Origin of the sequence: Lysobacter sp. Root690, from assembly GCF_001427785.1 — a bacterium.
Lineage (GTDB): Bacteria > Pseudomonadota > Gammaproteobacteria > Xanthomonadales > Xanthomonadaceae > Lysobacter.
The window spans coordinates 87,208-135,818 of sequence record NZ_LMHM01000012.1 but is presented as its reverse complement, the minus strand read 5'-3'; the positions used below and the strand labels follow the sequence as shown (position 1 = coordinate 135,818).

The following is a 48,611-nucleotide window of genomic DNA, read 5'->3' as shown; positions in this document are numbered from 1 at the left end:
ATTCCCGCCTTCGCGGGAATGACGTCCTGAAAGAATGCGTCGTCTGTTGGATTCCAAAGCAAGGGTCGGTTATTGAGCCATCGCCCCATACCAAGCCACCCAGCACCCATCCCAAAAGAAAAGGCCCGCACCAGGCGGGCCTTTTCCACATCAGGCATACCTATCCCGCCACGCCCGCCGCCTCACCGGCAAGCGCCCGGCGGCGAACTCAGATCCGCACCATCGACCGCTGCCGCTGGCGCAGCAAGCTGATCGTCAGCACCGCGGCCAGCAGCGCGGTGGTGACCACGAAGATGCCCACGCCGAGGTAACCGCCGCTGACGCCACCGGCGACCAACGAGGCGCGCGCTTCGTTCGGCACGAAACTCGCCGCGAGCATGCCGGTGTAATGCATGCCGCACACCGCCACGCCCATGACCAGCGCGCTGCCGAGCATCTGGCCCCAGCCGCGCAGGTTGAACGCGAGCCACAGCGCCACGATCGAAGCGACGATCGCGATCCCGGCCGAGGCCATCACCAGGGTGCTGTTGTAGACCGTGTCGGCCGGCATCAGCATCGCCGACATGCCGGCGTAGTGCATGCCGGTCACGCCCAGGCCCATCAGCACGCCGGCGATGATCAGCTTGCCCCAGTTGAACAAGCCGGTGCCGGCGATGGCCAGGCCGGCCATGCACGACACCACCGCGACCACCGCCGAGCCCAGCGTGATCGGCAGGTCGTACGTCACTTCCACGTTCATCTGGCAGGCGAGCATGGCGATGAAATGCATCGCCCAGATCGCGCCGCCGCCCATGGCGATGCCGGCCGCGGCGACCGCGCGCCAGCGATGCGCCGCGCTGGTCGCGTTCGGAATCGCGATCGCCAGCTGCAGGGCGGTGAACGAGCCCAGCACCGAGACGACGTAGGACAGGATGACCAGCAACGGGTCATGGATGCATTGAATGGCTGGATCGTGCGGCATGGCGAACCCCCTGGGTGGATGGGTTGAAGTGGCAATGGGCCGCAACGGCGTCGTCCCGCGCCGCGTCGACATCGCACGTCGGCGCATCCCGGCGTGCCTTGCGCCACGGCGATCCTTGCCGTGGACGACCGGGATCGGACCGGTCAGGCTTCGAATTCGAACCGGCAGCTTTCCGCGCCGGTGTTGCGGCACTGGCTTTCGACCACGCGCACGCCGTCGGCGCCGTGCTGGCCTTCGAGCAGGCCGCCGAGCATGCCGCGCAGGAAATGGCAGCACTCGCCGGTTTCGCCGCGATGGCAAAAGGGGCTGTTGCGGACCTTGAGCACGTCCTCGTGCAGTTCGGCCTGGACCAGCTGGCGCATCGCCGGCAGCGCGATGCGCCGTACCGAGTCGGCCAGCGGCAGCTGTCCGCCCAAGGCGAAATCGCGCTTGTAGACCCAGGCGCCGACGCGCTGACCGATGTAGCGCAAGGTCGCCTCGCGCTGGGTCGGCGGCAGCTCGCGTTCCAGCGCGACCAGCTGCAGCAGGATGTTGGGGTAGTTGCGCGCCAGTTGCGGCAGCAGGGTTTCCACGCGCTGGGTGTCGATCGGCGCGGCGGTGGCGGCGGGCGGAGCATACGATGCCGGCGGCGCGGGATTCGCGCTCGGCGCGGCGGCCGGGGCATGAGTGGGCGCGCCGTTGCGCGCGGCCGGCGCCGGTGCAGGCGCGGCGGCGGGCGCCGGTTCGTACGGCGAGGCTTCGAAACTCTGCACCAGATGATGCGTGCCCAGACGCTCTTCGAGCATCAACAAGGCTTCGGCCGGGCCGCGCACGACCATCACCAGCACCACGCCTTCCTCGCTGTTGAGCATGCGTTGACGCAACAGGGTGAAACCGTTGGCGATGACCACTTGCCCGAGCGCGAGCAGCAAGCCATCGCGACGATCGGACACCACGCGAAATTCGACATCCACCATGTTGCAACTCCCTGGCCTGTGCGCTGGTCCGGTCCCGACTCTTATAACGAGCCGCGCGCATGGCTAGGGACTGGCGCGCGATGGCGCAGCGTGCCAGCTGTGTTCACAAAAAACACAAACGAAGATCACAGAAAATGCCGGGTTTTACGCGGCTTATGCGACTAAAAGCGCAGCTTCGAAAACGAGTCGCATAACAAACGCAAAGCAGTTCGCCGACCGGTCACGGCGTGCGCGCGAACCATTGCGCGAGCAAATTCAGATCGACGTTGCCGCCGGACACGATCAGACCGACGCGTCGGTTTGCGAATCGTTCGCGATTGGCGAGCACGACCGCGAGCGGCACCGCGCCCGACGGTTCGACCACCAGCTTCATGCGCTCCCAGATCAAGCGCATCGCCGCGATGACCTGCGGATCGTCGACCAACAGAATGTCGCGCAGATGTGAGCGAAGGATAGGAAAGGTGAGCGTGCCCAGTTCGGCGCGCAGTCCGTCGCAGATGGTGTCGGGCTTGCGGCCGGTGATGCGGCGGCCTTCGTGCAGCGAGTCGCGGGCATCGCGCGCGCCTTCGGGTTCGGCGCCGTAGACCTCGATCGCCGGGTTATGGCCGTGGGCGGCGATCGCCGTGCCGGACAGCAGTCCACCGCCGCTGACCGGCGCGATCACCGCGTCCAGGTTCGGCACGCTGGCGAGCAGTTCCAGGGTCGCGGTGCCTTGCCCAGCGATGACCCGCGGATCGTTGAACGGATGCACCAGCACGCCGCCGGTCTGCGCCAGCACCTGCGCGGTGGTCGCATCGCGCGAGGCCTGGTCGGGTTCGCAATGCACGATCCGCGCGCCGTAGGCACGGATCGCGGCGAGCTTGACCTGCGGCGTGTTGTGCGGCGCGACCACGGTCGCGGTTGTACCGCGCAGGCGCGCGGCCAGGGCGATCGCGCCGCCGTGGTTGCCCGAGCTTTGGGTGACGATGCCGCGCGCGACTTCCTCGTCGCTGAGCGAGAACACCGCGTTACTGGCGCCGCGGAACTTGAACGCGCCGCCGCGTTGCAGGTTCTCGCATTTGAAGTGCAGCTCGCAGCCGGCGAGTTCGTCGATCGCGCGCGAGCGCAGCACCGGCGTGGCATGCGCGAGCGGGGCGATGCGCGCGGCCGCGGCAAGGATGTCGGAATAGGTCGGCGCGGCCGGGTCGGGCGAGGTGGTGTGCGAGGCGGCGGACTCGATGCCTTGAGGAGCGGAGAGATTGTTCATGGCTCAAGCGTAGCGCAGCGGCGGGTGGGTGGGGGTGCGGGGCTTGGCTGGTTGGGTTGGGGCTGGGAGATAGGAACGAGTATGGAACAGTGAGAAACGAGTAAAGGCTGCAGTCATTCGTTTCTCATTGTTCCGCGCTTTCATTCGGGAGCGTGCGAAGCGCCGGCTTTTGCTTCAAACGAAGCGAATAAAACCGGTGCCCACTTTGTAAAAGGGGGCAAGCGCCCGGCGTAGCGACAGAACGGGGAAGGCTAAAGCGCGGGGGATTCGCTTCTGCCCTTCGTTTCGGGAGCAAAGAAGTCCCTGCCGCTTATTTCAAAAGGAAACTCATTCGAATAGTGCGAAGAATCCGCTTCCTTCAAACGAAGCGAGCAAACCGGTGCCCACTTTGTAAAAGGGGGCAAGCGCCCGGCGTACCGACAGGACGGGAAAAGCTATAGCGCGGGGGATTCGCTTTTGCTTTTGCTTGGCGTCAAGAGCAAAAGCGAATCCCCCCCTGGCCCCCCTTTTGCAAAGGGGGGAACTAATCTGGTAAGGAGCGAATGGTCTGCAACGGTGGCCGCTTCGGGGAGATCGGACGACTTAGTCCCGCCACAACGAACTCACTCGTGTCGTCACCGATGCCGTCGCGCCGCTATCGATTCCATCGCGCCACAACCAACTCAGTCATGCCGCAATGCCGCGATCGGATCCAACCTGGCGGCCTGCCGCGCCGGATACACCCCGAAGGCCAAACCGACCGCGGCGCAGAACAGCGCCGACAACAACACCGGAATCGGCGCCCAGGCGACCTGCCAGCCGGCGAAAGTCGCGATCAGGTAGGCCAGCACGATGCCGAACACCAGGCCGAGCGCCGCGCCGGACACGCAGATCACCGTCGCCTCGCGCAGGAACTGCGCGATCACATCGCGACGCCGCGCGCCGAGCGCGCGCAGCAGGCCGATCTCGCGGCGCCGTTCGAGCACGTTGGCCAGCATGATGTTCATGATGCCGATGCCGCCGACCAGCAGGCTCACGCCCGCGATCGCGCCCATCACCACGCGGAAGATGCGCTGGGTCTTCTGATGCTGCTGGAACAACTGCTGCGGCACCACCAGGCGGAAGTCGGCCATGCCGGCATGGCGCTGGTTGAGCACGGTCGACAGCACCCGCGCGCCGGTCGCCAGTTGCGAGGGGTCGCGCAGCCGCAGCAGGAAGCGATCGATCTCGTCTTCCTGCGGCTGGAACTTGAAGCGCGCCCGCGCGCTCGCCAGCGGCAGATACACGCGATTACTTTCCAGCCCGAGCTGCACGCCTTCAAACTGATCCTTGCTCAGGTCGCGATCGGCGAGCACGCCGATCACCTCCAGCCACACATGATTGACCTTCAGATACCGGCCGACCGGATCGACGCCCGGAAACAGATCGGCGGCGGCCTGATGCCCGAGCACCGCGACCGAGGCGAGGGCGCGATCGTCGGCATCGGTCAGGCCGCGGCCCTTGGCGATGCGCAGCGACGACAGCGCGAAATAGTCCGGGCTCACACCGCTGGCCTGGGCGTCGCTGCGGCCGTTGTCGCTGAACACCGAATGGGTGCGGATCGGTTTCTCGGCGGCGTAGCGCTCCGCGCCGGGCACCACCGCCAGCGCGGCGTCGGCGTCGGCCAGGCTCAGGCCGAGGCTGCGCGCGCGGGTTTCGCGCAAGGTGTTTTCGTCCTGCGGCTTGGCCTCGGCTATCAGGTTGTTCAAGCCCAGGCTCTCGACCAGATGCAACGCCTCGCGCCGGCTGCCTTCGCCGACCGCCTGCATCGCGACGATCGCGCCGACGCCGAAGATCAGGCCGAGCAGAGTCAACAAGGTACGCAGGCGCCGGCGCCACAGTTCTTCGATCGCTTCGCGCCAGATCGTCGGCAACCACTGCAGCGCGCGATTCATCGGCGCACCGCCGGGCCGGCTGCGGCGGGCGCGGCCTTGGCGTCGTCGGGTGTCGCCGCTTTGCCCGCGCTCGCGTCTTCGCCCGGTTCGCTCGGCGCGGTGATCGCGGCGACCACGCCGGGCTCGGCCAACAGCACTTCATCGCCCGCGCTCACGCCCGACAGCACCTGCGATCGCGCCGGCCCGCGCACGCCCAACTTGATCGGGCGACGCAGGAAATCGCCGTCGTTGCGGACCCGCACGTAGTCCTTGCCGTCGTCGCTGTCGATCGCCACGTTGGCCACGCTCAATGCCGGCGCGTCGAACAGGATCACTCGCGCCTGCAGGCGCTGGCCCGGGACCAGCCTGTAGCGCGCGATCGCCTCGGCCGGTATGCGCGCTTTCATCGTCAGATACTTCACCGGGCTTTCCTGGCTGCGCACCTTGGCCGCGCTGGCCACCCACGACAGCTTGCTGGCGATCTTCTGCTCGGGCCGGCCGACCGGGAACATCTCCACCGCGTTGCCGACCTTGATGCCTTGCGCTTCGATCTGCGGCAGGCTCAGTTCCAGCTCCATCGCCGACGCGTCGGGCAGGCTGCCGTAGTCGAAGCCGGCGCGCAGGGTCGCGCCGACGTTGGGTTTATCACCGGACCAGTTGCTCGATAGCATCAGCACGCCGTCGTTGGGCGCGCGCAGTTCCAGCGCGTCCAGATCGGACTGGCGCGCCTTGGCGGTGATGTCGAAGGTCGCGCGCTGCGCGTCGAGCACGCCGAGTTCGGCACTGCCGCGCACGCCAGCCTGGCCGCGCTGCCATTGCAGGGTGTCGCGTTTCTCGCTGAGGAAGCGCTTGTCCTCGACCGCGTCGAGCACTTCGTTGCGCGCCATCGTGCTCAGGTCGGCGGTGGCGTAGCGCTCGGCGATGCCGAGCTGCACCGCGACCTGGGCCAGGTCGACCGCGACCTTGCTCTGCGCGGTTTCCAGTTCGCCCTGCTTGGCCGCGCGCGCCAGCTCGTTGCGCTGCAGATCGATCAGGGTCTGGGCCAGTTCCTGCTTGCCTTGTTCGGCGGAGAAGCGCGCGATCAGGTCGCCCTTCTTGACCGCGCTGCCCTCGGGCAGCATCCATTCGACCTGGCGCGCGGCCCAGTTGCGGCCGGGCACGTTGAGCGGGGTCGACTTGGCCGACTTGAGTTCGCCTTCGCCGCGCACGCTGAGGTTGAGCGGCGCGCTGGCGACGGTCTCGGTCGCCGCCGGCGCGACTTCGCCGCCGCAGGCGATCAGCATCGCTGGCAGGCACAGCGCTACGCCGTAACGCAGAGTGTTTCGACAAGCCACTGCGAACCGCGTCGGTCTCATCGTGTCGCCTTCCGTGCGGCCGCGCCGCTCGTGCTCGGCGGCTGGATTTCGACCCGCACCGCCTGCCCCGGCCGCAGCGGCGCGCGCGGGTCGTCGAGTTGTACGTCCAGATCCAGCACCGGCACCGGCTGCACCTGCGATTTACTGCGGATCGCGCGGCCGATCGAAGCAATCTTGCCGCTCAACACGCTGCCGGCGCCGCCTTCGACCACGATCCGTACCGGCACACCGACCGCGACCCGCTGCAGATCGCGCTCGGCCAATTCGGCGCGCACCGCGAGCGTGCTCATGTCGGGAATCTCCGCGACCGTCTGACCGACCCACACCTGCGAGCCGACATCGTATTTTTCGCCTTCGAAATTGCTTCGATGCATCATCAGCCCGTCGCGCGGCGCGATCACGTTCAAGGCCGCGAGCGAACGCTGCAGGCGATCGACATCGGCCTGCAACTGGCCGAGTTCGGAACTGAGCAGGCGCCGTTCCTGCCGCCGCTGTTCGGCCGACAACACTTCGCGTTTGCGCGCCAGCGCCATCTTGCGTTCCATCTGGGTGCGCTTGACCAGCAGCTTGCGGTACTCGATGCCGGCGATCAGCTCAGCCGGCTGCTGAGTCTTGCGCTGAGCTTTTTCCAACTCGGCCTGGGCCTCGGCGGTGGCCAGATGCTCGCTGCGTTCGCGTTCGGCCAGTTCCAGGTCGAGCTTGCCGAGCTCGCTCTGCTTTTCCTTGAGCTGGCTGCGTTTTTCGGTGAGCTGCTTGATCACATCGTTGCTGTCGAAGCGGATCACCGGCTGGCCTTTCTTGACCGGGGTGCCGTCGGTGGCCAGTTCGGTGATGTTGAACTGCCACATGCGCTCGACGCTTGGCGGCATCAATGGCGAACTGCGTCGCGCATACACCTCGCCGTCGACCCGCAACGGCGCGGCTGCGAGCGCCGGCGCGACCGTGAGCAGTGCGAGCAAGCACCACGCGCGGCTTGCATAGGCACGACTCATCGCTGCGCTCCGTTGCGTGCGGTCGCGACCGGCGCGGCGGCAGCCGCCGCGGGCGGCGTGGCCGCCGTTACCCGCACGCTCATGCCCGGCAGCAGGCGCAGCCCGTGCGCGGCCGGCAGATCGATGTCGACGGTGAAGTAACGGCCTTCGCCCCATTCGGATTTGCGGTCGGGCGCGCCGGCGATGTTGCGGATGCGGCCCTGCACGCGCTGCTGCGGCAAGGCATCGAAACTCAGCTGCACGTTCTGGCCCACGCGCAGGCCGCGGCGGTCCGGTTCCAGCGCCCAGGCGCGCACTTCCATGCGGCCGCCCTCGACCACCACCGCGCCGGCCTGGCTGCCGGGCATGGTCGAACTGCCTTCGTCGATGCGGCCGCCGATCCAGTTGTTGTTGAAGCCGTGCACGACGATGCCGTCTTGTTGCGCGCGCACCTCGGACTGGCGCAACAGCGCGCGGTAGTAATCGCGCTGCACTTCCAGCTTGCCGACCTCCAGCTCGCCGTCGCGCTTGCGCCGGGCGACCGCGGCTTGCGCGGCGTCGAGCTGTTCGCGCTTGAGCTTGCTTTCGCGAGTGGTCTTGTCGAGTTCGCCCTGGTGGCGGTCGTAGTCGAGCGCCGAGATCAGCGAACGCGGAATCGCCGCTTCGATCTTGGCCGTGGCCAGGGCCGCATCAGCCTCGGCGAGCGCGACCTCGGCGTCGACCGCCTTGACCTCCAGTTCGGCCAGTTCCTTGGCGGCCTTGGCGTGGGCTTGCTCGATCTTGGCTTCGAGGTCGGGTATCTGAGTGCCGGCCTGGCCCGGATCGATCCGCAGCACCACCTCGCCGGCCTTGACCGGCTGGCCTTCGGGCACGAAATAGCGGATCGCGACCGGCGCGCTGTTGGATTGCGGGGTATAGATGGTCTGGCCGCCGACCGAGCGCACTTCGCCGGTCAGCACCACGGCCGCGGCCGGCAGCGCGGTCAGCGCCAGAGCCAATACGGCGAGTCGAATCCGAATCACCTCAGGCCGCCGAATCATGATCGACCTTGCCGTCGTGCAGGCGCACCTCGCGCGGCGCGCGCGCGGCGAGGTCGCGGTCGTGGGTCACCAGCACCACGGTCTGGCCGCCGGCATGCACTTCCTGGATCAGGTCGAGCACGTCGCCGGCGCTTTTCGAATCCAGGTTGCCGGTGGGTTCATCGGCCAGCAGCAGGGCCGGCTGCAACAACAGGGCGCGCGCGATCGCCGCGCGCTGCTGCTGGCCGCCCGATAGCTCGCTGGGCCGGTGGCTGCTGCGTTCGCCCAGGCCGACCCGTTGCAGCAGCGCCAGCGCGCGATCGTGCGTGCCCGGCGGCGGTTCGCGGTGGAAGCGCAGCGGCAGCAGCACGTTTTCCAGCAGGCTCAGCCGCGGCAGCAGATGAAAGCTCTGGAACACGAAGCCGATGCGGCGGTTGCGGATGTCGCTGGCGGCCTCGTCGTCCATCGCCGCGACGTCGCGGCCTTCGATCAGATAACGGCCGCGGGTGGGCCGGTCCAGGCAGCCGAGGATGTTGAGCAGACTGGATTTGCCCGAGCCCGAGGCACCGGTGATGGCGACGAATTCGCCGCTGGCGATCTTCAGGTCCACCCCGGCCAAGGCATTCACCGCCTGTCCATTCATCTCATAGCGACGATGGACCGCATCCAGTTCGATCATCGACAACAGCCACAGGTGATAGGGGATATCCGGCGGAGCGGCGCGTGCGGGCCGCTGCGTTCCTCATGCAATCGACCCGGCGCTGACGCCAAGGTTCCCGGCGTGGCCCCGCCGCGGGCCGGTGAGGCGAGCCGGTGCATGGGTCGTGCCGAGCGCGGACCGTTCCATGGCCGGGTACCGCCGTTCGTGGGCTAGCTTACCCCGGGGCCGGCGCGGCCAGCGCCCCGTCGTCCCTGCGATGGATGTCATGCACAAGGCGTTTTGTGAGCCCGTACCGCTATTGCGATTTGCGCGACCGCTAGCTTATGCACAGGGTCATGGAAGATTTCAGCGCCAAATACCTACTTATGGTGCATGTAGCCATACGGATGGCTGCCTGTCGGGTTTCGCGCATAGGATGTTCCACGGTCGAACCGTCGCTCGATGGCCGGACCCGACACGCTCGCGGCCGCCGTATTCGCGGCCGCACACCACCAGGCGCGGCCATATCGACGCCACCACAGGGGAACACTTCATGCTCCGCAAACTCTCGGTATGTGTGCTGATCGTCCTGCTCACCGGTTGCCTGCCGCCGCGCATGGCCCCGGAAGAGCTGAGCCAGGCGCCGCGCGCGCAGGCGGCGAACAGCGCCAAGTCCTGAACCGTATAGGCTCCGGCTGGTTGAGTTAAGCCCGAGTTCAACGCATCGGGCAGAAGCTGAATCCCTACTCGGGGGGTCTGCCCATGATCCGCAAATTGATGATTCCACTGGTCGCGGCCAGCCTGTTGGCGGGTTGCGTATCCGACTATTCGCTGCGTGGCGGCGGTGGCGGCGGCTCGTACTACTACGGCCGCCCCAGCGTCGACTACAACTATTACGGCGGTTACGGCGGCTATTACGGCCCCGGCTACGGCTATCCGTACGGCGAGGCCTATCGCTACCGCGGCTACGGCTATCCGGGCTATTACGGCGGCGGCTATTACGGTGGTTACCCGTATGGCTACTACCCGCGCCCGCATTATCCGAACCGCCCGGGCCGTCCGCACAACCCGTCGCGGCCGCCGAACCCGCGTCAGGACGGCGGGGTGCCGTGGCGCGATACGCGTCCGGTCGGCGGCGGCGCCTGGGCGCCGAACAATCCGGTTCAACAGCAGCCGCAGCCGCGCGCCTACTCGGCGCCGCAGCCGCGCAGCTTCTCGCAGCCGCAGATGCAGCCGCGCATGCCGACCGCTCCCTCGGTCCGTCGCGATGGTGGCCGGGCGTGGAAGGACGTCGAGCGCTGAACCGTTGCCGGGCGCCCGGTCGGACGCCGCTCCCGGTCGGGCGGCGCCGGCCTGAACCGCTTCTTGCCTGAACCGTTTCTTGCCGGTCATCCGCCCGGTCGTCGGCTGTGCCGAAAGTGGAACGGTGCGCACTTGCGTTCACGCCGAAGTGACAGCAATCTACCGCTACTGACCGCTTGCGTCGCATTTGGACGTTTTCGGTAAGCACAGGCTTCTATGTCGGCGCCTGGCGAGGAATCACGGATCCCCCCTGTTCCGTCCTTGTCAGGCGTCGGCGCCCATTCCCTCGGCGACGAGGCACGGCGAAAAAACGCGCGCATTGACGCGCGTTTTTTCGTTTCCGGTCAATGACTTGGTGATTTGCCCGAGCGGCCGCGCCAGCTCGGATGCCCACGGCGTGCGGGGCCTGATGGCCTCACGGCCCGCCCAAACGCCAGGCAATAAAAAGGGGCCGAATGTCCCCCGACATTCGGCCCCCCGGCTTCCCCCGCGAGCGCTTGGCCAGCCCCTGTTCCAATTCCAGCCGGCGTCTAGCGCCTGCCCCGCAAGGTGCATGAGTAGCTACGCATGATCCGTGCCAACCAGGGCCGGGATTCGGGAGTGGGGATTCGGGATTCGGTAAGCGCGTGAGACAATCCGCCCCCCAGCAACATCCTGGCAACAACGGCTCGGCGCCGCTTTCGCCTTTGCGAATCCCGAATCCCCACTCCCGAATCCCGGCCTCATGAACGACTCCTTCTATCGCTACGACGTCATCGTGATCGGCGGCGGCCACGCCGGCACCGAGGCCGCGCTGGCGTCGGCGCGGGCGGGCGCGCGGACCTTGCTGCTGACCCATTCGGTCGAAACCGTCGGCGCCATGAGCTGCAACCCGGCCATCGGCGGCATCGGCAAGGGCCATCTGGTCAAGGAGATCGATGCGCTCGGCGGGATCATGGCGCGCGCGGCCGATGCCGCCGGCATCCAGTGGCGCCGGCTCAACGCCAGCAAGGGCCCGGCGGTGCGGGCGACCCGCTGCCAGGCCGATCGCGGTTTGTACCGAAGCTTCATCCGCCGCGCGGTCGAAGCGCAGCCGGGCCTGACCTTGTTCCAGGCCGCGGTTGACGACATCGTGTTCGACGCCGGCCGGGTCAGCGGTGTACTGACCCAGACCGGCCTGCGTTTCCACGCGCCGGCCGTGGTGCTGACCGCCGGTACCTTCCTGGCCGGCAAGGTCCACGTCGGCCAGACCACCTACGCCGCCGGCCGCGCCGGCGATCCGCCCGCGACCGCGCTGGCCGCGCGCCTGCGCGAAGGCCCGTTCGTGGTCGACCGGCTCAAGACCGGCACCCCGCCGCGCATCGACGGGCGCAGCCTGGATTATTCGGTGATGGAGGAGCAGCCCGGCGATGATCCGCGTCCGGTCATGTCCTTCCTGGGCACCCAGGCCGACCATCCGCGTCAGGTCTCGTGCTGGATCACCCATACCAGCGAGCGCACCCACGAGATCATCCGCGGCGCGCTGGACCGCTCGCCGCTGTACACCGGCCAGATCGAAGGCATCGGCCCGCGCTACTGCCCCTCGATCGAGGACAAAGTGGTGCGCTTCGCCGAGAAGGCCAGCCACCAGATCTTCGTCGAGCCCGAGGGCCTGGACGTGGCCGAGATCTACCCGAACGGGATCTCGACCTCGCTGCCGTTCGACGTGCAGCTCGATCTGGTGCGCAGCATCCGCGGCTTCGAAAACGCGCACATCACCCGTGCCGGCTACGCGATCGAGTACGACTTCTTCGACCCGCGCGGGCTCAAGAGCACGCTGGAGACCAAGGCCGTTACCGGCCTGTTCTTCGCCGGCCAGATCAACGGCACCACCGGTTATGAGGAAGCCGCCGCGCAGGGCCTGCTGGCCGGCGTCAACGCGGCGCGTTTCGTGCGCGGCAGTGAGGGCTGGAGCCCGCGTCGCGACGAGGCCTATCTGGGTGTGCTGGTCGACGACCTGATCACCCACGGCACGCTCGAGCCGTATCGCATGTTCACCTCGCGCGCCGAGTACCGGCTGCAGCTGCGCGAAGACAACGCCGATCTGCGCCTGACGCCGACCGGGCACGAACTGGGTCTGGTCGACGAGGCGCGTTGGTCCGTGTTCGCGCGCAAGCGCGAGGCGATCGAGCGCGAAAGCGCGCGTCTGGCCGGGGTATGGGCCGCGCCGAACAATGCGCTGGGCCGCGAGATCGCGCAAACCCTGGGCATCGAGGTCAGCCGCGAATGCAGCGCGCGCGATCTGCTCAAGCGTCCCGAGCTGGATTACGCCAAGTTGATGCAGGTGCCGAGCCTGGGCCCGGCGGTGGACGCGGCCGAGGTGGCCGAGCAGGTCGAGATCGGGGTCAAGTACGCCGGGTATCTCGACCGCCAGCGCGAAGAGATCGAGCGCCAGCAGCGCAACGAGAGCACCGCGATCGCCGAGGATTTCGATTACGCCGCCGTGCGCGGCCTGTCGCTGGAAGTGCAGCAGAAGCTCGAGCGCGTGCGCCCGCAGACCGTGGGTCAGGCGCAGCGCATTCCGGGCATGACCCCGGCGGCGATTTCGCTGCTACTGGTGCATCTCACGCGCGCGCGGCGTTCGCGGGTGGCTTGAGCGGGAGCGGGCAGCGCGACGAGTCGGTGTCGCGATTGCGACTGTAGGAGCGGCGCGAGCCGCGACCGCGTCATCACCGCTACGACGAAACTTACGACGCAGTTGCGTTGGCGCGGTCGCGGCTTGCGCAGCTCCTACAGGCAGCCGCCGTGAGGTCGTCCCAGGTATGACCTCGGCTGCGATCTAGTGGTTGCTTATGCATCGCGCGCGCGGAGCGTTCGTTAATGGCGTGAGCTGGGAGCGCAAGGACGAGTTGGTGTCGCGATTGCGACTGTAGGAGCGGCGCGAGCCGCGACCGCGGCAATACGATCACGACGAACTTACGACGTAGTTGCATTGGCGCGGTCGCGGCTTGCGCCGCTCCTACAGGGGGCGCCCGTGAAATCGGCCTGTGCTTTAAGGAACTCAATACACCTTGCGCTCGCCCTTCGCCGGCGGCGACCACTGATACAGCCAGGTTTCGCTCAGCGCGCCGCTGGCGTCCTTGAGGAACAACCGCAGATCGATCTGTTCGGTCGAATCGCCCGGCGGCACCGCGTCGAACATCACCCGATAGCCACCGATCTCGTGCAGCGGTCGGCACGACACGGTTTCCAGTTTGCCGCCGCCGCCTATCTGCAGCACCGGTTCGACTTTGGCGTCGCGTTTGGCCAACGCGGCCAGCGGGCCGCCGGCGAAATCCACCGCGAAGCGCCAGGAGAAATAATCGCGCTTGAAGCCGATGCGCCCGCCCAGGCCGGTGCGGGTGGAGACGCAATGCGCAAGCTTCGGCACCGCCGGCGGCTGCGCGCCCCAGTACAGACGATAGCCGTACAGCAGCTCCTGCCCAGCCTGCGGTTTTTCGCGCGGGTTCCAGAACGCGACGATGTTGTCGAAGGTTTCGTCCAGGGTCGGGATCTCGACCAACTGCACCGAGCCCGCGCCCCAACCTTGCTTGGGTTCCACCCACAGGCATGGGCGCTTGTCGTAGAACACGCCGTCGTCCTGGTAATGATCGAAATTGCGGTCGCGCTGCAACAGGCCGAAGCCACGCGGGTTGTCGTCGCTGAACATGTTGAAGCGCAGGTGCTCGGGATTGCACAGCGGGCGCCAGATCCATTCGCCGCTGCCGCTCCACATCGCCAGGCCATCGGTGTCGTGGATCTCCGGGCGCCAGTCCCAGTCCATGCGGCGGTCGTTCTCGCCGGTCTGGTACATGCTGGTGCATGGGCCCAGGCCGAGGCGTTCGATGGTCTTGCGCGGGTACAAGGCGCAGTCGATGTCCATCAACAGCACTTCGCCCGGGGTGATCGCGAAGCGGTAGGCACCGGCGATGCTGGGCGAGTCGAGCAGGCCGTACACGACCACGGTGTTGGATTGCGGCGACGGGCGTTCCAGCCAGTAGGCGACGAAGTCGGGGAATTCCTCGGCGTGGCCGGTGCCGGTGTCGATCGCCAGGCCGCGCGCGGACTGGCCGTACTGGCCCTCGACCCCGACCGCGCGGAAATAGCTGGCGCCCAGGAACGCGGCGAAATCGCGTTCGGGGTCCTGGCGGGTGTTGAGGCGGAAACCGGCGAAGCCCAGGTCGGCCGGCAGCGGCTTGCCATCCAGGCCGCTGCGCTTGCGGTCGAACATGCTTGGGTCGTAGGCGATTTCGCGCGCCTGGCCGGCGTCGACTTCGTACATGCGCACCGGCGACTTGAAGAACAGGCCCAGGTGGAAGAACTGGGCCAGGAACTTGCCGTCGCCGCCGCCCCACAGGGCGTGGTCGCGGTTAAAGCGGATCGACTGGTACTGGTCCCAGTCCATCGCCGCGACCGGCGCCGGCAAGGTGGTGCTGCGCGGCGCATAGGCGCGCTGGGCGAGCGCGCGGGCCTGGCCCTTGAGCGCGGCGAAATCGAACGGCTGGGCCGGTCCGAGCTTGGTCGCGGCGGGGCCGGTCAGGGCCAGCGCGGGCAGGGGCAGGCCGAACGAGGCCAGCGCGGCGGCCGCGGATTTGAGGAACTCGCGTCGGATCATGGGGCAGGCGACGGGGTAGCGATGGGGGTGGAGCATGCTAGCCAATCGCGGCGCGGGGTTGGTTAGGGGTTTGTCTAGGTGGGGCGTGGGTCGCGGTTGTGGGCGTGCGGCCCTCATCCGCCCTGCGGGCACCTTCTCCCGCTTCGCGGGAGAAGGGAGCGAGGCATTGCTTCGAGTTGAGATGGATGGGCGGCGCCGCTTGTCTCCCTCCCCCGCTTGCGGGAGAGGGCCGGGGTGAGGGCACGCGCAAGCGCGGTGATGGCGACGACGACCGCCAAAAAACCACCCACCCACGAAGCCTCTTAGAATATCGCCATGCTTCGAATCACCGACCTCCGCCTGCCGCTGGATCATCCCGAGCGCGCACTCACCGATGCCGTGCTCGCGCGCCTGCGCATCGACGCCGCCGACCTGAGCGGTTTCACCGTCGCCAAGCGCAGCTACGACGCGCGCAAGCGCGGCGGCATCGTGCTGATCTATTCGCTGGACGTGGACACGCCGCGCGAGGCCGAGATCCTCGCGCGCGAACAGGCCGGCGTGGAACTCACTCCGGCGAAGAAACGCGACAAAGGCCCGGCCGACACTAGCAAGGTGCTGCCGACGCCCGACACCGAGTACAAGTTCGTCGCCCGCGCACCGGCCACGCTGCCGCTGCGACCGATCGTGATCGGGATGGGGCCGTGCGGCCTGTTCGTCGGCCTGGTGCTGGCGCAGATGGGTTTTCGCCCGATCATCCTCGAACGCGGCAAGGCGGTGCGCGAACGCACCGTCGACACCTTCGGCCTGTGGCGCAAGCGCGTGCTCAATCCCGAATCGAACGTGCAGTTCGGCGAAGGCGGCGCGGGCACGTTCTCCGACGGCAAGCTCTACAGCCAGATCAGCGACAAGCACCATCACGGCCGCAAGGTGCTCAGCGAATTCGTGCTGGCCGGCGCGCCGGAAGAAATCCTGTATGTGAGCAAGCCGCACATCGGCACGTTCCGGCTGGTGTCGATGGTCGAGAACATGCGCGCGACGATCGAATCGCTCGGCGGCGAAATCCGCTTCTCGCAGCGGGTCGAGGACGTGCTGATCGAAGACGGCAAGGTGCGCGGGGTGAGTCTGGCCGACGGCCAGCAGTTGCGCGCCGATCATGTCGTGTTCGCGATCGGCCACAGCGCGCGCGACACCTTCGCGATGCTGCATCAGCGCGGTGTGTTCATGGAGGCGAAACCGTTCTCGATCGGCTTCCGCATCGAACACCCGCAATCGCTGATCGACGCCGCGCGCTTCGGGCCGCAGGCCGGGCATCCTATCCTCGGCGCGGCCGATTACAAGCTGGTGCACCACTGCCGCAACGGCCGTTCGGTGTACAGCTTCTGCATGTGCCCGGGCGGCACCGTGGTCGCCGCGGCGAGCGAACCCGGCCGCGTGGTCACCAACGGCATGAGCCAGTACTCGCGCAACGAGCGCAACGCCAACGCGGCGATCGTGGTCGGGATCACGCCGGAGGATTACAAGGCCTACGACGACAGCGGCTCGCCGCTGGCCGGCGTGGCCTTGCAGCGGCATTGGGAAGCGCAGGCGTTCGCGCTCGGCGGCGGCGAATACGAGGCGCCGGGCCAGACCGTCGGCGATTTCCTCGCCGGCCGCGCTTCGACCGCGCTCGGCGCGGTGCAACCGTCGTACACGCCGGGCGTGCGGCTCAGCGATCTGAGCGCATCGCTGCCGGACTACGCGATCGCCGCGATCCGCGAAGCATTGCCCGCGTTCGACAAACAGCTCAAGGGCTTCGCCCTGCCCGACGCGATGTTGACCGGGGTGGAGACGCGCACGTCCTCGCCGGTGCGCATCACCCGCGGCCCCGACGGCCACAGCCTCAACACCCGCGGCCTGTTCCCGGCCGGCGAGGGCGCCGGTTACGCCGGCGGCATTCTGTCTGCGGCGGTGGACGGGATCCGCACCGCCGAGGCGGTGGCGTTGAGCATCCTCGGCGACGCGGGCCGCGCGGCCTGAGTATCCGCGTGGCCTGATCGTCGGCGGTGTTTGCCGCCGATGCACATCGCGACGATGCGGCCGGCGACCTGACTTATGGCCATGTCGCGGGCGCGCGCGGCTGGCTAAGGTCGAGGTCGGTTCCCTGCACAGGATGTGGTTCATGCGCGTTTGGATGTCGCTGGCGTTGAGCGCCGGTCTTTGTGTTGCGCCATCGTTGTGCGCGTCCGCGGCCGAAAAACCTGCGGCTACGATGGTGCAGCCGGCGTCCGCGGCCGAGGTCGCGGCGTACGCGCGGCAACTGCTCGCCGACAACGCCGCCGCCGACGGCCCGGGCATCGCGATCCTGGTCGCGCGCGGCGATCAGGTGCTGTTCCGTGGCGCGCGCGGCCTGGCCGACGTTGAACTCGGCGTACCGCTGACTCCGGACCAGGTGTTCCGCATCGGATCGGTGACCAAGCAGTTCGCCGCGGCGGGCGTGCTGAAACTGGTCGAGGCCGGCAAGGTCGGGCTCGACGATCCCGTGTCCAAGTACCTCAAGGACTATCCGAATGGCGGCGCGATCAGCGTGCGCCAGTTGCTCAATCACACCTCCGGGGTGAAGAGCTACACCGGCATCGACGGCTACATGACCGAGTCGATCAAGCGCGACTTGAGCACGAAGGCCTTGATCGACGTGTTCAAGGATCTGCCGGTGGATTTCGCGCCGGGCCAGGGTTATGCGTACAACAATTCGGGCTACGTGCTGGTCGGCGCGGTGATCGAAGCGGCCAGCGGAAAACCCTGGCATGCCTACCTCGATGAAACTCTGTTCAAGCCGCTCGGCCTGACGCAGACCCGCTACGGCGACGTGCATGCGCTGATTCCCGGTTACGTCAACGGCTACACCCGCATCGACGATCGGGTAGCGCCGATGGGCCATCTGGACATGAGCCAGCCGCACGCGGCCGGCGCGCTGGTGTCCACGCTCGACGATCTGCTGCGCTGGAACCTGGCCTTGCACCAGGGCAAGGCGCTGCAGCCGGCGAACTACCGCGCGATGACTTCGCCGGAAGGCAAGGCGGCCAAGAGCGACTACGGTTACGGGATCAGCCGCGTCACGGTGCGCGGACGCACCGGGTATGCGCATGGAGGCGGGATCTTCGGGTTCGCGTCGTACCTGCTGTACCTGCCCGAGTCGAGGACGACGGTGGCGGTGCTGACCAATACCGATACCGGTCTTCCGGACCGGCCGGGCCTGGACAAGCTCAGTCGTACCCTGGCCGCGGTGGCGGTGGGCGATGCGTATCCCGTTCCCGTCGCGGTGCCGGTCGCGGCGTCCGCGCTGCAGCAGGCCGAAGGCGTGTACCGGCAGTCGCCGCAACGCGCCTGGGTGCTGCGGGTGGTCGATGGCGCGCTGACCGTGCAGCGTATCGGCGGCAAGCCGATCGCGTTGACGGTGGTGGCGCGCGATACCTTCGTTTACCCCGATCGCATCGCGCGCATGACCCTGGAGCGCGATGCGAAGGGCGCGGTGACCGGGATGCGGTTCTTCCCCGATGGCAGCGGCGAGAGCGAGTTCACCGCGCGCAGTGGCGAAGCGATGCCTTGACTCGGGATTGGGGATTCGGGATTGGGGATTGGGTGGGCGTTAGGTAACGCGCCGAAGCGGCTTGCCGGGTGTCCCGATCTTGCGCGGCCGCTTTGCCTAATCCATCGCGCCGGACCGGCGGCGCGGGTCCATGCCCAATGGCAGGGGGCAAGCCCGGCGGCATGGTTAGGATGCTCAATCCAGTCCCAGGCATCGCCGGAGCTCTCATGCGTCGACCCACCCTCGCCCTGTTGCCCGTGCTGCTCGCCGCGGCGCTGCCCTTGTCGGCCGCGCACGCGCAGACCGCGGCGCCGCGCGACACGCCGTATCCGGGCACCTTGCAGCTGGAGGTCGACGCCACCGACATCGCCCGCCGGGTGCTGCACGCGCGTCAACGCATCCCGGTCCAGGTCGGGCCGCTGACCCTGCTGTTTCCGCAGTGGATCCAGGGCAACCACTCGCCCAGCGGCCCGATCGACAAGCTCGCCGGCCTGCGCATCCGCGGCAACGGCCAGCCGATCGCATGGACCCGCGACCCGCTCGACGTCTACGCCTTCCAGCTCACCGTGCCCGCGGGCGTTAGCGAGATCGAGCTCGACTTCGACATGCTCACCCCCACCGCCGGCAACCAGGGCCGGGTGGTGATGACGCCGGACATGCTCAACGTGCAGTGGAACCAGGTCGCGTTGTACCCGGCTGGCTACTACGCGCGCGGCATCCAGATCGCGCCGAGCCTGAAACTGCCGCCCGGCTGGCAGGCCGGCACCGCGCTGGACCTGGACTCGCGCCAGGGCGACACCCTGCGCTATCGCGCGGTGCCGTTCGATACCTTGCTTGATTCGCCGGTGTACGCCGGCCGTCACTACAAGCAGATCGATCTCGATCCGGGCGCGAAGGTCCCGGTGCGGATCAACATCGTCGCCGACGCGCCCAAGTTTCTCGAAGCCAAGCCCGAGCAGATCAAGCTGCACCGCGAACTGGTCAGCCAGGCGTACAAGCTGTTCGGCTCGCATCATTACGACCACTACGATTTCCTGTTCTCGCTGTCGAGCCAGATGAGCGGCAACGGCCTGGAGCATCACCGCTCCAGCGAAAACGGCGTCGACCCGGACTATTTCACCGGCTGGGACGGCAGCAGCATCGTCGGCCGCGATCTGCTCGCGCACGAGTTCGTGCATTCGTGGAACGGCAAGTACCGCCGCCCGGCCGGCATCACTTCGAGCAACTTCAACCAGCCGCTCAGCGACGGCCTGCTGTGGGTGTACGAAGGCCAGACCCAGTACTGGGGCTATGTGCTGACCGCGCGCGCGGGATTGTGGAAGCCCGAGTTCGCGCGCGATGCGCTGGCGATGGTCGCGGCGCGTTATGCCGACGACCGCCCCGGCATGAGCTGGCGTTCGATCCAGGACACCACGCTCGACCCGGTGATCGCGATGCGCCGGCCGAAGTCGTACGGCAGCTATCAGCTCAGCGAGGACTACTACAGCGGCGGCCAGCTGGTGTGGCTCGCGGTCGACGCCAAGTTGCGCGCGCTCAGCGGCGAGAAGCGCTCGCTCGACGATTTCGCGCGCGGCTTCTTCGGCGGCGAAAACGGCGATTACCAGGTCAAGCCTTACCAGTTCGAAGACGTGGTCGCCGCCTTGAACCAGGTCGCGGCCTTCGACTGGGCGAGCTTCCTGCGCGAACGCATCGACGCCAAGGCGCCGCCGCTGGACGGCCTGGCCGCGAGCGGCTGGAAACTGAGCTACACCGATACGCCCAGCGACTTCCTCAAGTTCGCCGAAGCCGATCGCAAATACACCGACCTGACCTATTCGCTGGGCCTGAACCTGTCGGGCGACGGCGCCATCAGCACCGTGCGCTGGGACGGCCCCGCGTTCAACGCCGGCATCGCCCCGGGCAGCACCTTGCTCGCGGTCAACGGCTACACCGCCAGCGGCGAGCGGCTCAAGGACGCGGTCACCGCGGCCAAGGACGGAAAGCATCCGATCGAACTGATCGTCAAGAACGCCGACGTGATCAAGACCGTGCGCATCGATTACCGCGACGGCCTGCGCTATCCCAAGCTCGAACGCATCGAGGGCGCGCCCGATCGCTTGAGCAAGATCTTCGCGCCGAAGTAAGCGCATCTGCCGCGCTCGCGCGATGGCTTGCCGTCGCCGAGCGCATGCGTTTGAATCGAATGGCTCGCGCCAGTCGCACGAGCCATGGGGAAGGCATGAACGACGAGCAGACCGGATTCGACCTGTCGAGTTTCCAATCCGCGGGACTGGACTACCTGGGCCGCAGCGACGGCTTGCATCTGTGGCGCGACGGTAACGGCGATTCGGTTGCCCTGGCCAGTTTCGCGCGCCCGCCGGACATCGGCGCGGACCTGGACGACCCGCCCGCGCTGCGCGCTTTCTACCGCGCCGCCGTCGAACCGGCGGGGTGCGGCGTGATCGAGATCGACAGCGTGCGCATCGACGGCTGCGCGGCCGTGCGCACCGTGTTCAAGCAGGCGCACCAGCCCAGCGGACGGTGTTACCTGGGCTCGCTGACCCTGCCGTTCCGCGACGCCAGCCACGTGCTGCAGGTGTTCTGCGCCGAGGAAGGCATCACCGGCGTGCGCGACAACGCCGTGCTCATGCAGTTGCTGCAGTCCGGCGAACTCGAATTCGGCGACGACGGCGTGCTCGGTTGGCTCGACGACCCGTACGAGCCCGGACTGGAGGGGCCGTTGACGCGCAACCGCTCGGAACGACGCGAGCATGATGCGGGTTTCCCCGAGCATCCGCTGAGCCGCGTGCGCGCCCTGCTCGATCGCCTCCAGGGCGAACTGCGGGTGAGCGAGGACAGCAAGCGTCAACCCGCCTTCCGTTTCCGCGCCCAGGCCTGAGCGCGGTCCACGTCGACCGGTCGTACCCCGATCGGCGGTAGCTCGGCGGCATGTCGGCGGGTCGAGGCTTGCGCGACAATGCCGCGCATGAACACTACTGAAGAGATACAAACGCCGGGAGAGCCCGCCCACTACCTGCTGATCGATTTCGAGGCGACCTGCGCCGACGACCAATCGGTCCCGCGCGCGCAGATGGAAATCATCGAGATCGGTGCGGTGATGGTCGAGACCGAAACGCTGAAGGTCATCGACGAATTCCAAAGCTTCGTGCGGCCCGTGCGGCACCCGCGTCTGACCGGGTTTTGCACCCAGCTGACCTCGATCCGCCAGGCCGATGTCGACGCGGCGCCGTCGTTCGCGCAGATGCTCGACGCCTTCAAGCCCTGGCTTTATCGCTATCGCGATTTCGTCTGGGGTTCGTGGGGCGATTACGATCTGCATCAGTTGCAGCAGGACTGCGATTTCCATCGTCTGCCCAATCCGATCGGCGCGGCCCATCGCAACATCAAGCTGGCGTTCGCACAGGCGCAGGGCCTGAGCAAGAAACCCGGTCTCGGCGGCGCGGTGCGCATGGCCGGGCTGACCTTCGCCGGCACCCACCATCGCGGCATCGACGATGCGCGCAATATCGCCCGGCTGATGCCGTACGCGCTCGGCCGCGCGACCCTGCCGTCGCGTTGATCCACACTTGCGCATGCCAGCGTCGGCATGCCTCGATCTGTCCTTGTGGCGGTCCGCGATCGGGCGCTAGAGTCGGCGCGCACCCGCCCGCCCCAGACCCGCATGCCTTTCGACCGACGCCAGTTCATCGTCCTCACCGGCGCCGCCGCGCTTGCGTTGGCGTTGCCGGGGCATGCCGCCACCACGGAGACCCGGACCATGTACGGATTGATCGGCAAGATGAAAGCCGCCGCCGGCCAACGCGACGCCCTGATCGCGATCCTGCTCGATGGCATCGACGCGATGCCCGGTTGCCTGAGTTACATCGTCGCGCGCGATCCCAAGGATGCCGATGCGATCTGGATCAGCGAAGTCTGGGACAGTCAGGACAGCCATCGCGCCTCGTTGGCATTGCCGTCGGTGAAGTCCGCGATCGCCAAGGCCAGACCGATGATCGCGAGTTTCGATGAGCATCATGAGATCGAACCAATCGGCGGGCACGGACTGACGAAGGCGCGTTGATCGCAGCGGTCGTGCGCCTCGCGTATCCGCGATTTCCGTAGCGATCGTTGTTTGTGCGTTTCGCGGTCGCGGCTCGCGCCGCTCCTACAGGTAGATACGTGGCCTACGATCCACACTGTAGGAGCGGCGCGAGCCGCGACCGCGAACCGCGCCAACCGGCGCAACCCAAACGCAATTGCGATCTCAACGCGCGGACGCATCCTCGACAGACGATGCAACCACATCGCCCGATGGCGGCGACGACGCGCCGTCATCGCGCATCCCACCCCGCCACACCATGCTGCGCAACACCCCATCGCGCCGAATCAGGCCGTGATACAACGCCGCCGCCAGATGCAGCAGCACCGTCGCGAACAACAGGTAAGCCAACGTGCGATGCAGCCAACGCAACAATGCGAACACGCTCGGGTCGAACGGCGCGATCGGCGGCAGCACGATGCCGGCGCCGAGGCTGACTGGATAACCTCCGGCCGACAGCATCGCCCAGCCGATCAGCGGCAGCGCGAACATCAGCGAGTACAACAGCCAATGCGAGGCGCGCGCGGCGAAGCGTTGCAGCGGCGGCAGATCGATCGGCAACGGCGGTGGTTTGCGCAGCAATCGCAGCGCCAGACGCAGCACCGCCAACGCCAGAATCGAAATCCCCAGCGGCTTGTGCAAGGCGAGCAGCCAGGTGTGCTTGTCCGACACCGTCGCGACCATGCCGGCGCCGATGAACAGCATGCTCACGATCATCAACGCCATCAGCCAGTGAAGCACGCGCGCCGGCCACCAGAACATGTCCTCGTTGCGGTTCATCGCGGCAGCTCCTTCGGCGGATGGCCGCCGGCTTGCGCTTCTTCGGCGGTGCGGCGGCGGTAGGATTCGGCGTACGCGGACGAGCGCGCGGCCAGCAGCGGATCGTCGGAGCCGGCGATGCCGTCGGGCAGGATCAGCGGGTCGTAGTTGATGTCGCGGCATTCGCCCGCGTCCTGCGCTTGCGCGCGGGCGAGCACGATGCGGCCGGCGTCGATTTCGCGCCGGTCGGGCGGCCAAACCCGGGTGGCGTCGGCGGTCGGATCGCCCGGCGCGGCCAGGGTCACCCACAGCCGCCACTGCAGCGGTCCCTGCGCCAGGCGTCGATCCAGTTCGTCGGCGAGCACGTTCTGATCCTGCGCCGTCAGCGGCAACGCCGCCGCGCCGTTGTCGGGTTCCACCCGCCAGCGCACCGCTTGGCGCGTGCCGGCGGCGTCGACGAAATAGAACGCGTTGAGGCCGTAATAACGTTCGGTCGCGTAGCTCGCCGACGGCTTGCGGTCTTTCGCCCAGGCGCGAAACGCCGCGGTTTCCGGATGCGCGGCGAAGAACGCCTTCTGCCTGGCCGGATCGGGTTTGCCGGTGGCGGGATCGGGCGCGCCGGCCTGCAATTGCGCGAAGAACGCCTGCGGCGTGGCGACCGGAAACACCGGCATGCTGTTCATGCCGGTCCGCCACTGCTGGCCGTCGGCCTGGGTGAAGCGCAGGGCGAAGCTGCGGATCGGCACGCCGCCGTCGGGCGCGTAGGGGTTGCCGCCGGGCAGGGCGAAGCGCCCGACCACCGGCGTGCGTCCGCGCGCGAACACGCCGGCCTTTGAATACGCCGCGGCCTCGCCGCTGCTGTCGAAATAACCGATCACGCATACGCCCTTGGCGTGGTTGCGGCGATAACCCGGATGCAGGCCGCCGTTGGCCTGCAGATCGTCGACGATGCGCTTGGGCGTGAGCCGCTGCGGGTCGAGCGGGCCGGCGACATAGGCGAACGCGGCGGCCGCGGCGCCGACCACGAACGCGATCAGGGCATAGCGGGCGAGCGGCGCGGGCGGCCGCGAGGACGTGGACGAAGGAACGGTTGAGGCGTTGGCTGAGTCGGGTTCGGGCGGCGACATGGCGGGGTCTCGGTGGGGGCGCGATACCGGTACGACGCCCGGCCGCGGGGTTTATTCCCGGCTGGATGGAATAAAGCGATCGACGCAATCATCCTCAACGGAATCAGCGGGCCGACGGAATAAACTGCGGCCTGCGGCGTCTCACCCATGACGTCCTCTCCGAGCGCCCGCTCCGCCCGCCCATGCCCGCCCACGAGCTCGACACCGCCCTGCGCGAACAACTGCCGTCGTTGCGGCGTTTCGCGCGTTGGCTCACGCGCGATCCGCACGCGGCCGACGATCTGGTCCAGGCCGCGCTGGAGCGCGCGATCACCCGCTGGCACAGCCGCCACGACGATCAGGCGCTGCGGCCGTGGCTGTTCGCGATCGTCTACCGCCAATTCCTCGATGCGCAGCGGCGTTCGCAGCGCTACGCCGGGCTGTTGTCGCGATTGGGTCTGGCCGGCAACGAGCATCAACCCTCGGCCGAACGCGAGTTCGTCGCGCGCTCGGCGTTGGAGGCGATGCAACGCCTGCCGGTCGAGCAGCGCAGCCTGCTGCTGTGGGTCTCGGTGGAAGGGCTGAGCTATCAGGACGTCGCCGACATTCTCGAGGTGCCGATAGGAACGGTGATGTCGCGGCTGTCGCGCGCGCGTCAGGCCTTGCGCCGGCTCAGCGAAGGCGAGACGCCGGGGCCGGCGTTGAGGTTGTTGAAATGAAGTCGTTTAGTGAAGTTGTTCGGATGATCCATAGTTTTCCATCGCACTGTGCGAGCGCCGTCGAATGAACATCCCCAGCGAACACGATCTGCATGCTTACGTCGACGGACGTCTCGATGCCGCGCGTCGCGCCGAAGTCGAGGCCTGGCTCGCGCGTCATCCCGAATCGGCCGAGGAATTGCGCGCATGGCAACGCGATGCGCAGCAACTGCGCGCCGCGCTGGCCGGCGACGCCCTGAGCGCGCAGCCCGAACTCGACCCCGCGCGCCTGCGCCGCGGCCTCACCCGCAAGCGCAACGCGCGTTACGCGATGGCCGCGGCGATCGTGCTGAGCATCGGCGTGGGCGGCCTCGGCGGTTGGCAGGCGCGGGTGTGGTCGCAGTCGGTCGACGCGCCGTCGTTGCAGGCGCAAGCGCGACCGCTGCCGATGGCCGATGCGATCGCCGCCCATCGCTTGTTCGCGGTGCGTCACGATCTGCGCCTTGATCGCACGGACGGTACGGGCGACCTGCAGACCTGGCTCGACGCCAATTTCCGCGCGCCCATGCGGCTGCCCGATCTGAGCGCGGCGGGCTTCCGTCCGTCGGGAGTGCGGATGCTGTCGACTGAACAGGGCGCGGCGGCGCTGGTGGTGTATGCCGACCCGTCCGGCAACGCGATCAGCTTCTACATCCGGCCGCCCGGCCCGCAGCGCCACCTGCTGCCGCGCGGCGACCGCCGCGACGGCGATCTGTTCGCGCAATACTGGTCGCGCGGCGACTACAACTATGCGATGGTGAGCCGTGGTGATTCGGCGAACGTCGTCAGGCGCGCGCTGGCAGGCGCGATCTGATCGCGCACGGTTCGATCTCGAGGAAAACGGTCATGACGGCGGCGCCGAAGGAAACGCAGCAAGCCCACGAGGGCTTCACGGAGTTTCTGCATTTGTTGGCCGAGGGTTCGGCGACGCAACAGGACTGGCGGCGCCACGCGATCGCGCATTACAGCGATGCCGCGCTGGAAACGGCGCGGATGGAACTGGTCAAGGTGTCCCTTACCGATTCGCGCATGCCCACCGATTCGTCCAAGGTCCGCGACGCGGCGAGCGAGCTCATCCGCCGCCTGGCCATCTGAGCGGAACCTCCTCGCGGGGATCGGCTTGCGCCAGGCGCAGGGGCCGATGGGGTTTTCGAGGTTTTTTGATCCGCAGCTTAGCGCACTGCGACGCGATTCGATCGGGTTGGCGTGAATCTGTCCGATATCGGTCTGACTCCGCTCGGATTTGTCCGCGTTCGGGGCTGTTTGATCGGCGCGGCCTGGCTTGCGCGTTTCGACAGCGATCTCACTTGGCGCTTCAAAAGCAAATCCCCCCTGCCCCCCTTTTTCAAAGGGGGGAATCTCCTGCAGGGATGTTTCAGATCGTGTGGGTCACATCGCTTCGATTTCGGCCAGATCGTCCCGTGCTGTTCCCCCCTTTGAAAAAGGGGGGCAGGGGGGATTTGCTCTTGCCCTCTCGCCCATAAAAAACCCCGCTTTCGCGGGGCTTTTTATTGCGACCGACCAAACCTCAAGCCGCCTGCACGATCCGCAGCGGATTGCGGTATTCCTTGAGCAACTCCGCTTCGCGCGCCTTGGCCTTGTGCAGGTGATCTTCCTTGACGTGGCCGTAGCCGCGGATGTGCTCGGGGATGCCGGCGATCTCGGCGGCCAGGTCGACGTTGCCGCCGTCCAGGGTCGGCAGCAGATCGGCGATGGTCTGCTCGTAATCGGCGATCAGCTGGCGCTCCATCTTGCGTTCCTCGGTGTAGCCGAAGATGTCGAAGGTGCCGCCGCGCAGCTTGCGCAGTTTCGCCATCCACTTGAACGCGGTGAACACCCACGGGCCGAATTCCTGCTTGATCAGGCGGCCCTGCGCGTCCTTCTTGGCCAGCAGCGGCGGGGCGAGGTGGAACTTGAGCTTGTAATCGCCTTCGAACTGCTGCTCCAGCTTGCGCTGGAAATCGCCGCTGGTGTACAGGCGCGCGACTTCGTACTCGTCCTTGTACGCCATCAGCTTGAACGAGTAGCGCGCGACCGCCTCGGCCAGATCGGTCGAACCCGGCGCCTTGGCCTGCTCGGCGCTGCGCACCTTGGCGACGAAGTCCGAATAGCGCTTGGCGTAGGCGGCGTCCTGATACTCGGTCAGGAACGCGACGCGGCGCGCGATCAGTTCATCGAGCGAACGCGACAGGCGCAGGTCGTCGAGCGGCAGGAACGCGACGTTGTCGCCGTCGGCCTTGGCCGGCACGTGGCGCAGCTCGTCTTCGTTGCGGGTCGCGCGCGGCGCCGAGGTGGCGCCCCATTCGTTGCCTTCCCATTCGCCCGGCGCCAAATGCGGCAGGTCGTGCGGAGTGGCTTCGGCCGCGGTCGGCACCTTGCGGGTCACGCCGGCGGCTTCGGCCACCGACTGCGGATCGATCGCGGCCAGGCGGCCCCAGGCGAACGCGGTCTTGTTCATTTCGATCGCCGCGCCGTTGAGCTCGACCGCGCGCATCAGCGCATCGAAGGTGATCGGCACCAGCGCGCGCTGCCAGGCGTAGCCCAGGATGAACAGATTGGTCGCGATCGCATCGCCGAGCAGCGCGGTGGCGAGCTGGGTCGCGTCGACGATCAGCGGATCCTGTCCGCCGAGCGCCTGCTTGATCGCGGCGACGATGTCGGTCGCCGGGAACTGCATGTCCGGACGGGTGGTGAACGTGCCCGGCATCGCTTCGTAGCTGTTGAGCACGACCTGGCTGCGGCCGGCGCGCACCTTCGACAGCGCCCAGTAATCGTTGACCACGACCATGTCGCAGCCGAGCACGAGGTCGGCTTCGCCCGCGGCGATGCGCACCGCGTGGATGTCGGCCGGGGTCTTGGCGATGCGGATGTGGGTGGTGACCGCGCCGCCCTTCTGCGCCAGACCGGTCTGGTCGAGCACGCTGGCGCCCTTGCCTTCCAGGTGCCCCGCCATGCCGAGCAACGCGCCGATGGTGACCACGCCGGTGCCGCCGACGCCGGTGATCAGGATATTCCACGGCGTGTCGAGCGACGGCAGCGACGGCATCGGCAGGTCGGCGAGGCGATCCTTGGCCGAACCCTTCTTCTTGCGCACGCCGCCGCCTTCGACGGTGACGAAGCTCGGGCAAAAACCATTGACGCAGGAATAGTCTTTATTGCAGTTGGACTGATCGATCTCGCGCTTGCGGCCGAACTCGGTTTCCTTAGGCAGCACCGACACGCAGAACGATTTCTTGCCGCAGTCGCCGCAGCCTTCGCACACCAGCGTGTTGACCATGACCCGCTTCTGCGGATCGACCATCTTGCCGCGCTTGCGGCGGCGGCGCTTCTCGGTCGCGCAGGTCTGATCGAAGATCAGCACGCTGGTGCCCTTCACTTCGCGCAGGCGCTTTTGCACCGCGTCGAGCTCGGAGCGATCGTAGAACTCCATGTCGCTCGGGAAGATTTCGCGCTTGTGCCACTTGCCGATATCGTCCGACAGCAACACGATCGTGTGCACGCCTTCCGAACGCACCTGATGCGCGATCTGCGGCACCGACAAGGTTCCGTCGACCGGCTGACCGCCGGTCATCGCGACCGCGTCGTTGTAGAGGATCTTGTAGGTGATGTTGACGCCGGTCGCGACCGACTGGCGGATCGCCAGCGAACCGCTGTGGAAATAGGTGCCGTCGCCGAGATTCTGGAACACGTGCTGGGTTTCGGTGAACGCCGCCTGCCCCGACCAGGTCACGCCTTCACCGCCCATGTGGGTGAAGGTGTTGGTGTCGCGATCCATCCACGTCACCATGTAATGGCAACCGATGCCGCCGAGCGCGCGCGAGCCTTCCGGCACCACGGTCGAAGTGTTGTGCGGGCAGCCCGAGCAGTAATGCGGCACGCGCGGGAACGAGGCGCGCGGCAAGGCGAGTTCGCTTTCCTTCTCTTCCATCCAGCGCAGCACTTCGCGCATGTGTTCGCTGTCGTGGAAGCGCTGGATGCGGCGCGCGATCACGCCGGCGATGCGCGCCGGGGTCAGTTCGCCGGTCGACGGCAAAATCCACTCGCCGCTTTCGTCGTACTTGCCGACGATCGACGGACGCCGCTCGCCGTCCCAGTTGTACATCGACTCCTTCATCTGGCTTTCGATGAAGGCGTGCTTTTCCTCGACCACCAGAATGTCGTCCAGGCCGCGCGCGAACGCGCGCAGGCCGACCGGTTCCAGCGGCCAGGTCATGCCGACCTTGTACACGCGGATGCCCAGGTCCGAGCACGCGCGCTGATCCAGGCCGAGGTATTCGAGCGCCTGCAGCACGTCGAGGTAGCTCTTGCCGGTGGTGATGATGCCCAGCCGCGCGTTCGGCGAATCGATGACGATGCGGTCGATCTTGTTGGCGCGCGCGAACGCCTGCGCGGCCTTGACCGCGTACTGGTGCAGGCGCATCTCCTGATCCATCGGCGGATCGGGCCAGCGGATGCTCAGGCCGCCCGGCGGCAGGACGAAATCGTCGGGGGTAATGATGTTGAGCGCGAGCGGATTGACGTCCACGGACGCGGACGATTCAACCGTTTCGGCGATGGTCTTGAAGCCGACCCAGCGGCCGGTGTAACGCGACATGGCCCAGCCGATCAGGCCCATGTCGAGGATGTCCTGGACGCCGGCCGGGTTGAGGATCGGCATCATCGCGCTGGTGAACTCGCCCTCGGAGCCGTGCGGCAAGGTCGAGGAGCGGCAAGCGTGATCGTCGGCGGCCAGCGCCAGCACACCGCCGTACTTGCTGGTGCCGGCGGCGTTGGCGTGCTTGAGCACGTCGCCGGTGCGGTCCACGCCCGGGCCCTTGCCGTACCACATGCCGTACACGCCTTCGACCTTGGCGCCGGGGAACAGATTGGTCTGCTGGGTGCCCCAGACCATGGTCGCGCCCAGGTCCTCGTTGAGGCCGGGGGTGAATTTCACCCCGGCCGCTTCCAGGTGCTTGCGCGCGCGCCACAGCTCCAGGTCGAATCCGCCCAGCGGCGAACCGCGGTAGCCGGAGATGAAGCCGGCCGTGTTCAGGCCCGCGGCCTGATCGCGCAGGCGCTGCATCAGCGGCAGGCGCACCAGCGCCTGCACGCCGGACAGGTAGATGCGGCCTTCCTGACGGGTGTACTTGTGCTCCAGCCCGTAATCCGGGTCGAGGACACTGTTGGTCAGGGAGGTATTCGCCGACGAGGGCGAGCTGAGTTCTGCGGTGCTGGTCATGGCGGGCTCTCGCGGCGGTGCCGCGGGTTGGCTGGCGGGGGCGTTCGGCGGACGGTGCAGCGATGGGCCGGACCGGCGGTGGCGCGCCGGGGACCGAGCAAAGACTCGGAATTATAGCAATCGCGGGGATTGGGGCCGAAAGGCGGAGCGGGTGTGCCGGGGCGGGGGCGCCCTGGCCGCGGCCGATAGTGACGTGCGCTACCGTGTGGTCCGAAAGCGCGCGGTTCCAAACCCTGCGGCGGTCTGGTCGTAACAGGGCGGCGCGGCGAGCGCATTGCCACTTCACTTGAGCGAAGACAACACGATGCCGTCAGCCGCGAATCAACGTCCCGCCGATGCGCGCGTGCTGTTCGAACTGCTTGCGGCGGAGCATGGCGGGAGGACGAGCGCCGTCCTCAGCGGTTACTCGCCGGCCTACGCGGTGCGCGTGGATTACTGGACCTCGGTGCGGCATGAGTTCATCGATACCGATAGCGTCGAACCGGGCGCGCGGGCGCAGGCGTGGGTGTGGTTCCTCACACCCGAGGCCTATCCGGGCCTGGTGTGGCCCGGGCGCGTGTTTGACGTGGCCGAAGGCGAGCGGCGCGTGGCGAGCGCGACGGTGGTCGAGGTCTTCAATGCGGTGTTGGCGCGCGATCCGGCGTCAGCGGATCGATAGCCGCGCCGCGGCAACGCGGCGTTTTGCCGGCTCGTTGTAGCCGAGCCTTGTCCGTAGCCGTCGCCCGATTCGGGTCGAGACCTGCAGGCTCCGATCCACCGCGTCAGCGTTTCGGGCACCGCCTAGCCGATCGAGCGCGCTCCACGCGACGGCGCATCCGGCTGCACCGCTTGTTGGGTCTCGGGCGCTTGCGCCGCCTGTTGCTCCTGGCGATCGACGGTGGCCACCGCCTGCCGGCGCATCTCCTGGCCCGCGGGCAGGTTGCGCGCCGCGTCCAGGGCGCCGCGGTCGCCGGTCATCAATCCATGGATCAGCGCGTTCGGGTCGTCAGCGGCCGACGCGGTGCGCGGTCCGGTCGGCGCGCGACCTTCGACCGGCGCCGGCGGTTCCAGTGCGCTGCGGCGATCGGGCAAGTGATCCCTGGACGGCGCCGGCGAGCGCGAGCCGCCGCCGAACGGGAAGGTCAGATCGAAGCCGATATAGCCCTGCGGCCGGCCGTCGGTCACCGAACCGCCCGCGCGCACGCTGAACGGGCTGTCGGGCATCCGGTAGCGGAAGTCCGCGCCGGCGGTGAACGAATCGCGTCCGGTCAGGTCGCGTTCGAACCGGGCTTGGCCGTTCGCGGTGAGGCCCGGCGCGAGGGTGGCCGAAACCGTGGGGCCGTAGCTGTGCGCATCGCCCGGGCCGACCGAGCCGGCCACGCCCAGGCGCAGCCAGTCGTTGGTTCCCAGCGGCGCGTTGGCGGCGCCTTCAATCCGGGTGCCCTGCGGACTGAGCACGACCGCGCCGTTGAGGTTGAAGCCGTGCGCCCCGCCGGCGTAGGCGCCGTTGAAGCGGGTGGTGTCGGTTGCGCCGTTGTAGTTCACCCCGGCGCTGAGCGAGGTCCCGCCGCCGAGGTCGCGCGCGGCGCCCAGCGATGCGCTAGCCCCGGCCGGCGACTGCGAATACTGCGCGGTCCACTGGTTCACGCCGAGCTGCAGGCTGCCGAAGCCGGTGTAGGTCTGGGTCTGCAGGTTGCCGGCCACGCCCAGCGACAGGGTGTCGACGCCGTTGGTCTGGCTGCCGGCGGCCACGAAGCCGTTCGAGTTGCCGCCAATGGCCAGGTTGAAGGGGCCGGTGCTCGCACCCGCGTACCCCGACACCACGCCGTTCCGCGGATCGGTGAGGGTGGCGCCGATCGAGGTCACGCTGCCGTCCGCGCCGGTGATCGTCTGCCGCTGAAAGTGACCGAGCAACGGGGTGTTGCCCGACCAGGTGATGCCCGATCCTTCCGACCGCCCGGGCAGGGTGACCGGCGCCGTCAATCCGGCCGCGCCGAGGCCCGGGCCGAGCACGCTCAGCGGGTCTTGCGAGGGCGGAATGCGGAACCCCGGCACCGTGCCCGGTGGTGACGCCGGCGGCAGCGGCCAAGGCCCGGTGGCGGACATGTCCGGCCACTGCGGCTGCGGCAATGGAATGCCGAACGGCTGCAGGCGCACGTCTGGCGGCGGGGTCGGCGAACCGCTCGGCGGCGGTGTCTGTCCATTGCTGGAACCGGTGGGCTCACCCATCGTGCATCTCCATTTGCTAGACCGTTTGCGTACTGTGCTACCAGCGGCGCCGGCAGGTATAAAAGTTCCGTGAAATGGACAGATTTTCAGGACGAAAGGCGACCTCGGCTGGGTCGGCCGCCGTGCCGCCGCGCCTGTTTCACCGTCGTCTTGTTCAATCGATTCGCCATCCGCCAATCCATGCCAGGAACACCGTCCCCATGCCCCTGATGCTGCACCTGCGCACGCTCGACCCCGACATGGCCGAGGCCTGGCGAGCAGTTTTCAGCGAATCCGAAGCCACGATCGAGGTCGGCGACATCCTCGACGCGCCGGCCGATGCGATCCTGAGCCCGGCCAACAGTTTCGGTTTCATGGACGGCGGCATCGACCTGCTGTATTCGCGCTACTTCGGCTGGGAACTGCAGGACGCGGTGCAGGCGCGGATACGCGCCGAACACGGCGGCGAACTGCCGGTCGGCCAGGCGATCGTGGTCGCGACCCGCCACCCGAAGTTCCCGTTCCTGATCAGCGCGCCGACCATGCGCGTGCCGATGCCGGTGGATCGCACCACCCATGTCTATCTGGCCTTCCGCGCCGCGCTGATCGCGATCGATGCGCACAATCGCGACCATGCCGGCGCGATCGCGTCGTTGACCAGCCCCGCGCTCGGCGCCGGCATCGGCGCGATGCCGTTCGATCGCGTGGCGCGGCAGATGCGCGCGGCCTACGCCGATGTCGTGCTGGGCGAAACCGACTGGCGCAACAGCGCGCGCGGGGTATTGGCGCAGCATGCGGGGTTGATGCGGTGATGCGTTGATGGTTGGTGCGGATGTTGGATGATTACCGAGGGTCTGGTACAAGCAAGCGCACCATCCACGTGGGGACCGTATCTTGAAGCTCGTGTTCTGTGCGACAGCACTTTTGCTGGCAGTTCCGTCGGCGTTTGCCGCTGAAGCGACGATCAATCTGTCGATGCAGACCGCCGCGCTGCTGAAGGGCAAGGTTGTCGCGGTCACCTTGCACGAACCGCCGGTTTTGGCGGCGGTTACCGGAGGCAAGGCCTTGCTCGGCCCTTTAGGTGCGGTAGCGACGAAGCAATCCGGAAAAAACCTGGTGCGCGACAACGGTATCGAAGATCCGGCCGTCATCATCCGCGAACAGCTTGCCGCAGCATTACGTGATGTACATGGCGCCGATACACGAGCGGTGGATACGACGGCGACAGACGCCACTCGGGCCAAGGAGGTGGCGAACACCCACCCCGAAGCGGACTACGTGCTGAATGTGCGTACCGCATTCTGGCGCTACGGTTATTATCCCGGCGACTGGAACAACTATCAGTTGCTCTACTCGGCGCAGATGCAATTGGTCGAGGTCAAGAGCGGACGCAGAGTCGCTCGCGCCGCCTGCGACACCAGTAGCTATGCCAGCGAGCACCCGCCAGCCCACGAAGCGCTTCTCGCCGACGGCGCGAAGTTGCTCAAGCAATATGCCGCGGCCTTGGCCTGGAACTGCGTGCGGTTGCTGGCAAAGGAGCAGCTCGCCATTGCCGACGACAAGGTGCCGCGTCCACCCGAGCCTTACGCATCGCTGGTCGCGCAGTTCATCGCCGAGGATGGCAGAGCGGGCCTATTCGGCGCCGCGAAGAGCAGGCCCAAGAAGATGGTCAAACAGGGCGTCGAGTAACGCCAGTAAATACCTCGCCATCGATCTAAGTAAACCCGCCCCGCACCCGCCAAGCACGGACAGGTGCCGTGTCGGCGAAGCGCCGATACTGAGGAACGGACGCGCTACGCGAGCCGTCGCCGTTTCATTCGCAGCGGATCATTCGCGCCAGGCTGGGGAGCCGTCATGAACTTGAGTCGTTCGATCGCATTCGCGTTGTCGTTGTGCATGTCCGTGGCCGTCGGCGCCGCCGAGCCGACCAAGCCCGCGACCGCGCCGGCCGCGGTCCAGGCGCCGGCCAAATCACCAGCCCAATCGCCGTTCCTGGCCTACGAGCAATCCTTGCTGGCCTTCACCCATGCCGACGTGGTCGACGGCACCGGCGCGCCGATCCGGCGCGATCAAACCTTGCTGATCGAAAACGGAAAGATCCGCGCGTTGGGCGCGAGCGGACGTATCGCGATCCCGAAGGACGCGACCGTGATCGACGCGCGCGGCAAGACCTTGTTGCCGGGGTTGGTGATGATGCACGAGCACATGTTCTATCCGACCGGGCACGGCAATTATTCGGAGATGGTCTACAGCTTTCCGGCGCTGTATCTGGCCGGCGGCGTGACCACGCTGCGCACCGCCGGCGCGATGCTGCCGTACGCCGACCTCAACATGCGCGCGCAGATCCAGGCCGGCGCGATCGCCGGACCGGACATGGACGTGACCGCGCCGCTGCTCAACGGCCCCGGCTTGGCGGTGCTCGCGGTCAAGGTGGTCAACGGCGCGGACGACGCCGAACGCGCGGTGAGTTACTGGGCCGACGAGAGCGTGGATTCGTACAAGGCCTACATGCACATTCGCCGCGATGAGCTGCAACGCATCATCGAGGTCGCGCACCGGCGTTCGCGCAAGGTCACCGCGCACCTGTGTTCGGTGACCTTCGCCGAAGCCTCGGCGATGGGCATCGACAATCTCGAACACGGCTTTGCATTCGCATCGGACTTCGTGACCGACAAGCAGGCCGACACCTGTCCGGCCTCGATCACCCGCTCGCTCGCCGATCTCGACGTGGATGCGCCGCGGATGCATGAGTTGATCGATCTGCTGGTCGCGCGCAAGGTCGCGATCACCTCGACCCTGCCGGTGTTCGAGACCCTGATAGCGCGGCGGCCCAAGGTGCCCGAGGCGGCGCTGTCGATGCTGCTGCCGGAAGTGCGCGAGCAATACGAAGCGGGCTGGGCATCGATGCAAACCAAGCCGGCCGATTGGGAATGGGCGCGGTTGTTTCCCAAGCTCGGCCGGTGGGAGAAGCGCTTCGTCGATGCCGGCGGTCTGTTGCTGGCCGGCACCGATCCGACCGGTTACGGCGGGGTGATTCCGGGGTATGCGAGCAAGCGCCAGATCCAGCTGATGGTCGAGGCCGGTTTCTCGTTCGAAGAGGCGGTGCGGGTGGCGAGCTTGAACGGTGCGCGCTATCTGGGTCGCGATGCGAGCATCGGCAGCCTGGAAGTGGGCAAGCGCGCGGACGTGGTGATGATCGATGGCGATCCGACCCGCGATGCCAGCGCGATCGAGCGGATGCCGTTGGTGTTCAAGGAAGGCAAGGGCTACAAGACCGATGCGATTTTCGAGGCGATGAAGGGGAAGGTGGGGTTGCATTGAGCTTGCGCCGATGACTTGAGTGAAAAGCGAATCCCCCAGCCCCTTTTCCAAAGGGAGGAACAGCAAAAGCGTTCGCTTCATGGTTCGGCAGTTTGCGATCGCGATGTCGGTATTTCGTACGGACAAGCGCGTTGGCTTGCCCCCTTTGGAAAAGGGGGCGGGCGCCCGGCGTTTATTCGGTGGCGAGGTGGATGCTTGCGACGCGGGGGATTCGCTTTTTGCTGGGATGCTGTTGCGATCCGAGCTAAAAGCGAATCCCCCCTACCCCCCTTTTGCAAAGGGGGGAACAGCACGGGCGGGTGTTGCAACGCGGCAGGTTTGAACGAGCGCGAAGATTTGAACGATTACGCGGCGCTCAACCCAAGCCGGCGATCCAGCTATCCGTAACCCGCAACCCATCGTCCAACGCCACCAGATCGGCGCGATACCCCGGCGCGATTCGCCCAAGTTCGTGCCCCAGGCCGATGAAGTCGGCCGGGTAGGTCGAGGCCATGCGGCAGGCTTCGTCCAGTGGCAGGCCGAGCCGCTGCACGGTGTTGCGCACCGCGGTCGCCATGTCGAGCGCGGAGCCGGCGAGGGTGCCGTCGGCGGTGGTGCATTTGCCGTTGCGGCAGGTCATGGTCTGGCCGTACAGCACGAAGTCGTCCTGCGCGCCGCCGACCGGCGGCATCGCGTCGGTGACCAGGATGATCTTGCCGCGCGGCTTGGCCGCGATGGCGATACGCAACGAGGCGTCGTGGACGTGTTCGCCGTCGACGATCACTCCGCACCACGCGTTCGGATCTTCGATGCAGGCGCCCACGCCGCCGGGTTCGCGGCTGCCGAGCGGGGTCATCGCGTTGAACAGATGGGTCACGCCGCTGACGCCATGGGCGAATGCATCGCGCAGGCGGTCGTAATCGGCGGCGGTGTGGCCGGCGCTGAGCACTACGCCGCGCGCTGCCAGGGCCTGCAAGGTCGTGTTGTCGAAACGTTCCGGCGCCAGGGTCAGCAGGGTCTTGCCGACTTCGAGCGAGGCGATCTGGTCGAGTTCGGCCTCGCTGGGCGTGTGGAACTTGTCGGGGTTGTGCACGCCCTTGCGCGCGGCGGCCAGGTACGGGCCTTCCAGGTGGATGCCGAGAATGCCGGGTACGTTCTGCGCGATCGCCTCGCGCACCGCGTCGATCGCGCGCAGCATCACCGACACATCGTCGCTAATCAGCGTCGGCAGCAGGCCGGTGGTGCCGAACTTGCGATGCGCCTGGGCGATGCGGCGCAGCCCGTCGACATCGGGCGCATCGTTGAACAACACATCGCCGCCACCATTGACCTGGGTGTCGATGAAGCCGGGCACGAGGTACTGGCCGTGCAGATCCACGACCTCGACGCCCTTCGGCGCGGGCCCGGGCAATACCGCGACGATATGCCCGTCCTCGACGATGACGCTCAGGTCCGGTTCGAACCCGCGTTCGCTCAGAACGCGGCCGTTGACGAAGGCGAGGGCGCCGGCATTGACGGACATGGCGATGCGTTCCTCAGACCGTCTCGGTGACTTTGTTGAGATGCGGCGGCAGGTCGGGGTTGTAGCCGCGCGCGACCGCGAGCGCGTTGACCGCCTGGTAGAAGCTCGCCACGGTGATCAGCGGGGTCATCGCCGGATGCGAGGAGCGCGCGAGCGGCAAGGCGTCGCCGCCGTGGATGCCCGGCGCGGCCAGCCACACCGGCGCGCCGCGCGCGCGGAACTCGCGCGCGACCGCGACCGTGCCGTCGCCGGTGCCGTCGTCCTGAGCGAAGGCGAGCACCGGGAAGCCGGGGCCGACGATCGCCATCGGCCCGTGCTTGACCTCGGCGCTGCTGAAGGCTTCGGCGTGCAGGCCGCAGGTTTCCTTGAACTTGAGCGCGGCTTCCTGCGCCGCGCCCAAGCCGAGACCGCGGCCGATCACGAACAGGTTGCGCGCTTCGGTCAGGCCTTCGACCAGCGGCGACCAATCCTGCTTCGACGCTTCGCGCAGCGCATCGGGCAAGGCATGCACGGCGTTGAACAGCGCCGCGTCGTTGCTCCAGCGCGCGGTCAGTTGCAGCAGCGCGGCCAGCGAGCACAGATAACTCTTGGTCGCCGCGACGCTGGTTTCCGGACCGGCGTGCAGGCCCAGCACGGTGTCTGCGAGCTGCGCCAACGGCGAATCGGTCACGTTGACCAGCGCGACCACGTAGGCGCCGGCGGCCTTGGCGATCTCGGCGTTGCGCAGCAGGTCGGGGCTCTTGCCCGACTGCGAGATCGCCACGAACAGCGCGCCTTCCAGCTTGGGTCGGATCGCATACACCGAGCCCACCGAGGGCGAGGCCGAGGCGGTGACCAACCCCAACTGGGTTTCGAATAAATATTTGCCGTAAGTCGCGGCGTGATCCGAGCTGCCGCGCGCACAGGTCACGATGAACCGCGGCGGTTGCTTTTGCAGGCGTTGCGTCAGCTCGTCGACGATGTCGGCGTTGGCGGCGAATTGGCGCGCGACCGCGTCGCCGGCTTCGTGCGCCTCGGCGTACATGCGCGTGCTCGTCGGGTCCAGCAGGGTGTGGGTGCTCACGGCGTGGGTTCGCTCTGCAGTTCGGCGACGAAGTCGTAAGCGTCGCCACGGTAGAAGGATCGAGTGAACTCGACGACACGACCGTCGTCGAGGAAGGTGCGGCGTTCGATGAACAATCCGGGCGCGCCTTCGGGCAGGTTCATCAGCCGCGCCTGTTCGGCGTCGAAGGCGATCGCGCGCAGCCGTTGCAGGGCGCGCGCGGGGCGGATGTCGAGCTTGGCGAAGGCTTCGTACAGCGAGTTTTCGACGAGCGCCGGATCGGGCAGCACCGCGAGCGGCACCACCGTGCGTTCCAGCGCCAGCGCCACGCCGTCGGCGGTGCGCAATCGGTAGTAACGAATCACCGCCGCGCCCGGCGACAGGTTCAAGGCCATCGCCTCTTCCGGCGTGACCTCGCCGACGCCGCGTTCGAGAAAGGTCGAACGCGGATCGAGCCCGCGCGCGCGCAGGTCGTCGGTGAAGCTGGTCAGGCGCGAGAACGATTTGACGATGCGCTCGGCGACGAAGGTGCCGGCGCCCTGGCGCTGCACCAGCAGGCCGTCGGCGACCAGGCCGGCGATGGCCTTGCGCACGGTCACCCGCGACAGGTCGAGCAGCTTGCCGAGCTCGCGTTCGCCGGGCAGGGCCTGGCCGGCGGTCAGTTCGCCGTTGTCGATCGCGTGCTGCAGGGTCCGGCGCAGGTGTTGATAGGCCGGCGCGCGGCGCGCGTCGGTCTGGCGGCGGAACTCGCTTTGCAAATAGGACTGCATGGTAAAAAGATACCAGTCGTAGACCACTGGCGGCAACAAAGCCGTGTTAAACCTTGATAAATCGTTGATTTATCGTCTATTTGTCGAAGTGGTATCTTACTGGTATCTTTACTGGTATGGTTAAACCCAGACCTGTCCGAGCCTGTCCATGAGCGTCTACACCGTGCCGACCACGTCCCAAGCGCCGCATCTCGCCCCGTTGGCCCCGTTCGATCTGGTGATCTTCGGCGGCACCGGCGACCTCGCCCTGCGCAAGCTGCTGCCGGCGCTGTTCCACCGTTATGCCGACGGACAGATCGTCGCCGGCACCCGCATCGTCGCGATCGCCCGCGACACCCAGAGCGACGCGGATTACCGCAGCCGGGTGCGCGAGGCGCTGGCCAAGTTCGCCAACCTCGATGCGCGCGAGTCCGCCGCGATCGACGGCTTCCTCGATCTGCTGCTGTATCGCCGGCTCGACCTGAGCTCCGATGGCGGCTGGCCGGAGTTCGCGGCCGAGTTCAGCGGCGACGAACGCGTGCGGGTGTTCTACCTCGCGGTCGGCCCGGACCTGTTCGGCATCGTCGGCGACCGCCTGCAATCGCACGGTCTGGTCGGGCCGAAGACCCGCGTGGTGGTCGAAAAGCCGCTCGGCAAGGACGGGGTCAGCGCCGATGCGATCAACGACGCCTTGGGCCGGGTGTTCGCCGAAACCCAGATCTTCCGCATCGATCATTACCTCGGCAAGGAAACGGTGCAGAACCTGACCGCGCTGCGCTTCGGCAACGCGCTGTTCGAGCCGCTGTGGAAGGCCGAGCACATCGACCACGTGCAGATCACCGTGGCCGAGACGGTGGGCGTGGAATCGCGCGCGCCGTACTACGACAAATCCGGCGCGTTGCGCGACATGGTCCAGAACCATCTGCTGCAGCTGCTGTGCCTGGTCGCGATGGAACCGCCGTCCTCGCTCGCCGCCGATGCGATCCGCGACGAAAAATTGAAAGTGCTGCGCGCGCTGCGTCCGATCGTCAACGGCAACGCGGCGCAATCCACCGTGCGCGGCCAGTACAAGGCCGGCGCGGTCGACGGCGCCGCGGTGCCGGGCTATGCGCACGAACTCGGCGCGCAGTCGCTCACCGAAACCTTCGTCGCGATCAAGGCCGAAGTGAAGAACTGGCGCTGGGCCGGCGTGCCGTTTTATCTGCGCACCGGCAAGCGCCTGGGCGAGCGGGTGTCGGAGATCGTGGTGACCTTCCGCCAGGTGCCGCATTCGATCTTCGAAGAATTGACCGAACAAGATCCGTCCAGCCGGCTGGCGCCGAACAAGCTGGTGCTGCGCTTGCAGCCCGACGAAGGCGTGAAGCTGTGGCTGATGAACAAGGTGCCCGGCCCCGGCGGCCTGCGCCTGCGCCACGTGCCGCTGGACATGAGTTTCGCCGCGGCTTTCGGCGGCCGTCAGGCCGACGCCTACGAGCGTCTGCTGATGGACGTGGTGCGCGGCAATCCGATGTTGTTCATGCGCCGCGACGAAGTCGACGCGGCGTGGAAGTGGATCGATCCGATCCGCGCCGCCTGGGCCGCGAGCGCCGACGCGCCGCGTCCTTACACCGCCGGCAGCTGGGGCCCGAGCGCCGCGGTTGCCTTGATTGAACGCGACGGGAGAACCTGGCATGAAGATGCAGGCTGAGCGACTGACCGTGATCGAACCCTTGCCGCTGCCCTTGCACGAACGCCTGTTCGACGACGGCGAACAATTGGCGCAGGCGCTGGCCAAACAGGTCGCCGCCGATCTGCGCGGTGCGCTCGCCCGTCACGGCGAAGCCTGCATTGCCTTGTCGGGCGGCAACACGCCGAAACGTTTCTTCCAGGCGCTGTCGACGCAGACGCTGGATTGGGCGCGAGTGACCGTGCTGCCGATCGACGAACGTTGGTTGCCGCCGGAGCATCCGCGTTCCAACGAACGTCTGCTGCGCGAGAACCTGCTGCAGCATAACGCCGCGGTCGCGCGCCTGCTGCCGTTGTACCGACCGACGGAAACGCCGGAGATGGCGTTGATGCCGGTGCTGACCAAGATCGCCAACGAAGGTTTGCCGCTGGATGTCGCCGTGCTCGGCATGGGCGACGACGGCCATGTCGCTTCGTTGTTCCCGGACCTGGGCTACGACAACCCGGCGCTGCGCGAGATCGGTCTGCAACCGCGCGGCCGCGCGCCGGTGATGTCGGTGCGCACCGCGGCGATGCCCGAGCCGCGCATGACCCTGACCCTGAGCGCGATCTTCACCGCGCCGGCGCTGTACCTGCATATCGAAGGCGGCAAGAAGCGCGCGGTGCTCGATACCGCGCAGCGCGATCCGCGTTGCAGCTTGCCGATCCGTTCGGTGTTGAGCGGCGCGCCGGTCACGCCGACGCTTTATTGGAGTCCTTGATCCGTTCCAATCGAAGACCCGCACTCGTTTCCAAGCGTTTCATTTGATGCCCGCGATCCAATTGGGTGTCTCGACAGCCAGGCCAGAGTTCCCTCCCCTCCCACTTCGGCCTTTGCTGTCGCCCCCTTTGAAAAAAAGGGGGCCACGCCGCCTGACGGCGTGGGGGGATTTGCTTTTGCCTTTGCTTCTGCGGAAGGTGTAGGAAGAGCAAATCCCCCTAACCCCCCTTTTTCGAAGGGGGGAACTGTTCGGCCTCTTCGGAAGGGGCCTCGCACTGACTGAGTAAACGTGAATACCCCAATGCATCGAGTTGTCGCGCAAGTCACGCACCGTATCCAGGAACGCAGCCGCGCGCGCCGCACCGCCTACCTCGCCCGCATCGATGCGGCCGGTAGCGGCGGCCCGCATCGGCGACGCCTGTCCTGCGGCAATCTCGCCCACGGTTTCGCGGCCTGTTCGACCGGCGACAAGGCCGCGTTGCGCAGCGGTTACGCGCCCAACCTCGGCATCGTCACCTCGTTCAACGACATGCTCTCGGCGCATCAGCCGCTGGAGCGCTATCCCGATCTGCTCAAGGCCGCCGCGCGCGATTGCGGCGCGACCGCGCAGGTCGCCGGCGGCGTGCCGGCGATGTGCGACGGCGTGACCCAGGGCCGCGAAGGCATGGAGCTGTCGCTGTTCTCGCGCGACGTGATCGCGATGTCGACCGCGATCGCGTTGTCGCACGACATGTTCGACGCCGGCCTGTACCTGGGCGTGTGCGACAAGATCGTGCCGGGCCTGCTGATCGGCGCGCTGCATTTCGGCCATCTGCCGGGCATCTTCGTGCCGGCCGGGCCGATGACCTCGGGCCTGCCGAACGACGAAAAATCGCGGGTGCGCCAGCGTTACGCGACCGGTGAGGCGACCCGCGACGAATTGCTCGAAGCCGAGGCGCGCAGCTACCACGGCCCGGGCACCTGCACCTTCTACGGCACCGCCAATTCCAATCAGATGCTGATGGAGCTGATGGGCCTGCACCTGCCCGGTTCCAGCTTCGTCCATCCCAACACGCCGCTGCGCGATGCGCTGACCGCGCTGGCCGCGCAACGCGCCGCGCAGATCACCGCGCTCGGCGACGACTACCGTCCGATCGGTCGCATCGTCGACGAGAAGGCGATCGTCAACGGTGTGATCGGCCTGCACGCGACCGGCGGTTCGACCAATCATCTGCTGCACCTGATCGCGATGGCCGCCGCGGCCGGCATCGATCTGCGGCTGGAGGATTTCGACGCGCTGTCCTCGGCGATTCCGCTGCTGGCGCGGGTGTATCCGAACGGCAGTGCCGACGTGAATCATTTCCACGCCGCCGGTGGTCTGGCTTATCTGATCGGCGAGTTGCTCGATCACGGTCTGCTGCACGGCGATGTCGAGACCGTGGCCGGACATGGCCTGGCGCGCTATCGGGTCGAAGCGCGACTCGGCGCGGACGGTCAGGTCGAATACGTGCCGAGCACGCCAACCAGTTGCGACACCGCGGTGCTGCGGCCGGTCAGCGAACCGTTCCGCGCGGACGGCGGTTTGCGCGTGCTCAGCGGCAATCTGGGCACCGCCGCGATCAAGGTCTCGGCGGTGCCGGAGGATCGTTGGGTGATCGAAGCGCCGTGCCGGGTGTTCGTCGAACAGCAGGACGTGAAGCAGGCGTTCGAACGCGGCGAACTCGATCGCGACGTGATCGTGGTCGTGCGTTTCCAGGGCCCGCGCGCGAACGGCATGCCCGAACTGCATCAGCTCACGCCGACTCTGACCGTGCTGCAGAAGCGCGGCCATCGCGTCGCGCTGGTGACCGACGGCCGCATGTCCGGCGCGTCGGGTCAGGTGCCGGCGGCGATGCACATCACCCCCGAAGCGATGGCGGGCGGACCGTTGGCGAAGTTGCGCGACGGCGACGTGCTGCGGCTCGATGCGATCGAAGGGACCTTGAACGTGGTCGAACCCGCCGACTGGGATGCGCGCGAAAACGCGACGGCCGATCTGTCCGGGCATCACGTCGGCATGGGCCGCGAATTGTTCGCCGCGTTCCGCGATTACGCCGCGCCGGCGGATCGCGGGGCGGGGGTGTTTGGGTCGGTGACGCTTTGATTGGGTTGGATTAGTTCGGTCGGTTTGGCTCGACTCAATTCGGTTTGGTTCGGTGATGGAGAGTTGGCCGATGTCGCTGCCGTGTATGCCCGCGAATCTCTCAAGTCGTCATTCCCGCGAACGCGGGCTCCGCTTTACTTCGGCGGAGCCGAACATCCAGTGCCTTTCGTGCGAGAACGTTTGAAGTCGCTGGATTCCCGCCTTCGCGGGAATGACGAATCAAATAGTCGTCGTAACCCGTAGCCTTTTCCCGAATCCCGAATCCCGAATCCCGAATCCCGAATCCCGAATCCCCGGACGCCTCCCATGCCCGCCCCCGCCCGCACCACCTTCCTGTTCGATCTCGACGGCACCCTGGTCGACAGCGTCTATCAGCACGTGCTCGCCTGGAAGCAGGCGCTCGACGCCGACGGCATCCCGCTGTCGGTGTGGCGCATCCACCGCAAGATCGGCATGAGCGGCGGTTTGTTCACCAACATCCTGCTTCGCGAAACGGGTATCGACATCACCCCGGAGCGGATCGAGCGCCTGCATCGCCTGCACGCCGAAGCCTACGGCCGCCAGGCGACCCAGATCCGCCCGTTGCCGGGCGCGGTCGAACTGCTCGCGTATCTGACCGCCAACGACATTCCCTGGGCGATCGCGACCAGCGGCCGCATGGAAACCGCGCGTCACAACCTGATCGCGCTCGGTGTCGATCCGGAGCAGCGCGTGGTGATCACCCGCGACATGGTCAAGTACGCCAAGCCCGATCCGGACCTGTTCCTCGCCGCCGCCGACAAACTCGGCGCCGACATCGAGCATTCGGTGGTGGTCGGCGACAGCATCTGGGATCTGCTGGCCGCGCGTCGCGCGCGGGCGCTTGGGGTCGGGCTGTTGTCGGGCGGTTATGGACAGGAGGAGCTTGAGCGCGCGGGTGCGTTCCGGGTTTACGAAGATCCGGCGGATCTGCTCAAGCATATTGATGAAGTGGCTGCGCGGCCTTGAATGATGTGAAATTTTTTATTTTTCGTTTCTGCGAAGGCGGCTCTGTCCGATTTCGGTTGAGCTGAGGATGCAAAGGCTTTAGCGCCATCTCTCCAGATCGTCATTCCCGCGAAGGCGGGAATCCAGAGCCTTTCGTGCGAGAACGTTTGAAGTCACTGGATATTCGGCTACGCCGAAGTAAGGCGGAGCCCGCCTTCGCGGGAATGACGATGTGAGAGATCCGCGAGGATCTGGACATAAGTCGTATGCGCGACTGAATGTCACGCGGAATCATTCATCGCCTCCCACAAACCAAAGCACCACCGCCCCACCCAAACCCAACCCCAACCCCAACCGGAGCCAAGCAATGAGTTCGATGCAGGATCTGCAAGCGCGCGTCGCCGCGGTATTGGCGCTTGCGCCGGTGGTGCCGGTGCTGGTGATCGACGATCTCAAGGACGCGGTGCCGCTGGCGCGCGCGCTGGTCGCCGGCGGTCTGCCGGCCATCGAAGTGACCTTGCGCACGCCGGTCGCGCTGGACGCGGTGCGCGCGATCGCGGCCGAAGTCGAGGGCGCGGCGGTCGGGGTCGGCAGCGTGCGGCGGCCATCGGATTTCGTCGATGCCTTGAAGGCCGGCGCGACCTTCGCGGTGTCGCCGGGCAGTTCGCCGGGCTTGATCGCCGCGGCGCGCGAGATCGATCTGCCGTGGCTGCCGGGTGCGGCGACCGCGTCGGAAGCGATGGCCTTACTCGAGCACGGCTACACCCAGCTGAAATTCTTTCCGGCCGAATCGATCGGCGGCGCGACCGCGCTCAAGGCCTTGGGCGGCCCGTTGCCGGAGCTGCGCTTCTGCGCGACCGGAGGGATCGGCGCGAACAACGCGCATGAGTATCTGGCGTTGAAGAATGTGCCTTGTGTCGGCGGCTCGTGGGTGGCGCCCGCGGCGGCGGTGAAGGCTGGGGATTGGGCGCAGATCGAGGCGCTGGCGCGCGCGGCGGTGATGTTGCGTGGTTGAGCGACTGAGTGACTAAGTGAGCGACTGAGTGAGCAACTACGTGACGAGCGACTGCGTAATTGCGTAAGCGCCGCGGCTGTTGCCCCTGCTGTTGTTTTTCCCCCCTTTGGAAAAGGGGGGCAGGGGGATTCGCTTTTGCTCTGCGCTTTATCTTTTCAAGTGATGAAAGCGGCTAGGGCCAAAGCCAAAGCCAAAGCCAAAGCGAATCCCCCCTGCCCCCCTTTTCCAAAGGGGGGAACAGCAAAAGCAACAGCAACGGCGAGAAAACAGCAAAGGCGAGACAGACGGAGTCGACGCGGCTTACGTGGAAGCAATCGCGTGAGCAGCAGTGGGAGCAACCGCATGCGCATCGATCGATGGTGGTTCAATCGACGACGAATCCCACCTTCGAGCCGATCCAGCAATCAGCGCCGATCAAGCCCCCGCAAGCGGCCGCGGCGGCGCGGTCGACCCACGCACCACCAGAATCGGGCTGAATCCCTCGTTCGCCGGCATCTCGGCCTGTTGATCGCCGTCGCGACGCAATTCGGCGATCAAGCGATACGCCGCATGCCGCGCGATCTCTTCGGTCGCCTGGCGTGCGGTGGTCAAGGTCGGCCAGGACTGTTTGGAGAACGGGCTGTCCTCGAAGCCGGCGATCGACAGGTCGTAGGGCACGTGCATCCCCGAGGACTTTGCCGCCGCCAGTACGCCCGCGGCGATTTCGTCGTTGCTGCCGAAGATCGCGGTCGGCCGGTCGGGTAGCGCGAACAGGCGGCGCGCGCCGCGGAAGCCGTCGTCGAAGGAATAGTCGCCGGGCAGGACCAGGTTTTCGTCCTCGACGATGCCGTAGTCGGCGAGCGCCTGGGCGTAGCCCTTGTAGCGTTCCCAACTCGACAGATGCGACTTGCCGCCCCACAGGAAACCGATGCGCTGGTGGCCGAGCTGGATCAGGTGTTCGGTGATGTCGTACGCCGCGTCGCGGTCGTCGACCCAGACGCAGGGCGAGCCGTCCTTGGGGTCCTCGGCGGCCGAGACGATGCGGACCAGGCGGATGCCGTGGGCGACCAGTTCGGCGACCAGTTCCTTGCGTTCGGACATCGGCGGCGCCAGCACCAGGCCGGCCAGGCGCGCGCCCTGGACCAGGTCGATCAGGTCGGCGGCCAGCAACGGCGAGGACGAATCGCAGGGATGGATCTGCAGGCCGTAACCGGTCTCGCGGCAGGCGGCGAGCACGCCGTTCTGCACGCTGATGATGTAGTACGGATTCGGATTGTCGTAGACCACCCCCAGCGCATACGGCTGCGCGCTGCGCAGGCTGCGCGCGGACGGGTCGGGGCGGTATTCCAGTTCGGCGATGGCCTCGTGCACCCGCGCGCGGGTGCGGGCGCGGACGCCGGATTCGTCGTTGATCACGCGCGAGACGGTCTTCAGCGAGACCTGGGCCAGCTCGGCGACATCTTTAATGGTGGGTCGGCGCACGGAGCCTCGCGGTGGGCGCGGTGCCGGCGCGCGGGGCGTGCCGGACGGGACCTTAGCCTACTCGCCGCTTCAGATCTTGGGTACCACGGCCAGGGTCAGGCGCGAGATGCAGGCGAGCTTGCCGGCCTCGTCCTCGATGCGGATGTCCCAGACCTGGGTGCTGCCGCCGACATGGATCGGCCGGGCGGTGCCGGTGACCGTGCCGCTGCGCACGCCGCGCAGGTGGTTGGCGTTGATCTCGATGCCGACGCAGACCTTGCCTTCGGCGCAGCACAGGTTGCCGGCGCTGCTGCCCAGGGTTTCGGCGAGCAGGACCGAGGCGCCGCCGTGGAGCAGGCCGTAGGGCTGGTGGGTGCGAGCGTCGACCGGCATGGTGCCGCGGACGTAGTCCGGGCCGATTTCGGTGAAGACGATGCCGAGCGGTTCCATCGCGGTGTTGCGCGAGAGCCGGTTGAGGTCGTCGACGGTGGTCGTGCCGCGGAACAGTGGACGCGCGGCGGTGGGTGCGGGGTCGGATGGGTTCATCGCTGCACGATAGCGGCGATGGCCGGGCCGGGCCAGTCGTGGCCGGTCGGTTGGTGATCCTGAGGTGCTGCGAGGGGTGTTGCCGGTGCTGCTGGAGCGGTGATTCGGGGACGGCCGGGTCTCAGTGGACCCGGAACGGCGCGCGGGGGAGGTCGGGGGTGCGCGCCGGTCCGGGTGAGAACGAGAGGGTGGAGGTCCTTGCCGGAATCAGCCGGTCCATGGACGGTCGGTCCGCGATCAAGCGAAACGGAAGCGCGGCTGGACCCAGTTGCTGGCGTAGCTGCGGTTGCTGGCGTAGCCGCTGCTGTTGCCGTAGCCGACGCCGAAGTCGCGCTGGCGGTGCATGTGGCGGGCGACCGGGGCGGTCGGGGCGGCGGCCGGGGCGGTGGTCGCGGTGGTGGTGGTGACGGTGTTGGCGGTCTGGGTGTTCATGGTGGTTTCCTGTGTCGTGGGGTTGTAGTGCTTCGGTGTGTTGGTAATCTACAACACCTAAGTAGAAGTAACTATATGCCGGAAGTCATATCCCCCTTTAGTCATGCCCCGCTGGTGCTTGTTGCCGGGGGTACCGCGGGTGGGTGGAGCGTGGCTGCCGGGTTCGGTAATAGAGATGTGGCGGGGGCGGCGAGGGTTGCAATTGCGCACCCATGACTGAAGACCTAGGTGGGGGGCGGGATGTGACCACGAGGTCGCCGGCAGCTCACTTGCCTTTGTCTTGATCCACTCCTGTGGGCGGTCGCGTCATCGCGACGACCTCGTCGCCTGCGTCGTGGCCGTGATGTCGCGGTCGCGGCTTGCGCCGCTCCTACAGGGAGGCCATACGGCTTTGCCTTTGCCTTTGGCTTGGGCCTGAGGTCGCGCAGTTCATCCAGCGCCGCGAAGCCACTGACTCGCGTTAGCAAAT

The 48,611-nt window shown here is 67.2% G+C and carries 40 protein-coding genes; 21 read left to right on the top strand and 19 right to left on the bottom strand.

The window, feature by feature from the left end:
- Positions 1 to 208 precede the first annotated feature (208 nt).
- The 8 genes from ASD86_RS08445 to ASD86_RS08410 all read right to left on the bottom strand — a co-directional run bounded on the left by ASD86_RS08445 (position 209) and on the right by ASD86_RS08410 (position 9,079).
- Positions 209 to 961: an MHYT domain-containing protein gene (locus tag ASD86_RS08445; protein WP_056109416.1), complete on the bottom strand. Its 753-nt coding sequence runs from the start codon at positions 959 to 961 to the stop codon at positions 209 to 211.
- Positions 962 to 1,104: 143 nt separating this feature from the next.
- Entirely contained in the window at positions 1,105 to 1,917 is an 813-nt protein-coding gene (locus tag ASD86_RS08440) for a 4-vinyl reductase (protein ID WP_056109414.1), read from the bottom strand.
- A 220-nt stretch (positions 1,918 to 2,137) separates the two neighbouring features.
- Complete coding sequence (locus ASD86_RS08435) at positions 2,138 to 3,163, bottom strand: pyridoxal-phosphate dependent enzyme (protein ID WP_082578187.1); 1,026 nt, start codon at positions 3,161 to 3,163, stop codon at positions 2,138 to 2,140.
- 662 nt (positions 3,164 to 3,825) lie between these two features.
- Positions 3,826 to 5,076 (bottom strand): ABC transporter permease, encoded by a 1,251-nt coding sequence (locus tag ASD86_RS08430; RefSeq protein ID WP_056109412.1) that lies wholly within the window; start codon positions 5,074 to 5,076, stop codon positions 3,826 to 3,828.
- Positions 5,073 to 6,389: a hypothetical protein gene (locus tag ASD86_RS08425; protein ID WP_157476337.1), complete on the bottom strand. Its 1,317-nt coding sequence runs from the start codon at positions 6,387 to 6,389 to the stop codon at positions 5,073 to 5,075. Before ASD86_RS08425 ends, ASD86_RS08430 begins: the two co-directional genes overlap by 4 nt.
- A gap of 17 nt (positions 6,390 to 6,406) precedes the next feature.
- Positions 6,407 to 7,402, bottom strand: coding sequence for an HlyD family efflux transporter periplasmic adaptor subunit (locus ASD86_RS08420; protein ID WP_162253634.1), 996 nt, complete (start codon positions 7,400 to 7,402; stop codon positions 6,407 to 6,409).
- Positions 7,399 to 8,403, bottom strand: coding sequence for an HlyD family efflux transporter periplasmic adaptor subunit (locus tag ASD86_RS08415; protein ID WP_162253633.1), 1,005 nt, complete (start codon positions 8,401 to 8,403; stop codon positions 7,399 to 7,401). Before ASD86_RS08415 ends, ASD86_RS08420 begins: the two co-directional genes overlap by 4 nt.
- Before the next feature lies 1 nt (position 8,404).
- A complete protein-coding gene (locus ASD86_RS08410; RefSeq protein ID WP_056109404.1) occupies positions 8,405 to 9,079 on the bottom strand; it encodes an ABC transporter ATP-binding protein in 675 nt (224 codons plus the stop codon).
- Positions 9,080 to 9,593: 514 nt separating this feature from the next.
- Between ASD86_RS08410 and ASD86_RS28195 the strand changes: the two genes are divergently transcribed.
- From ASD86_RS28195 to mnmG, 3 genes are all read left to right on the top strand, one after another.
- Positions 9,594 to 9,719 carry a hypothetical protein gene (locus tag ASD86_RS28195; protein WP_255357277.1) on the top strand — a complete coding sequence of 42 codons (126 nt, stop codon included), beginning with the start codon at positions 9,594 to 9,596 and terminating at the stop codon, positions 9,717 to 9,719.
- A gap of 98 nt (positions 9,720 to 9,817) precedes the next feature.
- Positions 9,818 to 10,342: a hypothetical protein gene (locus ASD86_RS08405; protein ID WP_157476546.1), complete on the top strand. Its 525-nt coding sequence runs from the start codon at positions 9,818 to 9,820 to the stop codon at positions 10,340 to 10,342.
- Between the two features lie 724 nt (positions 10,343 to 11,066).
- Positions 11,067 to 12,956: a tRNA uridine-5-carboxymethylaminomethyl(34) synthesis enzyme MnmG gene (gene mnmG, locus ASD86_RS08400; RefSeq protein WP_056109402.1), complete on the top strand. Its 1,890-nt coding sequence runs from the start codon at positions 11,067 to 11,069 to the stop codon at positions 12,954 to 12,956.
- 405 nt (positions 12,957 to 13,361) lie between these two features.
- On the opposite strand, the gene ASD86_RS08395 is transcribed toward mnmG, so the two are convergent.
- A complete protein-coding gene (locus ASD86_RS08395) occupies positions 13,362 to 14,954 on the bottom strand; it encodes a glucan biosynthesis protein D (protein WP_056109400.1) in 1,593 nt (530 codons plus the stop codon).
- A 315-nt stretch (positions 14,955 to 15,269) separates the two neighbouring features.
- On the opposite strand from ASD86_RS08395, the gene ASD86_RS08390 reads away from it, so the two are divergent.
- The 6 genes from ASD86_RS08390 to ASD86_RS08365 all read left to right on the top strand — a co-directional run bounded on the left by ASD86_RS08390 (position 15,270) and on the right by ASD86_RS08365 (position 22,558).
- Positions 15,270 to 16,949 (top strand): NAD(P)/FAD-dependent oxidoreductase, encoded by a 1,680-nt coding sequence (locus ASD86_RS08390; protein WP_056109398.1) that lies wholly within the window; start codon positions 15,270 to 15,272, stop codon positions 16,947 to 16,949.
- A 142-nt stretch (positions 16,950 to 17,091) separates the two neighbouring features.
- Positions 17,092 to 18,519, top strand: coding sequence for a serine hydrolase domain-containing protein (locus ASD86_RS08385; RefSeq protein WP_162253632.1), 1,428 nt, complete (start codon positions 17,092 to 17,094; stop codon positions 18,517 to 18,519).
- A gap of 206 nt (positions 18,520 to 18,725) precedes the next feature.
- Positions 18,726 to 20,621 carry a M61 family metallopeptidase gene (locus tag ASD86_RS08380; protein ID WP_056109394.1) on the top strand — a complete coding sequence of 632 codons (1,896 nt, stop codon included), beginning with the start codon at positions 18,726 to 18,728 and terminating at the stop codon, positions 20,619 to 20,621.
- A 95-nt stretch (positions 20,622 to 20,716) separates the two neighbouring features.
- Complete coding sequence (locus tag ASD86_RS08375; protein WP_056109392.1) at positions 20,717 to 21,376, top strand: hypothetical protein; 660 nt, start codon at positions 20,717 to 20,719, stop codon at positions 21,374 to 21,376.
- An 87-nt stretch (positions 21,377 to 21,463) separates the two neighbouring features.
- Positions 21,464 to 22,057 carry a 3'-5' exonuclease gene (locus tag ASD86_RS08370; RefSeq protein WP_056109390.1) on the top strand — a complete coding sequence of 198 codons (594 nt, stop codon included), beginning with the start codon at positions 21,464 to 21,466 and terminating at the stop codon, positions 22,055 to 22,057.
- A 102-nt stretch (positions 22,058 to 22,159) separates the two neighbouring features.
- Positions 22,160 to 22,558 (top strand): putative quinol monooxygenase, encoded by a 399-nt coding sequence (locus ASD86_RS08365; protein ID WP_157476335.1) that lies wholly within the window; start codon positions 22,160 to 22,162, stop codon positions 22,556 to 22,558.
- Between the two features lie 183 nt (positions 22,559 to 22,741).
- Here the strand turns inward: ASD86_RS08365 and ASD86_RS08360 are convergent, their stop codons facing one another.
- Both ASD86_RS08360 and ASD86_RS08355 read right to left on the bottom strand, forming a co-directional pair.
- Entirely contained in the window at positions 22,742 to 23,356 is a 615-nt protein-coding gene (locus tag ASD86_RS08360) for a cytochrome b/b6 domain-containing protein (RefSeq protein ID WP_082578183.1), read from the bottom strand.
- A complete protein-coding gene (locus tag ASD86_RS08355) occupies positions 23,353 to 24,462 on the bottom strand; it encodes a catalase family peroxidase (RefSeq protein WP_056109388.1) in 1,110 nt (369 codons plus the stop codon). Before ASD86_RS08355 ends, ASD86_RS08360 begins: the two co-directional genes overlap by 4 nt.
- Positions 24,463 to 24,644: 182 nt before the next feature.
- Here ASD86_RS08355 and ASD86_RS08350 point away from each other — a divergent pair, with 182 nt between their 5' ends.
- The 3 genes from ASD86_RS08350 (at position 24,645) to ASD86_RS08340 (ending at position 26,273) form a co-directional block, all read left to right on the top strand.
- Positions 24,645 to 25,160, top strand: coding sequence for a sigma-70 family RNA polymerase sigma factor (locus ASD86_RS08350; protein ID WP_056109386.1), 516 nt, complete (start codon positions 24,645 to 24,647; stop codon positions 25,158 to 25,160).
- 64 nt (positions 25,161 to 25,224) lie between these two features.
- The gene (locus ASD86_RS08345) at positions 25,225 to 25,992 is read left to right on the top strand and encodes an anti-sigma factor (RefSeq protein WP_056109384.1); all 768 of its coding nucleotides are present in this window, start codon (positions 25,225 to 25,227) and stop codon (positions 25,990 to 25,992) included.
- A gap of 32 nt (positions 25,993 to 26,024) precedes the next feature.
- Positions 26,025 to 26,273 (top strand): hypothetical protein, encoded by a 249-nt coding sequence (locus tag ASD86_RS08340; protein WP_056109383.1) that lies wholly within the window; start codon positions 26,025 to 26,027, stop codon positions 26,271 to 26,273.
- A 433-nt stretch (positions 26,274 to 26,706) separates the two neighbouring features.
- Here the strand turns inward: ASD86_RS08340 and ASD86_RS08335 are convergent, their stop codons facing one another.
- Entirely contained in the window at positions 26,707 to 30,396 is a 3,690-nt protein-coding gene (locus tag ASD86_RS08335) for an indolepyruvate ferredoxin oxidoreductase family protein (RefSeq protein WP_056109381.1), read from the bottom strand.
- A gap of 286 nt (positions 30,397 to 30,682) precedes the next feature.
- On the opposite strand from ASD86_RS08335, the gene ASD86_RS08330 reads away from it, so the two are divergent.
- Positions 30,683 to 31,054: a hypothetical protein gene (locus ASD86_RS08330; RefSeq protein ID WP_056109379.1), complete on the top strand. Its 372-nt coding sequence runs from the start codon at positions 30,683 to 30,685 to the stop codon at positions 31,052 to 31,054.
- 122 nt (positions 31,055 to 31,176) lie between these two features.
- On the opposite strand, the gene ASD86_RS08325 is transcribed toward ASD86_RS08330, so the two are convergent.
- Positions 31,177 to 32,604 carry a hypothetical protein gene (locus ASD86_RS08325; RefSeq protein ID WP_157476331.1) on the bottom strand — a complete coding sequence of 476 codons (1,428 nt, stop codon included), beginning with the start codon at positions 32,602 to 32,604 and terminating at the stop codon, positions 31,177 to 31,179.
- A gap of 200 nt (positions 32,605 to 32,804) precedes the next feature.
- Here ASD86_RS08325 and ASD86_RS08320 point away from each other — a divergent pair, with 200 nt between their 5' ends.
- The 3 genes from ASD86_RS08320 to ASD86_RS08310 all read left to right on the top strand — a co-directional run bounded on the left by ASD86_RS08320 (position 32,805) and on the right by ASD86_RS08310 (position 35,904).
- Positions 32,805 to 33,395 carry a macro domain-containing protein gene (locus tag ASD86_RS08320; RefSeq protein ID WP_056109375.1) on the top strand — a complete coding sequence of 197 codons (591 nt, stop codon included), beginning with the start codon at positions 32,805 to 32,807 and terminating at the stop codon, positions 33,393 to 33,395.
- An 82-nt stretch (positions 33,396 to 33,477) separates the two neighbouring features.
- Entirely contained in the window at positions 33,478 to 34,272 is a 795-nt protein-coding gene (locus ASD86_RS08315) for a hypothetical protein (RefSeq protein WP_157476327.1), read from the top strand.
- A gap of 165 nt (positions 34,273 to 34,437) precedes the next feature.
- The gene (locus ASD86_RS08310) at positions 34,438 to 35,904 is read left to right on the top strand and encodes an amidohydrolase family protein (RefSeq protein WP_235567704.1); all 1,467 of its coding nucleotides are present in this window, start codon (positions 34,438 to 34,440) and stop codon (positions 35,902 to 35,904) included.
- Between the two features lie 355 nt (positions 35,905 to 36,259).
- Here the strand turns inward: ASD86_RS08310 and nagA are convergent, their stop codons facing one another.
- From nagA to ASD86_RS08295, 3 genes are read right to left on the bottom strand one after another with little or no spacing between them, the layout of a single operon-like run.
- A complete protein-coding gene (gene nagA, locus ASD86_RS08305; RefSeq protein ID WP_056109371.1) occupies positions 36,260 to 37,405 on the bottom strand; it encodes an N-acetylglucosamine-6-phosphate deacetylase in 1,146 nt (381 codons plus the stop codon).
- 13 nt (positions 37,406 to 37,418) lie between these two features.
- Positions 37,419 to 38,429, bottom strand: a complete 1,011-nt coding sequence (locus tag ASD86_RS08300; protein WP_056110623.1) for an SIS domain-containing protein — start codon at positions 38,427 to 38,429, stop codon at positions 37,419 to 37,421.
- 35 nt (positions 38,430 to 38,464) lie between these two features.
- The gene (locus ASD86_RS08295; RefSeq protein WP_036103525.1) at positions 38,465 to 39,217 is read right to left on the bottom strand and encodes a GntR family transcriptional regulator; all 753 of its coding nucleotides are present in this window, start codon (positions 39,215 to 39,217) and stop codon (positions 38,465 to 38,467) included.
- 148 nt (positions 39,218 to 39,365) lie between these two features.
- On the opposite strand from ASD86_RS08295, the gene zwf reads away from it, so the two are divergent.
- The 5 genes from zwf to eda all read left to right on the top strand — a co-directional run bounded on the left by zwf (position 39,366) and on the right by eda (position 45,724).
- Positions 39,366 to 40,883, top strand: a complete 1,518-nt coding sequence (gene zwf / locus ASD86_RS08290) for a glucose-6-phosphate dehydrogenase (RefSeq protein ID WP_056109369.1) — start codon at positions 39,366 to 39,368, stop codon at positions 40,881 to 40,883.
- Positions 40,867 to 41,622 carry a 6-phosphogluconolactonase gene (pgl, locus tag ASD86_RS08285; RefSeq protein ID WP_056109366.1) on the top strand — a complete coding sequence of 252 codons (756 nt, stop codon included), beginning with the start codon at positions 40,867 to 40,869 and terminating at the stop codon, positions 41,620 to 41,622. Before zwf ends, pgl begins: the two co-directional genes overlap by 17 nt.
- Before the next feature lie 300 nt (positions 41,623 to 41,922).
- A complete protein-coding gene (gene edd, locus ASD86_RS08280; protein WP_056109364.1) occupies positions 41,923 to 43,743 on the top strand; it encodes a phosphogluconate dehydratase in 1,821 nt (606 codons plus the stop codon).
- Positions 43,744 to 44,049: 306 nt separating this feature from the next.
- Positions 44,050 to 44,730 (top strand): HAD family hydrolase, encoded by a 681-nt coding sequence (locus tag ASD86_RS08275; protein WP_036103531.1) that lies wholly within the window; start codon positions 44,050 to 44,052, stop codon positions 44,728 to 44,730.
- A gap of 346 nt (positions 44,731 to 45,076) precedes the next feature.
- Entirely contained in the window at positions 45,077 to 45,724 is a 648-nt protein-coding gene (eda, locus tag ASD86_RS08270) for a bifunctional 4-hydroxy-2-oxoglutarate aldolase/2-dehydro-3-deoxy-phosphogluconate aldolase (protein WP_056109362.1), read from the top strand.
- A gap of 414 nt (positions 45,725 to 46,138) precedes the next feature.
- Here eda and ASD86_RS08265 read toward each other — a convergent pair whose 3' ends face one another.
- The 3 genes from ASD86_RS08265 to ASD86_RS08255 all read right to left on the bottom strand — a co-directional run bounded on the left by ASD86_RS08265 (position 46,139) and on the right by ASD86_RS08255 (position 48,142).
- Positions 46,139 to 47,185 (bottom strand): LacI family DNA-binding transcriptional regulator, encoded by a 1,047-nt coding sequence (locus ASD86_RS08265; protein ID WP_036103539.1) that lies wholly within the window; start codon positions 47,183 to 47,185, stop codon positions 46,139 to 46,141.
- A 69-nt stretch (positions 47,186 to 47,254) separates the two neighbouring features.
- A complete protein-coding gene (locus ASD86_RS08260; RefSeq protein WP_046658634.1) occupies positions 47,255 to 47,710 on the bottom strand; it encodes a hotdog fold thioesterase in 456 nt (151 codons plus the stop codon).
- Positions 47,711 to 47,947: 237 nt separating this feature from the next.
- Positions 47,948 to 48,142: a hypothetical protein gene (locus ASD86_RS08255; RefSeq protein WP_036103540.1), complete on the bottom strand. Its 195-nt coding sequence runs from the start codon at positions 48,140 to 48,142 to the stop codon at positions 47,948 to 47,950.
- Positions 48,143 to 48,611: the final 469 nt, after the last annotated feature.

Excerpts from the sequence above, each read along its gene's own strand:
- eda (WP_056109362.1), top strand. The coding sequence starts at position 45,077 with ATGAGTTCGATGCAGGATCTGCAAGCGCGCGTCGCCGCGGTATTGGCG.
- ASD86_RS08255 (WP_036103540.1), bottom strand. The coding sequence starts at position 48,142 with ATGAACACCCAGACCGCCAACACCGTCACCACCACCACCGCGACCACC.
- ASD86_RS08445 (WP_056109416.1), bottom strand. The coding sequence starts at position 961 with ATGCCGCACGATCCAGCCATTCAATGCATCCATGACCCGTTGCTGGTC.
- ASD86_RS08360 (WP_082578183.1), bottom strand. The coding sequence starts at position 23,356 with ATGAACCGCAACGAGGACATGTTCTGGTGGCCGGCGCGCGTGCTTCAC.
- pgl (WP_056109366.1), top strand. The coding sequence starts at position 40,867 with ATGAAGATGCAGGCTGAGCGACTGACCGTGATCGAACCCTTGCCGCTG.
- ASD86_RS08350 (WP_056109386.1), top strand. The coding sequence starts at position 24,645 with ATGCCCGCCCACGAGCTCGACACCGCCCTGCGCGAACAACTGCCGTCG.
- ASD86_RS08260 (WP_046658634.1), bottom strand. The coding sequence starts at position 47,710 with ATGAACCCATCCGACCCCGCACCCACCGCCGCGCGTCCACTGTTCCGC.
- ASD86_RS08370 (WP_056109390.1), top strand. The coding sequence starts at position 21,464 with ATGAACACTACTGAAGAGATACAAACGCCGGGAGAGCCCGCCCACTAC.
- nagA (WP_056109371.1), bottom strand. The coding sequence starts at position 37,405 with ATGTCCGTCAATGCCGGCGCCCTCGCCTTCGTCAACGGCCGCGTTCTG.
- ASD86_RS08380 (WP_056109394.1), top strand. The coding sequence starts at position 18,726 with ATGCGTCGACCCACCCTCGCCCTGTTGCCCGTGCTGCTCGCCGCGGCG.
- ASD86_RS08435 (WP_082578187.1), bottom strand. The coding sequence starts at position 3,163 with ATGAACAATCTCTCCGCTCCTCAAGGCATCGAGTCCGCCGCCTCGCAC.
- ASD86_RS08345 (WP_056109384.1), top strand. The coding sequence starts at position 25,225 with ATGAACATCCCCAGCGAACACGATCTGCATGCTTACGTCGACGGACGT.
- ASD86_RS08310 (WP_235567704.1), top strand. The coding sequence starts at position 34,438 with ATGAACTTGAGTCGTTCGATCGCATTCGCGTTGTCGTTGTGCATGTCC.
- ASD86_RS08375 (WP_056109392.1), top strand. The coding sequence starts at position 20,717 with ATGAACGACGAGCAGACCGGATTCGACCTGTCGAGTTTCCAATCCGCG.
- ASD86_RS08320 (WP_056109375.1), top strand. The coding sequence starts at position 32,805 with ATGCCCCTGATGCTGCACCTGCGCACGCTCGACCCCGACATGGCCGAG.
- ASD86_RS08300 (WP_056110623.1), bottom strand. The coding sequence starts at position 38,429 with ATGTACGCCGAGGCGCACGAAGCCGGCGACGCGGTCGCGCGCCAATTC.
- ASD86_RS08420 (WP_162253634.1), bottom strand. The coding sequence starts at position 7,402 with ATGAGTCGTGCCTATGCAAGCCGCGCGTGGTGCTTGCTCGCACTGCTC.
- ASD86_RS08325 (WP_157476331.1), bottom strand. The coding sequence starts at position 32,604 with ATGGGTGAGCCCACCGGTTCCAGCAATGGACAGACACCGCCGCCGAGC.
- mnmG (WP_056109402.1), top strand. The coding sequence starts at position 11,067 with ATGAACGACTCCTTCTATCGCTACGACGTCATCGTGATCGGCGGCGGC.
- ASD86_RS08365 (WP_157476335.1), top strand. The coding sequence starts at position 22,160 with ATGCCTTTCGACCGACGCCAGTTCATCGTCCTCACCGGCGCCGCCGCG.
- ASD86_RS08430 (WP_056109412.1), bottom strand. The coding sequence starts at position 5,076 with ATGAATCGCGCGCTGCAGTGGTTGCCGACGATCTGGCGCGAAGCGATC.
- ASD86_RS28195 (WP_255357277.1), top strand. The coding sequence starts at position 9,594 with ATGCTCCGCAAACTCTCGGTATGTGTGCTGATCGTCCTGCTCACCGGT.
- ASD86_RS08335 (WP_056109381.1), bottom strand. The coding sequence starts at position 30,396 with ATGACCAGCACCGCAGAACTCAGCTCGCCCTCGTCGGCGAATACCTCC.
- ASD86_RS08410 (WP_056109404.1), bottom strand. The coding sequence starts at position 9,079 with ATGATCGAACTGGATGCGGTCCATCGTCGCTATGAGATGAATGGACAG.
- ASD86_RS08440 (WP_056109414.1), bottom strand. The coding sequence starts at position 1,917 with ATGGTGGATGTCGAATTTCGCGTGGTGTCCGATCGTCGCGATGGCTTG.
- ASD86_RS08405 (WP_157476546.1), top strand. The coding sequence starts at position 9,818 with ATGATTCCACTGGTCGCGGCCAGCCTGTTGGCGGGTTGCGTATCCGAC.
- ASD86_RS08355 (WP_056109388.1), bottom strand. The coding sequence starts at position 24,462 with ATGTCGCCGCCCGAACCCGACTCAGCCAACGCCTCAACCGTTCCTTCG.
- ASD86_RS08385 (WP_162253632.1), top strand. The coding sequence starts at position 17,092 with ATGCGCGTTTGGATGTCGCTGGCGTTGAGCGCCGGTCTTTGTGTTGCG.
- ASD86_RS08275 (WP_036103531.1), top strand. The coding sequence starts at position 44,050 with ATGCCCGCCCCCGCCCGCACCACCTTCCTGTTCGATCTCGACGGCACC.
- edd (WP_056109364.1), top strand. The coding sequence starts at position 41,923 with ATGCATCGAGTTGTCGCGCAAGTCACGCACCGTATCCAGGAACGCAGC.
- zwf (WP_056109369.1), top strand. The coding sequence starts at position 39,366 with ATGAGCGTCTACACCGTGCCGACCACGTCCCAAGCGCCGCATCTCGCC.
- ASD86_RS08340 (WP_056109383.1), top strand. The coding sequence starts at position 26,025 with ATGACGGCGGCGCCGAAGGAAACGCAGCAAGCCCACGAGGGCTTCACG.
- ASD86_RS08390 (WP_056109398.1), top strand. The coding sequence starts at position 15,270 with ATGCTTCGAATCACCGACCTCCGCCTGCCGCTGGATCATCCCGAGCGC.
- ASD86_RS08295 (WP_036103525.1), bottom strand. The coding sequence starts at position 39,217 with ATGCAGTCCTATTTGCAAAGCGAGTTCCGCCGCCAGACCGACGCGCGC.
- ASD86_RS08395 (WP_056109400.1), bottom strand. The coding sequence starts at position 14,954 with ATGATCCGACGCGAGTTCCTCAAATCCGCGGCCGCCGCGCTGGCCTCG.